We start from the raw sequence: 57671 nt of genomic DNA, 5'->3' as shown, positions 1-57671 counted from the left end.
AGAATTAACCTCGGCACGTTCAGAAAACCCAAAGGGAAACGATCCAAAAACGCCAAAGAAGCAATTCCCCAAGGAATGCTTCTCTTCACAAATTCATCTAATTAGGCATGAAACTGCTGACCGTCCAGCACTTCTGGCACATAACCGGCACGAATGACGAAATCTCCAAAATGCTCACCATCATTGCGCTCTTTGGCATATTGATTCACCATTGGAGTCAATGTATCCAATATTTCGGTTTCGCCAATATTTTCTTTGTACAATTTGTTCAAGCGATGCCCTGTAAAACTTCCGCCAAGATACATATTGTATTTCCCCGGAGCTTTGCCGATGAACGAAATCTCAGCCAGCATCGGTCTAGCGCAGCCGTTCGGGCAACCCGTCATACGAATGACAATTTCTTCGTCTCTCAGTCCCGCTTCGTCCAGTACAGGCTCCAGTTTGTCGATCAGTGAAGGCAGATAACGTTCGGATTCCGCCATTGCAAGACCACAAGTCGGAAGTGCCACACAAGCCATAGAACTTCTGCGAAGCGCAGAGTAATGAGCACCATCGGTCAGATTGTATTGCTCAATCAGTGCCTCAATCTTTTTCTTCTTCTGGCTGCTAACATTACCAATAATCAGGTTTTGGTTGGCTGTCAGGCGGAAATCTCCAGTATGAACCTTGGCAATTTCGCGCAGACCCGTCATGAGCGGATAACCGTCCACATCCTTCACTCGTCCATTCTGAATGAACAATGTGTAATGCCATTTGCCGTTGCTGCCTTTCACCCAACCGTAACGATCTCCATTATGTTCAAAATGGAACTCGCGCGCCGCATCCAACTTCCAGCCGAGACGACTCGAAAGTTCTTCCACGAACCAGGCGAGACCACGGTCATCGATTGTATATTTGAAACGAGCATGCTTACGCACTGCACGATCCCCATAATCACGCTGAATCATAACCGTCTTCTCCGCAACATCAATCATTTGCTCTGGTGTACAGAAACCAATGACTTTGGACACCTGCGGATAAGTTTTCGGATCACCATGAGACATCCCCATACCACCGCCGACTGAAACGTTAAAGCCTTGCAGCTTGCCGTTCTCCACAATAGCGATAAAGCCGAGATCCTGTGAAAATACATCGACATCATTGGATGGCGGAACGGCAATCCCGATTTTAAACTTACGAGGCAAATACACTTTACCGTAAATCGGTTCCACTTCTTCATCCGTGTCTTGTGAATCAATAATTTTCTCTCCATCCAGCCACAACTCATGATAAGCACGAGTGCGTGGGTCAAGGTGATTACTCACCTGGCATGCCCATTCATATACTTCAGCATGAATATCCGATTGATCCGGATTCGGGTTGCACATCACGTTCCGGTTCACGTCGCCACATGCAGCAAGGGTACTGAGCAACGAATCGTTTACTTCACGAATGGTATTTTTGAGATCCCATTTGAGGACACCATGCAATTGAAATGACTGGCGTGTCGTCAGACGAATCGTCTCATTCGCATATTTATGCGCAACGCGATCCATCATCAGCCATTGTTCGGGTGTAACGATTCCTCCGGAAGCACGCACACGCAACATGAATTGGTAGGCAGGCTCCAGCTTGGATTTATTCCGCTCATTACGCAAGTCACGGTCGTCTTGCATATAACTTCCGTGATGTTTCATCAGACGGTTATCGTCCTCGGGAATCGCTCCGCTGATCCGATCTGCCAGTGTTTCAGTCAGACTTCCGCGCAAGTAGTCACTTTTGATTTTTATATCTTCCACATCGCTGTTCGCACGCTGCGGGTTAAGTAAGTTATTATAAGCCATGCTGCTTTCTCCTCTCGTATCTCCGGGATGCCTTATCCGGCATATGATCTAAAATTAATACACATCCCGCTGATAACGTTTTTCCTGTTGCAAGCGTGTCAGATATTCCGCTGCCTGTTCGGGTGTTAGGCCACCCTCTTGTTCAAGAATTGTTGCGAGTGCAGCATGAACATCATGTGCCATTCTTTTCTCGTCACCACAGATATATACACTTGCACCTTCCTGCAGCCATTGATACAGCTCCTTGCTGTGTTCCAGCATCCGATGCTGCACATATACTTTCTCTTCCGCATCACGGGAAAAAGCCACATCCATCTTCGTAAGAACACCGTCTTTGAGCCAACGCTGCCATTCGGTCTGGTAGAGGAAATCCGTAGAGAAATGCTGATCACCGTAGAACAACCATGTCTTGCCTTCTGCGCCCGTCTCTTCACGTTCTCCAATGAAAGATCTGAACGGAGCTACACCTGTACCTGGTCCAACCATGATGATTGGAGTATCCGGGTTCTCCGGCAGTTTGAAGTTTGGATTTTGCTGAATGAATACAGGCAATGCATCACCGGATTCGACTCGTTCAGCCAGATGAACAGAGCACACACCGTAGCGCTCTCTGCCGCGTGACTCATAACGTACTGTACGAACAGTAAGATGAACTTCATCCGGGAAAGACTTCGAACTGCTTGCTATCGAATATAGACGTGCCGGGATTTTACGAAGCACAGCTACGAATGATGCAGCCGGAATACCTTTAAGCCCGTAATCGTGTACCAGATCCAGCAAGTCACAGCTGTTCATGACCGTGCGAAATTCCGAATCATCTGCGAGTAGAGCGGCTAATCCGCTTCCCGGATTCAGCTTCGCGAGCTGTTCAACAACCGGCTTGGTTACGGCTGTAATTTCAAAATAACGCAGCAATGCTTCACGCACAGAAACCTGATCTCCAGCTTTATTCACCGTGACGCGCTCATCCGCATTCCATCCCATAGCCGTAATTAACTCATCGACAAGGCGTGGATGATTCTCAGGGAATACACCCAAGCTGTCGCCTGGTTCGTAGTCCAGATTGGAGCCTTCCAGGGACAATTCAATGTGACGCGTCTCCCGGTCCGATCCTCTGCCGTTCAAATTGAGATTTTCCAGCACTTCCGCCTTGAATGGATTCGTCCGGTTGAACTCGGATTCATCGCTGCTTACTGCAGCTACAACCGCTTCACTGGTTACCGTTCCTGCAGCAGCTGGTGTGCTACTGAGTGAAGCTAGCACATCATTCATCCACTCTGCGGCTGCTTCATCAAAATCAACATCACAGTCCACACGTGGTACAATCGCTGTTCCGCCAAGCTCCTGCAAACGAATGTCAAAATCCTTTCCTGTCTTGCAGAAGAACTCATACGAAGTATCTCCCAGTGCCAATACGGAATAACTTAATCCATCAAGCTTCGGAGCCCGTTTGCTATGCAGGAATTCATGCAATGGAATCGCATTATCTGGCGGTTCACCTTCTCCATGTGTGCTGACAATAATGAGAAGATTCTCTATTTTTTTCAGTCCGTTCGGTTTGAAATCTCCCATTGCCGACAGGGTCACATGGAGCCCCTGCTCTTCTAGCTTTTTCGCCAGTTTCTTGGATAGTCCGCTGGAGTTCCCCGTTTGTGATCCAAAGAGTACCGTAACTTCCTTGGACACTGCAGGTGTACTAGCAGGTGTTACACCTGCTGAAGGTGCAGTCTGTTGTACCACACCAGCAGGTGCAGCTACAGCCGCAAATCCTTGAATGGCTGTCAGATATCCACTTAACCATGTTTTCTGTCCATCGTTCAATGTAGGAATAAGGCGATTGAGCAGCTCAACCTGTTCCTGATTAAAAGGGCTGTTTGTCACTTGAAGTTCCACCATTTGCCACCTCGCGCATTGCGTCAATTTTAATTCCTACTAAAATGATCATATTAATTTCTACTCCCTTGAACCTACCATACCCGATGGTAGGGGTCAATTTCGATGATTTTATAGCATTTATCAGTTTTTCTGATAAAGGACAAATAAACAACAAATACCCTCCTCTTCGATTCAGGACGGTTTTTGTTTTTGTTTTTGTTTTTGTTTTTATTTTTAATTTGGCGACCAGCTTAGGTAGAAGGGTCATGCGGAATATATTCGCTAAAATGATTCTCCAACACTTTACTTTTATCTCCATATACTCTGTCCAGATGATTCTCTCCCCACAGACAAATGGTGTCGATGATATCCTGCAGTGTCAAGCCATACTCGGTCAACTCATACTCTACCTTGGGCGGAATCTGGGGATGAATAATCCGATGGATAATTTCATTCTTTTCAAGATCACGCAGCTGCTGAGTAAGGACCTTCTGGGTAATGCCAGGAATGGCTCTGCGAAGTTCGTTTGTTCGTTTTTTACCGGATATCAGCTGATATAGAATAAGAATCCTCCATTTTCCACCGACCAGTTCCAGCATCGCCTGCACACCGCTCTCATATTTTTTCAGTTCCTGCTCCACCTGTAATCCCCCTTAAATCACATATATGTATATCCATTATTTAAAGTAACCGAAGAACCTCAAGGTATCTACAGCACTCGAAGGTGCGTACTTCTCAATAAGATGTCATGAAACTTATAATAACATTGGTCAGAACGTTAAAACAAAAAATGAAGGAAAAAGGATGGTTACTCCTACATGAAAGTCAAACTGGTCGTTACTCACCCAAGACAGGATTCCCTAACATTTGCCGTGATGAATCGTTTTATAGAAGGTATGAAGGAGAATCACCACGAAATAGATATCCTCGATCTGTATCGTGATGGATTCGATCCGTTATATAGCGTAGAAGATGAGCGAGATTGGCAAAATCCCGATAAGCAGCATGCCCCTGTGATTCGCAAAGAGCTGGATCGCGTGCTAGCGGCTGATGCCATTGTATTTGTTTTCCCGATATGGTGGTACAACGTTCCTTCCATGCTCAAAGCCTATTTGGACAAGGTATGGAACATGGGGCTACTGAACAAGGCAAACTCCAAAAAGGCCCTCTGGATTGCGCTAGCTGGGGGAACGGAGGCTTCATTCCATAAATACGATTATTACAACATGATTACGAATTATCTGAATAATGGGATCGCGGGTTATGCAAGATTGCAGGAATCCCGAGTCGAGTTTCTCTATGAAACCATATCCGAATCCAAAACGCATATCGAAGGTTTACTCGAGCAAGCTTATCAAATCGGCAGACATTACAAGTAACCTTTGCAATGCAAAAAGACAGCGTCCATTTAACTATGGCGCTGTCTTCTCAATGCTAGCTCATTTTCCATCTAGTCATTGCATTGAAATTAGAATACCTTTGTTGTCCACGACTCACAATTCCATGTCTCCGTAACCACATCTCGATAGAATTCAGGTTCGTGAGAGATCAGCAGAATGCTGCCTTTGTATGCTTTGAGTGCGCGTTTCAACTCTTCCTTCGCATCAACGTCCAAATGGTTCGTCGGCTCATCGAGTACGAGCAGATTTGTTTCATTATTGATCAGTTTGCAAAGACGCACTTTGGCTTTCTCGCCGCCACTCAGTACTGCAACCTTGCTCTCAATATGCTTGGTAGTCAGTCCACATTTTGCGAGTGCAGCACGCACTTCAAATTGGGTATAGGACGGGAACTCCTGCCAGATCTCTTCGATACAGGTATTGTAGTTCGCATCCTTCATCTCTTGTTGGAAATACCCAATCTCCAAATGTTCACCGCGCTGAACGGTTCCTTCCAAAGCCTGAATCTCACCCAGAATGCTGCGCATCAGCGTTGTTTTACCGATACCGTTTGCACCAACGAGGGCGATCTTCTGTCCACGCTCCATGCGCAGGTCCAGTGGTCTCGACAACGGCTCATTGTATCCAATGACAAGGCCTTTTGTTTCGAAAATGAGCTTGCCGGACGTTCTGGCATCACGGAAATTGAACTGCGGTTTCGGTTTTTCCTTGGCAATTTCGATGACATCCATTTTGTCCAGCTTCTTCTGTCTGGACATCGCCATGTTGCGCGTAGCCACACTGGCTTTGTTCCGGGCCACAAAGTCCTTGAGATCGGCAATTTCCTGTTGTTGGCGCTTATACGCCGACTCCAGCTGTTGTTTTCTCATCTCGTGAACCTCTTGGAAGTGATCATAATCGCCTACATAACGGGTGAGATCCTGATTTTCCATGTGATAGATCAAGTTAATTACACTGTTCAGGAACGGGATATCATGCGAGATCAGAATAAAGGCATTCTCATATTCCTGCAAATAGCGTTTCAGCCATTCGATATGCAATTCATCCAGATAATTCGTAGGCTCATCCAGGAGCAGAATATCCGGTTTTTCAAGCAGCAGCTTGGCGAGCAGTACCTTCGTACGCTGTCCGCCACTAAGGTCATTTACGTCCTTATCCAGGCCGATATCGGTTAGACCCAGACCTCGTGCTGTCTCGTCCACTTTGGCATCAATCATGTAAAAATCCTGGTTGGTCAGCGTATCCTGAATCGTACCTACATCCTCCAGCAGCTGTTCCAATTCCTCAGGAGTTACATCTCCCATCTTGCCATACATATCATTCATTTCCTGCTCCATGTCAAACAAATACTGGAACGCTCCACGAAGGACATCACGAATGGATTGCCCTTTATTCAGCACGGCGTGCTGATCCAAATATCCGACACGCATGCGCTTGGACCACTCCACTTTGCCTTCATCCGGCTGGAGTTTGCCCGTAATAATGTTCATGAAAGTGGATTTACCCTCACCATTAGCCCCGATCAGACCAATGTGTTCGCCTTTCAGCAGGCGGAAAGAAACGTTGTTAAAGATAGCACGGTCACCAAAACCGTGACTTAATTTTTCGACATTTAGTATGCTCATTCATGACACCTTTTCTATATAGACTTAATTCTTTGTATATTATAAGCGTTATATCATGCACAACTCAACGCCATATTGTAAATTTAACACCATTTTTCGATGAAATGACCTCCGTTTCGACCTCGATCCACTCAAACTGAAATCGATGACATTTGCCTTATATGTATGGATGAGTTAAAATTTTGCCTTAAACGACTTACTACTATAAGAATGGAGCTCTCTTGGAGAGCATCAGGTGAAAATCATGATTGAAGTGAAACAATCCAAATTGGGTGATGGTGAATTTAACCGCGGCGTATTTGCGACCGTAGACATTCCAAAAGGCCAGCTGATCCATCAGGCTCCGGTTGTCCCTTATCCCAATGAAGACCACGAACATGTGGAGAAAACAATTCTCGAAGATTACGTATTCGAATACGGAGCCAATCATACGGCTATCCTCCTGGGTTATGGCAGTCTGATCAACCATTCCTACGAACCCAATGCCACCTATGATATCAACTTCGAAAACCACACCTTTGATTTCTATGCCTATACAGATATCAAAGCCGGAGAAGAAGTATTAATCAATTATAACGGCGAGGAAGATAACATGGACCCATTATGGTTTCTGGATGATTACGAGGAACGCATGCGTGAGTTGAACGAAACAAGTGATGGTGAAGAGGATGCTGATGACATCGAATCTGACTCACAGGACACGGACTCAAGCAAATAAGATCTTGATGATAAACTACAGCAGTAGGGCAACTATGTGAACAAGACTTTAATAAGCTGCGCCCTCATCCGTTGTAGCATTGATACAGCGGCTATGTCGTTGTCTAAGGCAAACTAAAACAAGCCAGTCCTCCACCAATGAAGACTGGCTTGTTTTAGTTTATTGCTGCACATTTTCCAACCCTATCCATTTTAATCGGCAATGGGAGGGTCGGTGTGCAGATCCTGATCCGGTTCAGTCATTTTCCACTTCGTAAACGCAACTTCGAACCCTGCGCGCTTCGGAGAACAGAGAAACGGTCCGGCCTGCTTGTTCGTCGGATAGGCAAACCTCGCAACCCGAATCGTACGCCAAGGATGCTCGTCCGTACGGGCGCGAATAACCACCGCTTCGTCATGATATGAAGCCCGAATGGTAACGATACGCCCACCCCACTCTGGCACAGGTGAGAGCGACCAATCGGAAAATCGATCCGTTACGACAGCTCCTACATGAGCCACGCCGTCGTTTACTTCAACCCCCGCCTTGATCCATTGGTCCTGGCCGTGCCAAAGCATCAATCCGGCCTGATCATATAATTCCGTGAATGAACTCAGATCAAATGAGACTTCAACTGCCTTGGTTCCATCCCATGGCGCAAGCATGGCATGTCCATTCTGATGACAAAAACCATAAAAGGTTTTCTCCCAGAAGTCACTGCCCTCCTGTGCCTCCACAATCAGACGGTCACCTTCCGTTCGTGCCTGAGCAGGTTCGGTTGTCCACTCGGCATCATGAATCCGATGAAAATTAGCTGACATGATTCTCCCCTTTCTTCCACACCATCACATTAAATTAAAGAGCCCAAGTCCGATGCGGCTGTAGGATATGCAAAATTCATGGTGTTTAACTGATCGGTCGTCAAATCAAACTGAATCACCATCGCGAACAGGTTAATCAGTTCTTCTGTTTTGCCACCCAACACATGAGCACCCAGGATACGCCCCGTTGCCTTATCAGTAATAACTTTGGCCATGGAAAATTTTTCATTCGTACGTTTATAAGTATACCATTTCGACATGTCATTTACCTTCACCTCGTAGCCCTCTTTCTTGGCCTGCTCGACATCGAGGCCTACAGAACCCAGGGATGGCACAGTAAATACAATCGAGGGCATCACTTTATAATTGGGTTTATGATGATTGCCTTCAAGCAGATTCAAGGATACCGCGCGTGATTCCTGGCCTGCAAGCGGCGTTAGTGGAAGTCCTTCCGTGGCAGACACATCACCAGCTGCAAAGACTCTTGAGTTGCTTTCACTTTGCAAGTACTCATTAACGATAATACCTTTTTTCGTATAGCTGACATTTCCCTTCTCCAGTTCAAGCCCCTCTATATTCGGTATACGTCCGGCTCCATGGACAACAAGTCCACATTGCCATTGATGATCCGCCCCATTACGGGTTCCGCTAACCACATACGTGTTACCCTGCTGACGAATGGCCTTTACTTCCGCATTCAAGTGCACGTGAATGCCTACTTCTTCGGATTTTTTCAGCAGCAGGTCCACCAGTTCGGAATCAAACTGTTTCAGCGGCTCTTCGCCTCGATGAATAATATGGACTTCCGTGCCAGCTCTGGCCGCAATATGTGCAAATTCAAAAGCAATGTAACCGCCACCCACCAGAACCAATTTATCCGGCAGCTGTTCCAAATCAAGAAAATCATCACTGTATATCAGATGCTCTGCACCATCAATAGGAAGTGGGGCTGGACGCGCACCTGTTGCGATTAAAATATGTTTTCCCTGCAGCACTTCATCCCCTACACGAATGTGATCTTCGTCGACGAAAGAAGCCTTGCCGTGGAACGTATCCATCCCTGCCTGTTTGAACTTATCCTCACTGGCTCTCGGAACACTCTCGGTAAATGTTCGCTTGAACGCCATCAGCTCCGACCACCGAATAGAGGCGTTACCTTCCACTCCTTTGCCCTTCATTCGTTCATTCCAGTCGATAAGTTCAGCTGCTCCTGCAAGTACTTTTTTGGGATCACAGCCCCGTAATGCACAGGTTCCGCCAAACTCTCGTTCATCAATTACGGCAATTTTCCATCCAGCTTCGGCGCAGCGGGATATAACAGAACTTGCTGCACTCCCGGTTCCAATCGCGATCAAATCATAAGGTTGTTGTGTCATGTTGGCTCCTCCTCTTCATGTATAACCGTGAATATACAAACTCATGAATATCAAACTATAGTAATCCTGCTTTTTGCAGATAATCCGTTGCCTCTTGTTGTGGACTTGCTCCATTAACGTTCACTTCGTAATTCATTTGACGCATCTCATCGTCCGTGATACGACCTGCAAGTTGATTCAGTACCTCCACCAACTGCGGGTATTGGTCTGCTGTCTCTTTGCGGAGCATCGGCGCTCCCTGATAGGGCGGGAACAATTCCTGGTCATCCTCCAGCACAACAAGTTTATACTGTCTCAGTTCACTGTCGGTGGAGTACGCATCCAGCAAATTGATGTCTCCTCGCTGAACGGCCGCATATCGCAGTTTCGGCTCCATCGTAGCCACGTTAGGGAATTTGATGCCATACTTCTTCTGAATGCCAACATATCCGTCTTCCCGATCTGAGAATTCCAGTGTAAATCCTGCCTTAATCTGCTGTTGTACCGACTTGAGGTCCGATATGGTCTTTAGATTATACTGATCCGCAACTTTTTGAGGCACGGCCAACGTATACGTATTGTTGTAATCCATCGGGTTGAGAAGAACCATATTAAACTGGCTCAGCATCCCGTCCTTTGCCTGTTCATACACTTCTTTTCGATCGGTGCTGACTGCGGTTTCTTTCATAAATTCCGAAATGGCGGTACCCGTGAATTCCGGATAAATATCAATATCACCTGATTTCAGGGCATTGAACAGAAATGGCGTTTTCCCCAATCCTGGTTTCAATTCAACGTTTAGATCGGTATCTTTTTCAATCAGCAATTTGTACATATTAATGAGAATCTCCGGTTCTGCACCCAGCTTGCCAGCAATAACGAGATCCTTTTGCCCTCCACGGGAGAGCCAGGGAATCGTGATCACCAGAACGGCCACCAGAGCAAGTGTTCCGAGGGTAATCATCGTTTTCCTGAACGATATACGTTGGAACTGACGCAGCAGCACATCAAACAAAATCGCAAGCAATGCGGCCGGGATGGCTCCCAGAATAATCAATGCAGTGTCGTTTCGGTCGATGCCGAGCAAAATCAATTTACCCAGGCCACCCGCGCCAATTAGGGCAGCAAGCGTTGCTGTACCTACAATCAGAACCATTGCGGTACGTATCCCTGCCATAATGACAGGCATCGCGAGTGGCAGCTCCACTTTCGTCAGACGTTGACGACTGTTCATACCCATTGCATTCGCTGCCTCGACCATGGAAGGATCGACTTCGGATATGCCCGTGTACGTGTTGCGGAGTACCGGAAGCAGGGCATACACCACAAGGGCAATGATCGCAGGAAGTGTACCGATGCCGAATAACGGGATGAGCAATCCGAGAAGCGCCAGGGACGGGATCGTTTGCAGTACTGCGGTAACCCCAATAATCGGCTCAGCCACTCTTGGCTTGCGTGTCAGATAAATACCAAGCGGGATAGCGATCAGGACGGCAAAGAACAACGCGATAAAAGAGATCTGAATATGCTCAAAGAGAGCAGACAACAACTGTCCTTTACGCTCGCTGAACACCTCCGTAAATCTACTCATGTCCTTCACCCCGTTCTTGCAACTGGTCGGACCAGTACCGGATCAGATCGGCTCGACTGACCTGGCCAATAATCTGGTGATCTTTCTCGACCAGCAAATGATCATGGGAAGCCATGATCTCCACAAAATCCGGCAACGTAATCGAGACGGGAACAGCCGATTTGGCTGACTTCGGCACATGCCCGGGTGCGAGTGGTGACATGATCGATTCAAGATCAAATAATGAAGTTAGTCGTTCTTGTTCGTGGGAGGCCTTTTGTAATTCATGCGTCGTGCCGTATCCACCAGATACAGGCTGTGAACTCCTATCCGGACCAGGACTGCCAACAAAGTCACGTACAAATTCATTGGCAGGCTGCTGGATAAGTTCTTCCGGGGTACCCACCTGCAACACTTGCCCATCCTTCATGATACAGATGCGATCACCAAGCTTCATTGCTTCCTGAATATCATGGGTTACAAACACAATGGTCTTCTTCATCTGACGCTGAATATCCAGAATATCGTCTTGCAATTTCTCGCGGCTTATCGGGTCAAGTGCACTGAATGGTTCATCCATCAGTACAATTTCGGGATCGGCAGCGAGTGCGCGCAATACACCGATTCTCTGCTGTTGTCCACCAGATAGCTCAGCAGGCTTGCGATCACTGTATGTGGTTCCTTCCAGTCCAACCATGTCCAGCAAAGTATGTACGCGCTCCTTGATTTGCTCTGATTTCCACTTTCTCAGTTCAGGAACAACAGAAATATTTTCGGCAATCGTCATATGTGGGAACAATGCAATCTGTTGCAGCACATATCCGATATTCCAGCGCAATTCATGAATGTTGTATTCATCAATGGGGCGTTCGTTAATTCGTACGACTCCATCTGTCCGATCGATTAGGCGATTGATCATTTTGAGCATCGTGGTTTTGCCGCAACCGCTCGGACCAATCATGACGAACAGCTCTCCCTTATTAATGTTGAGATTAACCTGACGCAGAGCCTGGGTTCCATCAGGGTATTGCTTGGATACATTTTCGAACTGAATCATCCGTTCACTTCTCTCCTTTATGAAACATTCATTCTCATCTATTTCCCCAAAATTATAGACATATAATCACCGTGCTGAACTGAGGCATTGTTGTATTTATAGAAATCGGTATACGGACGAATACATCGAAAGGTTGATAAATCAACAAAAAAGACGGGCATCCAGGCACCGTCTTCTTATTATTCAGCAGTATTTGCTTCCAATATTTTTATAATAATTCTTCGAGCACTCCCCTTATTGCATATGCTGCCTGAAAAATTGCTCCAGAGAAACCGGGTTTTGCCCCGTGATTTTCAGCACCGTCTCCGTCGTTTGATCTTCTCTGCCTTCCTCCCGGATGAATACATCCAGTCCTGCAAGAGTCGTTGCGTAGTCTTGCGGCATTCCCGCTTGAATCAAACTGTTCCTCAGTTCTTCATCGGACAATGATTCATGCTGTATGGATTGATCCAGTAAACGACTGAACATGCCAGCAGCCTCCCCATAAGACAGGGTCTCCGGGCCCGTAATAATATGAGCTGTATCATGGGAGACAATATCTGTCAGAGCATGGAAGGCGACTGCTGCGATATCGTCTGCACTGACAAATCCAATTTTACCGTCACCAGCGGCACTGTAGATTTTCCCGAACTGCTTCATCGTCTCCCGATGTGGTCCCTCTGTAAAGTTCTCCATAAAATAGGAAGGCTGTAGCACAGTCCACTCGGGAGCAAGCTCCTTCAAGCTTTGATGTACTTTGCCAAATATAGGTCCGTCTTCATCAACGGATGCACTGCCAAGCAAGACGAATCGTTTAACGCCGCTCCATAACGCTTCCTTGATGAACGGAATCATTACGGCTTCCGGATTCATGTCCATGACTGGCACGACAAGGTACACATGATCCACATTTTTCAGCGCTGGACCATAAGTGGTTGAATCATACCAATCAAAATAGACATAGTTGTCGGCAGAATCAGAAGAAGATGGTTTTTTTCTCCCTGCCAGACGCACCGGATAGTGTTGCTTCTGAAGCATGGCCGCAACGCGGCTTCCTGTCTTTCCATTCGCTCCTGTAATCAGTGTTAAAGGTTTATTGTTGATCATTTTCATTTCCTCCTAAGTCCGATTCGAGAACTACCATCGGATTCCAATAGTCTTTATAATGTGTAATCTTGCCGTTCTGATGGCTCACTATAGAGATGTAGGTTTGGTTATACGGTTCCACCCACTGAGCCAGCTCTCCATTCAGCAGTAATTGAGTAAACCCGTGCATAATACGTTGTGGTATATCATTGCCGGCTTCCATCTGATAAGAATGTGTCATATTTCACTCCTCCTTCGGTTTGCTTTGTGTTTCATTTTCCAGACTGATCAGTCTAAAATTGTGAAAAAATAAACGCCTTAAGCGTTCATTTTCAGAAATCCAACAATAATCCTTGCTCATATACTGCCACTAATTCATAACTCTTAATGTTGTACGTACTAGCTCCCGCAGCACTTCTGTACTGGCACCGCTCTTGGCCGTGAAGGTCAATGACAAGCGGGAATAATTCAGAAATCGGGCAATACCGGGCAAATCATCTTCGGCATGGTTAAATTCACCGTTTTTATGCCCGCGGATAAGTGCATCAAGAAATATATCTTCCATTCGCTTATTGTTTGCTTGAATAAAGTCGGCAATTTCATGATTTTGAGGTGCCTGTTCGACGGCGCTATTGATAATAAAACATTCATTGCGACGCTCCTCGTCCGTCAATACATTAACGGCTTCGTTGAAAAGCTGTTCCATCCCCTGCCGCACATTGGTGCATTCATTTAACAGCCGAATACCCGCCTCTGTTTTCTGCTGAATATAGAATTTCAGGGCAGAGACAAATAAATCATGCTTGGTTCCATAGGTGTCATACAAACTTTGCCGTGCAATACCAAGCTCATTCAGCAGTACGGTCAACGAAGTACCTTCATAGCCATAGGCTCCAAATACAGCCGTGGCTTTCCTTAGAACACTTTCTGTGTCAAACTCCTTGGCTCTTCCCAATTTCAGACCTCACCTCCCGCTTGATTAAGTAAAGAATACACCTTTCCAGACTGATCAGTCAAGAAAATAAATGCTTTGATTCTTGACAGAGTGGTATAATGATCATAGAAGTTGAATTCATCCAATTACTATTACGATCATGCCAACATATAAAAGGAGTGTAGCAATATGCATATAAACATTACAGATTTGGCTGCTGGGCGATTGACTCAAAGCCTGAATGATCAGCCCGGTTATTTCAAAGTGATCTATGACATGGAAGGTTGTGGCTGTAACGGAATTATTGCCATACTCATCGTAGATGAACCCGAAGCTCTGGATGTACAGATTGAAACCAATCTGGTGCCGTTCTATGTCGATCCGAAGCAACAGTTAAACCTGGAGCAGCACATGAAGCTGGACACGGAACCCAACTACCCTTCATTCAAATTAAGCAGTGATTCCGGCGTACTCAGCAGCAATGTCCGTGTTCGGGATGCCCGCTCAGTGGCTGCTGGAAGCTCCGGCAATTCTGTTTCGTGCGAGCTGTAATTCACAGTTTCTTTTCTAGTAAGACGAGGACTTGATTCGCATCTATGTACACACAAAGACTTTGCACCCAAGGTGCAGAGTCTTTTTCGTGTTCTTTTTCTCGTCAGACCATTAAAAACTATGAATCTCGCAATCTTTGTTTACAACTCGGAAACAATTGGAGAACCTATGGATATAATCCTCTAGTATACTCGGTATATAGCAAAGCACGAGATTGATATAACCCGAGGAGGAACACACATCATGAAATCTTTTACACGTAAATCTATCGTATCCACGATACTCATAGGATCTGTCGTAGCAGGCTCAGCATTCACAACGCTGCCCTTCACCAAAGTGATGAACCCGGTCGCATCTGCTGCCAGCTCCAGCTTCACTCAATTCCTGCACGATAATGCACCTGGACGTACAATCAAAACGAGCGGTGGTCTGGCAACGGTGACGAATCTATCAAGTACAGTTGTGCTTGTGAATAAAAAGAGAAACTTGCCTTCAACCTATGCCCCTCAGGATCTGGTTGTTCCTAACATTCCATTCAGCTTCTCCGGCTCCAGTCCGAAAAAGCAAATGCGTAAAGTAGCTGCAACCGCAATCGAGAACTTGTTCGCAGCAGCAAAGAAAGACGGCATAGATATTAAAGCCGTGTCTGGCTATCGCTCTTATGCGACGCAGAAATCCATTTTCGATCGAAATGCGAGTATCAAAGGCGAAGCTGTCGCCAATAAAACCAGTGCTCGTCCTGGACAAAGTGAACATCAGACGGGTCTTGCAATGGATATCTCCAGCGCATCAGCGGGATATGATTTGCAACAAAGCTTTGGAAACACGAAGGAAGGTAAATGGCTGAAAGCCAATGCACATAAATACGGATTCATCATTCGTTATGGTAAAGATCAGGAGAAACTGACAGGCTACTCTTATGAGCCATGGCATGTGCGTTATGTGGGTGTGTACATTGCTGGGGAAATAACAAGCCAGAACCTTACACTCGAACAGTATCTGGAGCGCGCCAAATAAAAACCAGGAACCTGGATGAAAAAGGTGTTCGTTCCGCTCTTATGACTATAGTATGTAAACGAACAGACTGAACTATAGAGGACGGGGCCCGGTATCGGGCCTTTCATCCCTGCATCACATCTACACCTACATAAATAAGCAGCAAATATCATTCTTCCTTAGATCAAGGACCTACAATTTTTCTGAAAACGACTGGCAGTCTCTTTACGCTTTCCGTTCCTGCCCAAGAACCCACACCAGCAAGAAGTGCATTATGAAACAGATAAAGTGCAACATTATACGCAAGGGTACCCAGCACCATCTCCACCACTAAAAAACGTTTTAGCGTGGAGGATTCGATGACATAGACCTGAAACTCATTTCTGGACTTCCGCTCCCTATACCTTGTAAGGAGTGTTCTCATGAATCACCTCTACTGTTTTATTTTTATCGTATGGCAGGCAGATCTTGTCTTATTCAAAAATAATACTAAATAATACTTACATAAAGTAACTAAGTGTGTTATAGTCAGTTTATAAACCATACATAAGCGAGGGAAACAACCATGAGTGAACTGGAGAACCTGGTCAAAAACCGCAGATCCGCCATTATTTTTGAAGAAGGAATTGAAATACCCGAATCGGATTTGCAACAAATGTTTGCACTGAACAAATTCGCTCCGTCTGCCTTTAACCTGCAACACGCACATTACCTTGTGCTGACGGACCCGGCCCAGAAAGAGAAAGTATACGAGGCTTCACAGCAATATAAAGTGAAAACCGCCTCTGCGGTCATCGTTGTCTTGGGAGATACCAAAGCCCACCACCATATCCGCACCATTAACGAAGGTTTGCTTCATCTGGGCATCGTTACCCCATTCGAATATGAGCAGGAATCCCAAAGTGTATTTGATTTCTACGAGTCCCGAGGGAGCGTATTCCAGCGTGAAGACGCCATCCGTAATGCCAGCCTCTCTGCGATGCAGCTCATGCTGATTGCGCAAGATATGGGTTGGGATACATGTCCGATGATCGGTTTTGATGCGAATGAATTACAAAGTAGTCTTGACATTCCAGAACATTATGTACCTGTGATGATGATTACGATCGGTAAAAAATCAGACGCCAAACAGCGTCCACGCGGATACCGCAAACCGATTAACGAATATGTCAGCTTTAACAAAATGCACGCCGAATAACGAAAAGATGCAAACCAAAAAAGCCACGATCTCGTGGCTTTAATACGTTTCATATATAAGCGTTTCAGACATTTCAATTTTATCGTCAAACGATGCATAACACGATTGACAGTGATGTAACGGTATCGATGTCGCTAGACTGAATATAACCTCGATGATCGCAGAGATGCACCAGCACCCATTGTTTAAAAAGTTCGTCGGTAAAATCTCGGGTAATATCCATTACAATTATTCTCCCCCTAACTCCCTACTAAGTTTCCAATGCCATGATGATATCTTCAATTCTATGTGTTTGCTGATGCGGAAACAAAAATATCGCAAGTCCTACGAACCAATTTCCACTGAAGATAGACTTAAAGTCCTACGATATTTCTTTTGCCAAAAATACATATGAATATTTTTTTATACCATGATAGCATTCAAAATGTACCCCATAACCGTAACGAAAGGAATGAAAACGTATGAACTTTCACATTGAAAACCTGTCAACATCCCGAATTGCCTATGTACGACAAGTGGGTCCTTATGGTCCTGCCAACAGTCACACGATGGAGACGTTAAAGACCTGGGCCAGATCCAAAAATCTGCTTACGGAAACAGCCATCTTGTTCGGCATTCCGCAGGATAACCCGGAAACCACGCCCCCCCTCTCAATGCAGGTATGATGCTTGTAATGTCATATCGGAGGATTATTGTCTGGATGAATCGACTCCCCAACTTGAAGAAGCTGAACTTCCTGGCGGGCAGTATCTGGTTTGTAAAGTCAAACATACCGCAGAAGATGTGAAGCGAGCCTGGACCGAGATTTTCCCGTATTTACAGAACAGTGGTTATATAATGGACAACAAACCTATTTTGGAAAGGTATGCGGGTAATCTCCTTCCTCTGGATGTTTGCGAAATATGTGTACCCGTAAAGTCACTATAAGCTAATGCAAAGTTAGTGCAATACGCATACGCAAAAAAGCGACTTCAATGTTGAAGTCACTTTTTTGTCTTTTTGCAGATGATTTACCAATTAAAATGCCCAGTTCCCTTTGCGGAACACAGGTTCCACCGTACCATCCTGCAACTCACCATCAATGTCGAGCCCTGCGGAGCCGATCATAAAGTCCACATGGGTCAGACTGACATTGCATTCATGTTTCAGCAATTCCTCGTTAGACATCGTCGTACCATCCTTCATGTTGAATGGATATGCACTTCCGACGGCCAGATGGCAGGATGCATTCTCATCTATGCCGGTATTATAGAAAATACGATTCAAGTTCGAGATTGGGGAATCATGCGGCACCAAGGCCACTTCGCCAAGATAACGTGCACCTTCATCGGTGGCAAACAGGTTTTTCAGATGCTCTTCGCCCGAAGCTGCTGTAAAAGCAACGACCTGTCCATCCTTGAACGTAATTCTCATCTGGTCTACAAGTTGTCCATTCAGGTTCAATGGCATCGTGCTGCTGACGAATCCGTTCACTCCGCTGCGCTTCGGCATTGTAAACACTTCTTCTGTAGGCATGTTCGCAACGGTATATACACCTTGCTTGTTCTCGCCACCGCCACCTCCCCAGATATGATTGTTCACTAGCTCAATTTTCAAATCCGTTCCTGGTGCACGGTAGTGCAGGCTTTTATAGTTTTTCTTGTTCAGCAAATCACTCATGGCATTTAGAGTGTCCAAATGTTTTTTCCAGTTCTGTACAGCGTCTCCGCCATCGACACGGTTCATTTTGAAGATGGTTTCCCACATGACGTTAATACGATCTTCCTCAGGAATGTCAGCAAACACTTTGTTCGCCCATGCCTTGGTTGGCGCTTTGATCAGACACCAGCTAATCTCGTGGTTACGTGTATATTTCGAATATCCGCGTCGTGCATGAGCCGCCGCCTTGGTTGCACGCGAAACGTTGTCGGAATTGATGCCTTTGTACAATTCAGGGTCAGGTACTTTGATCGTCAGAGTCGCACCGCCTGCTTCTGCAAACTTCTCCATCATTTCAGCCTTCCAGGCCGGGTAATAATCAAAACTGTCTTCAGAGCCATGTTGAAAACGACTGCGTGTAATATCGTCGTCATCAAAATCAACCTGTACATACTTGGCACCAGCCGCATACGCTTTTTGCACGATCAGACGGGTAAATTCCAGTGTCTCAATGGGTGCCGTTACGAGCAGATCTTGCCCTTTCTGAATATTTACGCCGACTTTGACAACCAGCTCCGCGTATTGTTCCAACGATTTTTCAAAGGTTTGTTCAAAATTACTCATGGTTGTGTTCACTCCTAATTCATATTTGAATGGCTATTGCTGCAAAATTAGTTAAGCATTTCGTTTTTCTTGCTCACGCAGTTCAATACGACGGATTTTTCCGGAGTTTGTCTTCGGCAGATCGGCTACAAACTCGATTTTGCGTGGATATTTGTATGGTGCTGTCCATGCCTTCACATGGTTTTGCAGTTCACGTACCAGTTCTGGTGATGCGAGAGACTCGTCTCTCAGCACAACAAATGCTTTCACTACGTTACCACGGATCTCATCAGGACTTGCCACAACGGCGCATTCCTTCACGCTGGCGTGTTTCATCAGCGCTTCTTCCACCTCGAACGGTCCAATCGTGTATCCCGAACTGATAATGATATCATCACTGCGTCCTTCAAACCAGAAATAGCCTTCTTCATCTTTGCGTGCGCGGTCACCTGTTACAAAATAATCCCCACGCTGATTCGCTTCCTTTCGTCCCTCATCCTGATAATAGGCACGGAACAAGGCTGGCATATCCTTATGCACTGCGATATCTCCTACTTCACCAGCAGGTACAGGTTGTCCCTCTTCATTGATGATCTCAATGAGCCCTGGTGTAATCGACTGCCCCATCGAACCGATTCGTACGGGAGCATCCTTCAAGCTGCCGATCAGCAGTGTGCTCTCGGTTTGTCCATATCCGTCCCGGATCGTCAGGTCAAAGTGACGCTGGAAAATTTCAATCACTTCCTGATTCAACGGCTCTCCGGCGGACACGGCGCTGCGCAACGCGGACAAATCATGCTTACCAAGATCGTCTGCTTTGGCCATTAAGCGATATTCCGTCGGCGTACAGCATAGGACGTTGATATGATGCTCCTGCATCAGTTCCAGATAACGCTTGGGTTGGAATGATCCATTATACACGAGTCCGGTTGCGCCTCTTCCGAGTACGGACAGAAACGGACTCCAGATCCACTTTTGCCATCCAGGAGCTGCCGTTGCCCAGACCGTATCTGAAGGCTGAATATCTAGCCATAACGATGAAGCGATCCGCAAATGGGCATATCCCCAACCATGACTATGTACTACGCCTTTTGGATTCCCGGTCGTACCGGAGGTATATGCGAGAATGGCAATGTCGTCACGATGTGTCTCCACCGCAGCCATCTCATCGGATTGGCCTTGCATTAACTGTTGTACGTTGACCCACCCTTCTCCGGGTACGCTATCATCGCCAGTCGGCGAAGCAACGATGCGGTGTGCCAATGCTGGCAGATCTGCATTCATTTTTTCAACTTCAGTTGTAGTTTCGGACCAGACAATCACAGCCCGCGCCTCGGAATGCCGGAGACGATACTCCAGATCTTTCGCACGCAGCATCTCGGAAGAAGGAATAACAGCAATGCCCAGTTTCAGGCAGGCAATGTAAATGACATAGGCAATAATCCGTCGTGGTACCATGACCAGCACTCGGTCACCCTTCACCAAACCAAGATCACGCAGCCCTCCAGCAAGACGATTTGCCTGCTTTAATAACTCACCGTAAGTGATCTCTTCCAATTCTTTATGATCGCTCAGCCATCTAAGTGCAACCCGATCCGACGGGTGATTCTCCATCTCGGATGTCAGGTTATAGGTTTCAGGCGAAATCCACTGTTGAAAATTCAAATGGAGCCTCTCCTTCATATTTCAAATGTATAGCATCTATATATTATACCCTAAATCCTAGGACCTGGTGCTATGATATGAAATAGTTTAAGAAAAAAATAAACACAGGTCAATTAGAACGATACCCTTCAAGATCCATCTCCTCATATTAAAAATAATAAGTAAGACAAAAAAGAGTCCTCCCGACTACAGGAAGACACCTTAGTTATTCCAACATATTTATAACATATGGGATCGATTTAATCATTGTAGACATGACTCTGAATCTTCAAAGTCTTATCTCTCCGTTACAATCTTACCAAGCGTAATTTCCGATGCCATTCAAGATGCTTTCGATTTCATTCAGCTCTTCCGTCGTCAGATCTGGTGCCTGAAGAGCAGCTACGTTTTCTTCGATCTGGGACACACGACTAGCACCGATCAAGGCTGAGGTAACCCGGTTGCCACGTAAAATCCAGTTCAGTGCCAATTGGGAGATCGTTTGTCCTCTCCGCTCGGCAACCGCCTGAAGTGCTTCGAACTTGGCAATCCGTTCGTCAGTATAGGCTTCTTTTCTCAGATTGCCTGTTGGTTTGGCACGCTCTTCCTTGATCTTGTCCACATATTTATTCGTCAACTGACCACGGCCAAGCGGACAGAATGCAATCGATCCTACGCCATGCTCATCCAGCACATCCTGCAATCCATCCTCAATCCAGCGATGCAGCATCGAGTAGTTCGGCTGGTGAACGAGACAAGGTGTTCCGAGACGACGTAAAATGGTAACGGCTTCTTTGGTCTGTTCGGCATCATAGTTGGACAGGCCTACATACAATGCTTTGCCCTGTCTAACGATATGATCCAGCGCAGTCATCGTTTCTTCGAGCGGTGTCTCCGGATCTGGACGGTGATGATAGAAAATATCTACATAATCCAATCCCATACGGCCCAAACTTTGGTCCAGACTGGCAATCAGGTTTTTGCGGGAACCCCATTCGCCGTAAGGACCGTTCCACATATGATAACCTGCTTTGGTTGAGATGAGCAGTTCGTCGCGATAAGGACGCAGATGTTTTTTGAAAATCACACCGAAATTCTCTTCAGCTGATCCTGGAGGTGGCCCATAATTGTTTGCCAGGTCGAAATGGTTAATCCCCAGATCGAATGCGCGCAGGATCATCTCTTCCTGAATATCAAGGGTGCGATTTCCACCAAAGTTCTGCCATAAGCCAAGAGCAATTTGCGGCAGCTTGATTCCGCTTTTGCCAGAGCGTGCGTACTTCATTTCACTGTATCGTTGTTCATTCGCAGTATAGGGCATCGTTATTCTCTCTTTTCCTGTAAAAGTTATTGAATACCCTTTCATCTTAGACACTTTCAAAGCAAAACGATATGGCATTTCACTACATCGATATGGAAAAATGATTGTTATCTTCATCAAAGGATATTCATAAAACGATTCCTTTTCACCTTTTATATGTTAAAATGCAAGATGTAACGACTTCAAAATAGGAGTGAATAGCCTTGATTACGTATATGTGCAAAAACAATCACTTTCAGGAGCTGCAGCTCCTTCATTATGGTACAGAAGCTTGCGCACCCGGTCACCACTTCGGCCCGGCCATGCGAGACTATTACAAAATCCATTACATTTTGGACGGAAAAGGCACATTCGAAGTCGGAGGCAAAAAGGTTGAGCTGCGCAAAGGACAGGGTTTTCTCATCGTCCCCCATTCTGTCGTTCATTATGAAGCAGATCAGAATGACCCGTGGGAGTATAGCTGGGTTGCTTTCCAAGGAAGCACCTGTCCTTCGCTACTGCAGCAGAGTTGCCTGTCTGAGCACCATCCGATCTTTGAGCTGGGCAATGATGATGACGAGATTCGCTCCTGTCTGCACCGCATGATCAGCTCTCGTAATACCCATAAGGGTTGGGAGATCAGCATGACGGGATTACTGTTTCAGTTTTTCTCCATATTGATCGATCGGGCCAGTGAGGATAGACCTATTCCGTTCCAGGATTACACGAAGGAAACCTATGTCACTCAGGTGATGGATTTCATTGAGATTAATTATGCCAATACCATAACCGTACAGTCCATTGCGTCTCATGTTGGGTTGCAGCGCAGTTACTTGTGCTCCCTCTTTAAAGACAAGATGGGCACCAGCATTCAGTCTTATCTGGTCAATTACCGGATGCGCAGGGCGGCTGAACTGACGTTGGACCCGGCTTTGACCATTGGGGATATCTCCCGTTCCGTTGGATATGCCGACCAGCTGCTTTTCTCGAAAATGTTCAAAAAAGTCATGGGCGAAGCCCCTACGTATTATCGGAAACACAAAACAGCACCATCCCATTTATGCAGCTAATGGGATGGTGCTGTTTTTGTAATTTTAGACAGGATATACCTACCTGCTTATGGCTGAATTCCATTCGTTCTGCACGTTCTGCTTTAAACCTGCTCCTGCATGGTTACGCCTACCACTTGAACTTTAATTTCATTTACCATAATGCCTGTTAATTGCTCCACAGCTTGCTGCACATTATGTTGAAGTTCCTGACAGACTTCATGCATCTTTTTACCAAATTGAACATTGATTCGTAGTTGGATGGATGCCTGGTCATCTTTGATCGCAACGTCAATCCCTTTTTGCAAGCTCTTTCCGCTGATGCTCTTGGCGATTCCTTCGGTAAGACCAACAGACATGGAGGATATTCCCTCTGTAGTTTGAGCGGCCATGCCGACAATTTTGGATACGACATCGTTGGAAATATGAATGGCGCCCATTTGAACAGATTGTGGCTCAATATACTCAGGTTCAGTGTATGGTTGTGGGATGATTTCAGACATAATTTCCACTCCTTCTATATAAGTTATAAATGTTTAAGCGTTCTGCCATTTGTCCTTGAAGAAAAGCTGATAGATTCGAACCAAAATAATTTTAACGATCATGTAGACAGGGATGATAATCAGAATGGCAATAATGCCGCCCAGATCTCCTGCACCCAACACCAATATAATGGTGGTGAGCGGGTGAATATCGAGTTTTTTGCCGAATACATACGGTGCAACCAGATTATCCTGTATTTGCTGTGCTACGAGAATAATAATGAGTGACCATATCGCAACCGAAGGGGATACCACCAGTCCCATAATGACAATAGGAACGGAAGACAGGATCGCCCCGATAAACGGAACAAAGTTCATAATGACCGCAATTACAGTTAACAGCAGTGCATATGGTAGACCAATGATCAGAAAACCAATATACATCAGCACGCCAAGTGCCAGATTCACGAGAACTCGTCCCACGATAAAGCCACTTAACGCCTGATCGATCTCAAGTACTACTTCACGGCTGTCTTTTTGGAAGCGTTTTGGTGCAATGTGCACCAGCTTACGACCGAATTTCTCTCCCTGCTTCAGCATATAGAACAAAATGATCGGGAAGGTGAACAGAACAATCGCAAAGCTTGAGATGAGTGAGAAGAATCCACTCACATAGTTCGTTACAAAGGTGAAGCCTTTGTTAATGTAATCGGTAATCTGCGAAAACGGAGTCGACCCTTCCGGGAACAAAGCCGTAATGGCACCGTTCTGTTCAAGCTCTTTGAGCTGCAAACTTAGTGAATTAAGCAGATTTGGTGCGTTATCTACCAGATTGATCAACTGCTCGCGGAGTGAAGGCCATAGTCCTATAATAAACAGGGCGAACAGTATACCAAACACCAGATAGATCAGCAAAATGCTAAGTGTGCGATTCAGCTTCTTTTTTTCCATGTAATTGACGAGTGGCCGCAGCAGATAATAAAAGAATACGGACAGCATCATCGGCACGGTAATCACCGTAATCATGGTAACAAGCGGTTGGAAAATGAAACTGACACGTGATAACAGATAGATATTAATCAGTATCAGTGCCAGTGCAATACTGAAACGTACAAACGAATTTACTTTTAACAAAAAGTTTCCCCTCCACTTAACCTTTTCTATATGAGCATTTTGCAAAATGCGATCAGAATGACAGAATGTTTATGTCAACCTTATCCTTTATGTCGGTTCTTTATTTCGGAATCTGTATAGTGAACACCGTCGTCTCACGTCCGCGCCGGGAAAGTGTTAATCGTCCACCCATCTTCTCGGTGTTTCGCCGCGCAATCGCCAGTCCAAGTCCAGTCCCTCCGGTTCCCGTACGCGCCTCATCCCCTCGCACAAATGGATCAAAGATGGTTGCCCACAACTCCTGAGGGATACCCACACCGGTATCAGCGACCTCAATAACGACATGGTTGTCCATTGGAATTAACTCCATACGCAGCTCCGTTCCCCGTGGATTGTAGGACAAGGCGTTTGTAATCAGGTTCTGAATCACTCTGGACAGCAGTTCCGGATCATACCTTGCATAGATCTCTTCATCAGGAACGAGCACATGCAGGCCAAAATGGTTCTGCTCAATCTCACCATACGTATCCGCCATGATCTCACGTACAAATTCGCCGATTTCCCGCTGCTGAATGTGCATACGGAAGTCAGGTGAATCCACTTTGAGCAATTCCAGCATATTCTGAATCATACGCGCGACCTGAACGGACTTGTTGTAGATATACCCCAGATATCGCTGCTGCCTGTCCTTATCTTCCCCGCGCCCTTCCACCAAAGCCTGGGCGTATCCCTGAATACTCGTGATCGGGGTCTTGAGATCATGTGACAGGTCCACAATCAGTCGCTGTTTGCTCTCTTCGGCATATCGTTTCTCCGCAGATGTATTCTCAATGACGTCCGCCATATAATTGAAGGTTTCACCGATCTGGACAAATTCCCTCTCTGCCGAGATGGACATGCGTGTACTATAATTCCCCTGAATCATCTGGGTAAGACCTAGAGAAAGAATACTCAGCGGTTTTTTGATTCGCCGGGCGACCCAATAGCTGTATACAAATATCAGCAGCAAGACCAGCCCGATCCCAATCATAATGTAAAACGATAATGGATGCTTCAAATTGGTAATCAGTTGATTATCGTTAATTCGCACACTGACCAGCTCACGCGGAATCTTTAGCAAAACGTACTCAGCAGTTCCATCTGTCGATAGCGGACTAATGGAGTAGTAGTACGGCTGTTCATTTCGGTTTTCGAGTCCTTCATATAGTTCGGCTTCACTGTATTGAGTGAACGTATCCTGCTTGTCCCCGATATAACGAATGACCCTGCGATCCGCATCGAGCACTTCAATCCATCCCCCGCTGTCCTTGAGACGCTGAATCTCGGTATTATTGGCCTCATCTGAACTACCGGACAGCCATTCGTTCTCCAGTTCTGTCACATACACATGCGCCTCCACATTCAGATCGGGATCAACCACCTGATCCGAAATGCGGAAATCGACCACATCCAGAGTAATGATAATGTAGACGATTGCTACCAGTAGCAACAAAAAGAAGTTGAACAGCAAAAAGTCCAGGGTCAGGGACGTTTGCAATAGTCTCTTTTCTCTAGCTTTCCATGGGCGCTTCAATTTTGTATCCCAGTCCCCTTATCGTTTTTAAATATTCCGGTTGCCTGGAGTCACGCTCGATCTTCTCCCGAATATTACTGATATGTACCATGATCGTACTGTCCTCGTGCGCGTAGTAATCTCCCCAGACGGCTTCGTATATTTTTTTGCGGGTGAAGACACGGCCTGGCTGCTCGAGCAAAAGCTCTACGATTTTGTATTCTGTAGAGGTCAACGTTACAGGCTTCCCTGAGCGAAACAGGATACATTGGGATCGATCAAGCCTAAGCTCACCGAGCACAAGATTCATCTCTTTGACAGCAGGCACGTCCGGTGCATCAAATTGATTGACTCTCCTGAGCAAAGCTTCCACTCTGGCGACAATCTCCAACGGATTAAAGGGCTTCGAGATATAGTCATCAGCACCTAATCCGAGTCCAAGGATTTTGTCATGATCCTGGCTTTTGGCCGACAGGAACAGAACAGGCATATGGTGTGTGGACCTGATTTGTTTGATCAATTGCAGTCCATCCATCACGGGCATCATAATATCCAGTATGACCAGATCGATCTGAGTTGAACGGATACACTGTAGCGCATCTACTCCATTAACGGCTGTCACAATGTTGTAGTCCTTCTCCAGGTACAGCTGAAGCAGTTCCACAATTTCGGGTTCGTCATCTGCAATTAATAATGTGTATCTCATGCAAATCCTCTCATTCCTATTTCAAAATTCAGTTTTCATTAGAGTTCGTATCCGCACATCCCGTTTCCTATGGTTCATATGTCTATACGTTACTACTATATACTACGTCTCTTAATTCAATCTAAACCATTTCTAAAGATAACCTAAATAAAAAGCCCGGGCATCAGGCCAGAGCTTTAAACACAAAGAAAAACAAGCAACGTTTCTTCAGTATCATTCATCCCTTGCTATGTAACCATGGTTCAACCCGTGCATATAATCGGTCCTTGTCATACTGCACATACTGACTCGCCCGATTGCGTACCGGGTCACCGGCATAGAAACGTTCATACAGATCATGTCTGGCTCCCAAGGGACTTCCCGTCAGCTCCCAGGCGAGCTGAAATAATCGAATCTTCTCTGGTGCCTGCATCGTTACGCCTCCAAGATACTTGTTCATCATGGGGCTGATACTTCCTTCGAACTCCAGCTTCCCGGAAGGGATCTGAATAAGGCCACCTGCGGCTATAGTCTTCAAAATCTCAACAGCGCGTGGGTAATAACGGGTCCCCAGATTACGGGCTGTTTCGATATATTTGAATGCTGGTAGCCAGTTACCATGAACATCCGGTGTAGCCTGTGCCTCAGATGCAATGATGAGTCCTTCAATCGTATGCATCTGGCTGACCATCTCCCCAAGCTGTTCTTGTACGTTCAGGAAGGAATCCACTCCAATTTCCTTGGCAATAGAAGACGTGATGGCTGTAATGAATTCTAGCTTCGAATGCAGCCGAATAACGCTCTGATGGTAAGCCAAACTGGAGGATGCCACGTTGCAGCGAATCTGCCATACCGCTTCCGGATTGTTGTGCAGCAGTACACGCTCCCACGGTACGAATACGTCGTCAAAAAATAATACAGCATCCATCTCATCATACTGACTACTGAGCGGATGAGCAGTATCTGAATCTGATGTTGCAAAAGATTCTCTACATACCATATGTAATCCTGGACTGCCTGTTGCCACAATAACCATATGCCCCAATTCCGGGCGATGTCCAGGAATGCGCTGAATCGGATATGCAATGATATCATCCGCATATGGAGCAGCAGTTGCCACCATCTTGGCACCACGGAGGACAACGCCCTCTGTATTGGTACGAATAATTCGAAGCATCGCATCTTCATCTTCCCCGACAGGCAGAGCACGATTAATTTGCGGGTCCCGCTGCACAATGGTCAGGAAGGCATCCTTACGTTTTGCTTCATCATAATAGGTAGCTATTTTACCTCCATATGCCGGGTCATATACAGCCATGGCATCCCGTGTGGCGTACCATCCAGTCAGGCGGGATCGAGCGTAATCCGAGAGACGGCTCATTACCCCGTAGGTGCGATCAGACCACAATCGAAAGGCTGCCGCCCTGTTGCTGATCTCCTGAGCATTGCGGGGTACTTGAAAAGCCTGATGTACATATCCATTCGTCTGCTCATCCCAATAAGCCACTGTTTCTCTCGTGTCCGCATCATCCACCAGATTGAACAGACTTTCAATCGTTTGCAAGGTTCCCCGGAAGGCAGGATGCTCGGTTACGCGAACACGTTCTCCATCCAGCCATACATTCCGTTCATCGTTCAATCGTTGCAGATAAGCTTGTCCACGGGACATCGTTATGCTCAATGTAATCCTCCTTCTCAGTAACTAGAACGATACATATTGTATCTATTGAAATAGTACTTTGCTTTGGAGGAAAAAGTCAACAGACACCGAACCTAAGGTCCGGTGTCTGTTCTATTTGATTTATATTAGATCAATTTGGCATACATATGACGCAGATAGCGCCAGCGTACCAGCAGGAAAAATAGAATCTGCATGGATGCAAATACGAGGAAAATGCGCAAAGTATAACCCATAACAGAGAAATCAACCAACTGCTGCAATGCGACAAATGCAACGGAACTGTGGGTAATGGCCAACACTATTGGTAGGAAAAACATCAATACCAGCTGTCTGGTTACGATGTTGCGAAGCTCCGGGTGACTCAGTCCCATCTTACCAATCATGCGGTACTGCTCTTCATCCCGTTCCAGATCAGCATATAACCGGAAGTAGGTAAAACTTGCAGCAAAGGTGAAAAAGACAATGCCAATCAATCCACTTAGAATTAGGATAATACCATTAGTTTGTTTGGAATTAAGCCAATCCAGCACGAGAGCGCTGATCTCGAAGTAGCCCTGACCATCTGAGTCATTTTGAATGGATTCGATCAGATCAGGAGCAAACTTCCGCGTTCCCATCCAATCTGTCACAACAAATTGAGTTTTTTTATCGAAATAAAAATTTTCATCCGCTTGGATTTCATTCTTAAATTCCTTATTCATTTTATCGTACAGCTCATTGGAAACCACATACACGTCCCTTGTATATTCAACCGGGATGACGATCTCGGTTTCAGGTGTTGTTAGACGTACCTTTTTATTTGTTTCTCCAACCCTCATATCGATATTTTTCTGAGTTGAACCCTGCCCGACCTTTGCACGTAACGTCTTGCGACTCGTAAGATTACCCGGAGTCATAAATGAGTCGTTGCCATTCTCCAGAGTTCGCTCTTTGTAACCGAGTGCCTTCGCAAGATTATTATACTCACTGAGTTTGATGATATAGTTGCCCTCGTTGTCATACAGCGGAATATAACTTCCTTTTTGATACGGAACTTCATTATCAATGAGTGTTTCTTCGATCTTCCTGACGTGGCGTTCTGCGTTAGGTGTATCCCATGAATTTTGGTAAGTAAACGCATATGGATTCGTCATGGATGACAATCCCGGATCAGCGATCGCCAGCATCGTACCAATGCCTGTAAAGGCGGAAGCCGAGATCACACTTACCATAAAAAACATGACCGCATTATCTTTCATTCGATAGGTAAGTTCGGAAAGAAACAGCAAATTCGTTTTGCGGAAAAACAAACGCTTATTGCCTTTGAGCGCCCGAATGGCATACACACTAAGTTGGGTGAATAACAGATACGTGCCTGCAATAACCAAAACAACACTACCAAGCAGCAAAGGGAAAGAGTATGTGATCCATACAAAGGCAAATACACCCGCATATCCACCCCCAATGAGTATGACGGAGAGAAGTGCTAAAAGACGAGAAGCCTTTGGCTCGGGTTTTGGTTTTTCCTCTGATTTTACAAGGTCAATCAATGACCCTTTGCGCATCAGCAGAGATGAGCTCAGCGCAATCACAACAAACAGCAGCAGAAATGCTCCGACAGTAAGTGCGATTGCTTTTAATGGAAAATAGAATCGGAGACTTTCTTCCACAGCCAGCATCGAACCGCAGATCAACAGGATCAGCTTGGCAAAGATCATTCCTAATCCAACGCCTGCCACAATGGCGGCCAATCCTATGCACAAGTTTTCCATAAATAACAGTCGGTTCATCTGTTTACGTGTCATACCAATGATTTGAAATATGCCGAATTCCTTTTTACGCGTCTTTAGAAATGAACCTACAGAATAGAGCAGAAACAGAAACGAAAAGATGAAAATAATGATCTCTGCAATCAGAAATCCCTGATTAGCAAGCATGTTCACTGTCCCGCTTGAACCTTTCAGTCCATCCTTCAGATCCGGGTGAAACAAGAGCAGCGCATACGTAAAAAAGATCATGACCGAAAACGTACTGCTCAGAAAATGGGCCAAGTAAATTCGTTTGTTCCGAACGACATTATAAATGGCGAACTGGCGAAAATTCATGTCCCGAGCCTCCCATCAGGGATAACACGTTGATGATCCGCTGATAGAAAGTCGATCGGTTATCTCCATAATGAATTTCGTTGTACAGTCTTCCATCCTTAATAAATACAACTCGGCTGCAATAACTTGCCGCAACAGCATCATGAGTAACCAGCAGCATGGTGGCCCGATCTTCCTGGTTACGGCGTTCCAGCATCTCCATCACATCACGTGCCGCCTTCGAATCAAGATTTCCTGTAGGCTCATCCGCTAGCACCAGCTTGGGTGAATGGATCAGGGCTCGTGCGATTGCTGTCCGTTGGGCCTGACCTCCGGAGATTTCATAGGTGCGTTTGTTCAGAAGATCTGCGATGCCGAGCTTCTCTGCGAGTCGGCCAACACGCTCATTCATCTCCTCAACAGGTACTCCGTCGAGAGTAAGTGGCAGGACAATGTTTTCTTTTACCGTGAGTGTGTTGAGCAGGTTAAACGACTGAAATACAAATCCCAGCTCTCGACGTCTGAACAAGGCCAGTTCATCGTGATTCAGTTCAAAGGGATTCTTTCCTGCAATCTGCAATTCCCCTGAAGTAGGGTGGTCAATGGTTGAAATCATGTTCAGCAACGTTGTTTTGCCGCTGCCTGATGGACCCATAATGCCAACGAATTCACCCTCCTGAATACTGAGATCAATACCTGACAAGGCTTCGTACGACACGACCCCTTTATAAATTTTGCTAATCTGATTCACTGAACATATCTCCATAGGTTAATGGCTCCTTTTAGATTTCGAATTTGAATTAAACTAAGTTGGGCTGAACTTCATCGCAAATCGAGGTCGTTCTCTACTTTCTGACTTCAGTCTATCGAAGTTTCGACCATTCTCCTATGGATTAACCTTTCATCTTCATGACATTATTGTAAGGTTACATGTCACGTCGCTCTTTGGGGTGTTTCATCTATGTAGAAAATGAGAAAGACGCCGATCCCTGTCAGGGCACCAGACGTCTTCTCATTTCGTTCCGTATCATGCAGATTTATATTTCAGGTTTCAAATGTAATGGTTACTGTGGTTCCTTCTCCCTGAACGGATGTAAGGTCAATCCGATGATTCATTCGTGTCAGGACATCCTTAACAATATACAGTCCCATCCCCGTGGATTCTTTAAAGTGACGCCCATTCTCTCCGGTGAAAAAAGGCTGGTACACTCGGTTAAGATCCGACTTGGGAATACCCACTCCCTGATCCTTCACTTCAAGAATGATGGACCGTGTGGATTCATAAGCCTGGATGGTTACCTTTTGCCCGTTTCCCCCGGAAGAGTACTTGATGGCATTGGATAACAGCTGTACGAGGACAAACCGAATCCACTTCGCATCCGACTGAACCATTAACGCAGAATCAATTTTCATCTCGGGATATACGTGATTGCGAATGAAGAATCGTTTCAGCTCATGGATGGCTTCTTCTCCGGCCTCCTTGAGGGATACCGGTTCCACACTGAAATCCTGTTCAAATGTCTCCAGCCGCGCCATGTACAACACCGTTTCCAGTCCTCGTCTCATCTGGTCTGCTTCCTCTCGAATGCTGATGAAACGGGGATCCTCATCCTCCTGATCCTCAACCGTCAGTTCAATGACGGACAAAGGTGTCTTCATCTGATGAACCCATTGATTCATAAAAGTCAGGTATTCCTGTTGACGCTGTTCCAGACGATGCAGATGCGCATGATAATGACCGTACTGTGAGTCCAGCAGTTCTGACAATGCCTGCGGCAAGGGCGCGGGCTCATTCAGTGGAACGAATTCTTTTAGATCATTCATTCGTTGGGACATCCGGGAATAAAACATGCGATGGGACAGATACCGATAAATGAGATAGGCTGCATATAGGACTAGCCCCAGAGATACCGCATACGCGGCCGTTAACCAGTGGTCATAGCCGTCGTACCAGAAGACCGCAACCACAGTGAGCAGCACAACGATTACCCAACAAGTCAGTACAATATGTTCTTTGATAAACAACTTCATGAGGGCGACGATGCCTTCCAATTACTGTTGAGTCGATAACCTGAACCTCTTACCGTCTCCAGCGCATCTGTAATTCCCAACTCAGTCAATCGTTTACGCACGCGGGTCACATTCACGCTAAGTGTATTATCATCCACAAAGGAATCGTCCCACAGCTTTTCCAAGATGGTTTCACGGCTAACCAGTTTGGGACTGCGACGCAGCAACGTCTCCAGCAAAATGGTTTCTTTCTTGGTCAGCTGTATCTTGCGATCACCGAGCTCCATCTCCAATCTTTCCAGATAAACAGTTAGTCCATCCAGTTCCACCTTGCGCTCTTCATGACGCGCAGCGTAATCACCATACACCCGGCGCAGCTGACTTCGAATTTTGGCCATGACAATCTCATGCTCAAACGGCTTCGTAATATAATCGTCCGCACCGTTCTCAAGCGCCATGACCTGATCCATCTTGCCACTCCGGGCCGAGATGAAAATAATCGGACATGTGGAGATGGAACGAATTTGGCGACACCAATAGAACCCATCGTAACTCGGCAAGTTGATATCCAGCAGCACGACATGCGGCTTAATTTGTTCGAACTGCTGGACGACTTGCTCAAAATCCTCAACCGCAACGGCCCTGTCACCATATCGCTCGATATGGGATTGAAGTAGACCCGCAATCTTTGGATCATCTTCAATAATCATTATCGTATACATAAAAAGGTCTCACCTCTAACCTGTCGTAATGGAATATGCAATTCTCTTTCCAAAATCATAACACAGGTTGGTACTATCGGGCATCGACCTGCTTGCGCCAATTCAGAATGTCGGCGTTCAGCTGTTTCAAATCTTCAGACGACTGTTGGTCATCGGACAAGTTATACTTCTGCTTCAAAGCCAGAATTCGATACACACTTTCATCTATTCGAGATTCAGAAATCTTCCCTGACTTCACCGCGCTCATCAGCGTATCAAAAATGGTCTTGGCACTCTCATAACTGTGAGCCACAAGCAGAATATCACTCCCTGCCTGAACCGTCGCAACGGCGGCATCGTTCAGCTTGTAATTTTTCGCAATTGCTCCCATGCTCAGATCATCCGTGATGACCACACCGTCATACTTGAATTTGCCACGCAAATGCTGACCAATGATGACGTCCGACAAGGAGGCCGGATGGTCAGGATCAAGTTTCGGAAACAGAATATGGGCTACCATAACCGCTTCTACCTGTTCCTTCACCGCAGCCTCAAACGGAATCCATTCGAGCTGGGCAAGTTGCTTTTCTGTTTTGTTTACGACAGGCAGATCCAGGTGGGAGTCCACTGACGTGTCTCCATGGCCGGGAAAATGCTTCACTACCGGAATAATCCCTTCGCTGCGCAGCCCCTTCATCTCGGCTATACCCATTCGCGACACCAGACTGGCTGAACTGCCAAATGAACGATCCCCAATCACCGGGTTATTCGGATTACTGTTGACATCTAGCACCGGAGCAAAGTCAACGTTGAAGCCTACAAGCTGAATTTGTCTTGCCAGCAATTTACCCATTGTTTCAGCCAAATCAGCATCTTTCGTCTTTCCCACTTTTCCATTGGAAGGAATGGTCTCTACCGTTTCCGGCATGCGACTCACTTTGCCGCCCTCCTGATCCACACTCATGAAGATTGGAACCGGATTGGAACGATTTACGTCCTTAATGGATTGCACGAACTTCGCTGTCCCCTGAAGGGTCGAGACGTTATTGGCATAGAAAATAATGCCTCCCACTTTCTGATCCGTGATCATCTGTTTCGCTTGGGCATCCAAAGTGGTCCCCTGAACACCTGCGAGAATCATTTGTCCAACTTTCTCATCCAAAGACAATTGTTCGAGCTGCTCTTGTACCGGATCTTTCTCTTCCTGCGGAGGCACTGTATTTTGTTGGTCATCCTGATCATTTGTATCTGCGTTTGAATTCGCATCTGTCTCCGTTCCGGCATTATTGTTATTTTGCTCTGAAGAAGATGGCTTCTGAGACTGCCCACATGCGGATAAGAGCAGGACTATTCCGATTAACAGGAACAGCATTTGAAGCATGTTTATGTGTTTGTTTTTTGAATTGCGACTATGGATGTACAAGGATGGTCATCCTCCTTAAGCGTTGTTGTCATTCAGATTGAATGTGGTTCAGGCATAACCTTATCATAAGGTGCTTCATTTTCAAAATAGAGACGGCTCGCGCACCAATGATGAAGATGTAATCTGAATAACGCAAAAAAATCCCCCTTTTGTGGTTAAAGTGTGGTACTTCATTGTGTTATTACCTCGGGCGTGTGTGATTGGAGGGAATGAAAAAAGGTGTCAGCGGTGCGAAAAATGGTTTTCTGTTGTGAATTTTTCATATGATGAAATTATTATTAAAAGAAGGTGAAAAAGCCGCCCTTCGGCGGCCTCAAGTTTGTTTTCAGTTTTCGTTGCCATTGGCGTCTGCTCATACAACTCTTCTAAAAATCCTCTTAATAGAGTGTTTTCAACACTTCTGTTGTAAAGGGAACAATTTCGGACTGGCGTCCTTCGTGAACTTTGTTCGGCCATTCCGGATCACTCAACAGCACACGCCCCAATGCGATCAAATCAAATTCATTTTTCTCCATTTTCTCGTTCAATTGATCCAGGTGAGCATCGCCAGCTCCCTGGTTTTCGTTCGCTCTATCCACGAATTCTGCTTCAAGCCCTACCGATCCAACGGAAATCGCCGGCTTGCCACTTATTTTCTGTGTCCAGCCTGCCAGATTCAGCTCTGAGCCTTCAAATTCCGGCAGCCAGAATCGACGTGTTGAGCAATGGAAGATATCTACGCCTGCAGCCGTCAGAGGTGCAAGGAACTGCTCCAGTTGTTCTGGTGTTTCCACCAAACGTGCGTCGTAGTTCCCCATTTTCCATTGGGAGAAACGAAGCACGATCGGGAAGTCAGGACCTACAGCAGCGCGACATGCTTCAATAACTTCGACAGCAAAACGCGTGCGCTGTACCAGATCGCCTCCGTATTTATCCGTACGACGATTGGTGTGTTCCCAGAAGAATTGATCAATCAGGTAGCCATGAGCCCCATGAAGCTCAATACCATCGAAACCGATGCGCTGCGCATCGGCTGCTGCCTGGGCAAATGCCTGGATGAGACCCTTGATTTCGTCCTCAGTCAGTGGTTCTCTCTCCGATTCACCTGCCATACTTAGTCCCGATGGACCTACTGGCTCAGCTTCTGCATTAGGCAGATCGCTTGAACGGCGGGCTGTGCCCACATGCCACAATTGTGGCATAATTTTGCCTCCTGCCTCATGGACTGCCTTGACTACATTCGTCCAACCCTGCAGTGATTCTTCGCCATGGAACACTGGAATGCTTGCGCCACTAACAGATGAAGGGTGATTAATACCCGTTCCTTCCGTAATAATCAGCCCTACACCTCCGGCTGCTCTGCGACGATAGTATTCCACGACCTCTGGTCCGGGTACACCTTCAGGTGAAAATCCACGAGTCATGGGCGCCATGACGATCCGGTTGGACAAGGTAAGCTTGTCCGAGGTAAATGGTTTAAACAAAGCTGACGGTACATTCATTGTGTATTGCTCCTTTACGATCAGATTGGAAGAAAACATGTGCACTTTCTTGCACATGCTCTTGTATAACTACCACAGATGTTATTTAGCGAGTTGATTAACATATATCACCTTTCTATTTTATAGTTTCTGATTTTTATTTTCAAATTTTCGAAGAAAGGCATTAATGGTCTATTGAACACACAAATAGAGCAAGCTCGATGTAGCTTCAACTAAGAAGTTCTACTATTTCGGCCTGCCCTACTTTTAACCTAAATCGCCCTCTCTGTAACCAAAAATGTGGATGAAGCATAGTATATAATCCATAATCTTCCTTTCGTTTAATTGGAATTAACTGGGATATCATTGCGATTAACTCTCAGCAATTTGCCTGATGATGTCGATAGAACATCGGGGTCCGTGCCCAGCCCAAAGTAGAAATCACCTTCGTGTTCTTCAAAAGACCTGGCGTACGTGTCCTGGTTAAAACGGAGAATTTCATTCCATGTTGTCAGATCTGTCGATTGATATACCCGGTTTATATAGAGGTTCGCACTTTTGCGTGTGTAGCTAAGCACATAAACTTTACCATCTCGCTGGAGCAGATCTGTAGGAAGGGCCTGGGTATCTGGCAAAATGACGCGCGATGCCTGGTTAATGTCGGTCATGATATTCAAGGATTTGGGTAGCAGTTGCCCATCATTGAAAACCCCTCCGGCAATATAGAGCAGCTTATTGTTGAAATTAATATTTTTCCCTATTTTATTATACGGAACTGTACCGGTTTGGTAGGATAATCCTGGTAGCATTTTGCTGCCATAGATGAGCACGTCTTTCTTTTCAAGCTTCTCGTTAATCTCTAAAATATTGGTTTTGTCGCCCCAAATATTATTGGCAGGATACATCATGCCGGATGCGTATAATTTGCCCTTGATTTCAAACAGCGTATACGCCCTGAAGCCAAATGTATTGATTGTGGCGAATTTTTGCCAGCTTTCACCTTGATCATGAGAGATTAAAACGGTAGGCTTCTGCTCGGTACCCAGCGCTGCAAATAGTTTGCCCTGATAGGACGCCAAATCGTATACATGTACGCCCAGCGGAAGATTGCGATACTTGGTCCATACATCTCCATCCAATCGGTAGAAGTTTCCCATATCCCACTGCTCGCCATCCGAATCATTTCCGGGAATGTACAGTTTGTCGTTCAGTACCTTGAAGATGTCAATCTGTTCTTCATCCACAAACATTTTGGTCGAAGGCACGATGCTCGGATTTCTATTCGTGACGGACTGGGTTACAAATTTGGGAGTGGCTGTGTCGAAATAAATAACCGGAATTGGGCCCGCATTGGGCGAAACACCTAAATTACTGCTGTTCCCATGCCCCATATATATCTTTCCTCTGTACAGTTGCAAATCCCAGACATTGTTGGCATAAGGCCCTTTCTTAAAAGGTCTTCCAAGCAATTCAATCTTGGACGTCACATCGGCGGATGTGATAGGCGCATTGGACACCTTGGCTAGCATCCGTTCGGCAGGCGGTTGCTGATCTGCTGCAGTATTATTCTTGGGTTTCGAATTGCCCATAAGCAGCCACCCCATGCCTGCAACGAGGGTCAAAATCACAGCTGCCCATTTCGTATTCCTCTGCATGTCCGCTTCCTCCTCCATTTTATGAGATAACACCTTTACACCAAAATGATACAAATTGTATCTTTTTATATTATGTAAAACGAAACCTACTTGCAACAAATTCCGCCCGATCTGTGCAAAAAAAATAGACAATCGCATCCGGAGATGCGTTGTCTATTTGTCATAATTCCATGTGCTTGCCTGCTAATTGAGCATCAGCTCCAGTTGAACTCCAGCTGGTGCCTGTTAACATTTTCTGAATTCCACTCTATTATATTCTAATCATATTGGCCTGGAAATTACTCTGCTTTCACCAGAATTTTAACCTGGTTTTTCTCTTTCAACAGTGCTTCGAATCCATGCTCTACCACTTCGTCTAGGCTAATTCGTTTGGTTACCAGCTTGTCTGCTGGGAAGAAACCTTTAGCCATCAGACTAATGACCGCCGGGAATACATCACGGTAACCGATAATGCCATTGACCGTACGCTCCTTCATGACAATGGAGTTTGGCAGAATCGGTGCTTCCTGTTCAAAAATGCTGACAATCATCAATTCACCGCCAATACGCGTTGAATCAATCGCCTGCTGCAGTACCCGTGGAACACCAGTCACTTCATAAGCTACGTTCACGCCGCCTTGGGTCCGTGCATGAATTTCTTCCACAACATTGTATTGTGCAGGATCAATAACGATAGCGCCAAGTTCTTCCGCTTTGGCTTTACGTTCCTCGGATAATTCCACGACATAAATATCCGATGCACCAGAAGCTTTCAGCGCTTCAATAACCAGCAGACCGATTGGACCCGCACCAAAAACAGCCGCAGTGTCGCCGACTTTCAGTTTGCTTTGACGCACAGCATGAAGAGCTACTGCAGAAGGCTCTACCAACGCTCCTTGCTCGTACGAGATGGAATCTGGAATGGCATGCACCATATTTTCCTCAGCCGTTACATACTCCGAGAAACCTCCGCCTCCCCCAGCCAGGCCCAAGAAACCCATCTGATCGCATAAATTATATTTCCCCTGTTTGCAGGCTTCACAATGACCGCATGCATAGATCGGTTCCACCACAACACGATCACCTGCCTGAAAACGTGTCACGCCTTCTCCTACTTCAACGACTTGCCCTGAAAATTCATGCCCCATCACAACAGGTGCTTGTTCCCCTGTTAGCGGATGCGGTACTTGAGCCGGAATGAAGATCGGGCCAGCAGTGTACTCGTGCAAGTCACTGCCACAGATCCCACACCACTCCACTTTTATTTTAACCTTTCCCTGTTCAGGGCGGGGTTCATCAATATTTTCGAGACGCAAATCTTTTACTCCGTGCCAACGCAATGCTTTCATTTGTTTCATCTCCCAGATCATAAGTTTTGATATAATCGGAAACGTTTCCGTAAGTTAAATATGTCACATTTTAAATAGGCTGTCAAACATAATTTGTCACACATATGTCTATCTTATGAATTTTGCGCCGATAATTCTGGTGTACCGTCAGCCTTCAGTACACTTGCCACTTCGAAGACAGAACAACCTTACGATCGCTGTTATCCCTAGATTTTTGGATTCCCTTTTTCAAAGGAGCAAATCAGCTCTTTTGGAAACAACAGACATCTATGACCTTTCAATCGTATTCACGGGATACTTATTGGCTCAAATGTTATAATCAAGGTATAGGATTGTTCATTCCATTCGTATATATTTTCAAAATTCGGAATCGTTTCCGATTGAAGTGAGGTTAATTAAACGTGAGTAAAGATCAGAAGGTTACGATCAAGGACGTTGCAGAACTTGCAGGTGTAGGTATCGCTACCGTCTCCCGGGCCATTAACAACTCCGACGGCATCAGCAACAAAACACGAGATAAAGTCATGCAGGCCATTGAGGAGCTTGGATTTGTCCCCAATACCTCTGCCCAAAGTCTGAAAATACGCCAGACGCATCAGATCGCACTGGTTGTACCTGACATACGCAATGCCATCATTCCCGAGATCTCTTGGTCTGTGGAACAAACGGCGAAGCAGCATGGCTATCATGTGGTTCAAATCAATACGGCGGGCAATGCACGAACGGAACTGGAAACCATTCGTAATATCAAAAAGCTGCACGTGGATGGGCTTATTTTCATGCCTTTGGCATACCCCAAAACATTGCCTGACTTAATTGATAAAGCCCCTCTGCCTATTTCCATGATAAATTACGGTAAAAAGCTGGACCCCGGCATGAAAGCAGATGTCGTTTCTCTTTCACAGCCTGAAGGGAAACTGGTGATGGAACATCTGATTAAGATTGGACGAACCCGCATTGCATACGCCGGTGCTCCCAAAGATATTATTGAAGAGCGTTATCGGGCTTATGAGCAGGCAGTCGGACATGTAGACATCTCGCTTGTTTACTTCGGAGAAGATTTTTCATTGAATACGGGAGCCAATGCAGCAGATTATTTCCATGGGCTTACTCACATGCCAGATGCCGTATACGCGATTAATGATATGGTTGCCATCGGACTAGTAAATCGGTTTAAAAAACTGGGCGTTCGTGTACCTGAGGATATTGCTGTTGTAGGCGTTGATAACAACCAATGGACTACCGTTTCGTCTCCGCAGATCAGTTCAGTCTCGATTATGGGCGAAGAAGTAGCAAGGCTTGCAACGGAATTGCTGTTAAAACGGATTCGCGAGATGAGTACCACCGATTATGAGCATATTCAATTTGAGCCAAGGTTAATTGTGCGCGAGTCCAGTGTTGCCATGATCCGTTCATCTTCACAAGGACCACACGCATAAGAACGGTTGTGAAGACATGGATCTAATGGACAAACCTTCAAAAACACAAAAAGAGGTGTTCTCCAGGAATGAATTTCCGTCCTGAGAAACACCTTTTTTATCTTCACTCACACACTTATATCTCAAAACCACCTCCAAGCAATTACTTCTTCGGAAGCAGTTGTCTGATTGGTGTTCCCTTCAAAAACATCTCAATATCTTCTACAGTATGGTTAAAATAAATGGCATAGTTGCCTTGAGTCACATAACCAATGTGTGGTGTTGCCAACAAATTGGGCAGCGTCCGCAATATATGATTTACAGGAAGAGGTTCCTGTTCATATACATCCACCCCTGCCCCTGCTATCCACTCATTCTGTAAGGCTTCAACCAGCGCCTCCTGATCCACAATGCCTGCACGGGACGTATTGATCAATAAAGCGGTATTTTTTATCCGTTGGAACTCGGCTCGTCCAATCAGATTACGAGTGCGATCACTGAGCACCAGATGAATGGAGACAATATCACTTTGTTCAAGCAGCTGTTCCTTGGTTTCTGCCCATTGGACTCCCTGTTCCTCTGCTCTTGCTTGTGTCAAGTTCTCACTCCACGCGATCACTTTCATGCCAAAGGCTTGTGCAATCTCTGCCATCCGGCTGCCAATCTTGCCTAAACCGAGCAGTCCCAATGTCTTTCCGTACAAATCCATGCCAACTGTACTCTGCCAATTCCGATTGGAACGCAGTGCGTTATTTTCGGTTACCAGCTGTCTGGACAGACCCAGAATCAGCGCCCATGTCAGTTCCGTCGGCGGGTTCGAGCTGCCTTCGGTGCCACAGACAATTACTCCGCTTTCTTCCGCAGCCTCGAGGTCAATGGAGGCATTGCGCATGCCGCTTGTAATCAGAAGCTTGAGTTTGGGCAATTGAGTGATCACGGATTTAGGGAAAGGTGTACGTTCACGCATCAAGACAATCACTTCAAAATCCTGCAGTTCCTGAACAACCTTCTCTTCTGATCCCAGGTAATGATTAAATGTGTGAACCTCAACCCGATCCAGGATGGGAGTCCAATCCGCTGAAGAAAGGGCAACATTCTGATAATCATCCAATATGGCACAACGCAACTTCGTCTGCATGGTTGAATCTCCTCCTCGTATAAGTGCATCATCGAACAATGTTTGAAAATGTTACCCGCATATGTAACTCATATTATACATTCATAATTTAATCTATACCCTATCTGCATTGTATCAACTCAGACCCCGATCTGCCCAATGCCCTCAGACACAAAAAAAGCAGGAGTAGGCTTCCCGCTTCTTGCTATCCGTTCAAAACAGTTTAAAAAGCAGCGCCGTAATGAGGATCGCAATCGCCACTTGAAACAAAGACCGTATTTTCCAGAAAATTTTATCCAGTTTCGATTGATCATTCTCTGTCAGGGAACCCACGATAGCAATAAAAGCAAGTAACCCAATCACAATCAAGCTGAACTCGATGATCCCCATCCCGCCGAATGTCGTTAGCAGCGCACCGATAATGTAAAAAGCGACAAGGTAGATCCAATGAAAATAACGCTCCATATGAACACCCTTTTCTAAGAATAGAATCCTTTCCTGACTACTCAAGCAACGATAACGTAACCTTCATACTCTGCTGCACAAACGAACGATCCGGTTCCGATTTCATCATAACGGTTAATCCAATCATCGATACAACCAGCGACTTGGAGAGCGCAATTGCGTCGAGATCATCAGACAATTCCCCGGTTCCCTGCCCCCGTTCAATCGTTTGCTTGAAAATCGCCGCCAGATACATCTGGTGCTCCCGTGTAAGAACAGCAAATTTGGGATCATGCGGAGCCAGTTCAACCATCGTATTGATGCAAAAACAGCCGTGACGAGGATCTGTCACATCCCCTTCAGCTCCAATATGTTCAAATAATGCACGGAAGGCCTCTTTTACAGAGGATGTATGCTGAAGTCTGGATCTGACCTGAGCGGCATGCAAAGTCGTATACCTGCGAAGTGCCGTTTCAAACAATTCCTTTTTGTCACCAAAAGCCGCATATAAACTGGGACGCTGAATACCCATGGCTGTCGTCAGATCACTTAAGGATGTCGCTTCAAACCCTTTATCCCAAAATATCTGCATCGCTGCTTCCAGTGCCTTATCCGTATCAAATTCCCGTTGTCTAACCATGCATTCACCCCCTTTGTGTATCAATCAGTATATAAATATACTAATCTACACTGAATTCCCATGTCAAACCAATCGCACTTTATAAAAAGAAAAATAGTCGATCTCTCACAACCCTTGACATCATATCAAAGCATGAAGTATGTTTATTCCGAATCATAATGTACTGATCAGTATATTTAAATCCAACAGCATTCATCCTGCTCTCCTAACTTATCATATTCGAATACGGAAAGGTGAATCATTCATGCAAAATCCATCTCATCTAGCACATCCCTCCAACGAAGGACATCCGAGCATGTCCCGGCTTGTCGCGCTGTTATTTGCCCTGTGCAGCGGACTGGCGGTAGCCAATATTTATTACGCCCAGCCTTTGCTCGACTCCATTGCTAAAGATTTCAGTCTCGCTCATTCATCCATTGGGATCGTTATCACCGTAACCCAAGTCTGTTACGCCCTCGGCTTATTATTACTCGTTCCCCTTGGTGATCTATTGAATCGGCGCAAGCTGATCATCATCCAGATGCTTTTATCCGTAATCGCCCTGATTGCTGTCGGCACCTCATCATCCAGCCAGGCTTTATTCATTGGAATGGCGGCTATCGGGCTGCTCGCCGTGATTACTCAAACACTTGTTGCCTTTGCCGCCTCCCTTGCTGCACCGTCTGAACGAGGGCGCATCGTCGGTCTGGTCACAAGCGGGATCGTCATCGGCATATTGCTGGCGCGAACCATTGCAGGTACCTTGAACGATTGGATCGGCTGGAGATCGGTCTATCTCTTCTCTGCCAGTCTGACTTTACTGGGGATTATCGCCCTGTTTCTTGTACTCCCAAAACACGAACCGGAGCGAGAAAAACTAAGCTACACCGAATTGATCGTTTCTGTCCTGCAATTGTACCGTGAACTGCCTGTTCTTCGAGTACGCGGCGTTCTTGCCACGTTGATCTTCACAGCCTTCAGTATCTTGTGGACGTCCATGGTTTTACCACTTAGCGCTCCGCCACTTTCCCTATCACATACTGCGATTGGAGCCTTTGGTCTGGCAGGAGCTGCTGGCGCGTTGGCTGCTGCATGTGCAGGAAGACTGGCTGATCGGGGACTTGGGCAAAAGACGACGGGCGTCGCCCTTGTAATATTGCTTCTATCCTGGCTACCCATAGGCTATGTTCACCACTCTTTATGGCTGCTTATGGCAGGGGTGATCATGCTGGACCTTGCCGTACAGGCCGTACATGTCACCAGCCAGAGCCTGATCTACGAAGTTCGACCTGAAGCGCAGAGCCGTTTGACGGGCGCCTACATGATCTTTTATTCGATAGGCAGTGCTATCGGCTCCATTGCTTCCACTCAAATGTACGCCTGGGCAGGTTGGACTGGTGTTTGCTGGCTGGGTGCAGGCGTTAGTGCCGCTGCGCTTCTGTTCTGGGTCTTTGATCGTTACATCCATCGGAATACGGGTCACTAAATTAATCCAGCTTATTCCACACCACGATAAACAGAGTGGCTAACGAACCAAATAACAGGGAAATCAGAAACCAGTTCCGTCCACTTCTGTTTTTTCCCTGAGCAAGTCCGGCATTAATAAGGGCAAGTGTGCCCCAACCCACAAAATATTCGTTTTCCATCATTTATCAATCTCCTCTTAAATGATCGGCTCTATCTGCTGCTCAAGCAACGCCTTAAGTTTCATATTCCGGCTCTCCAGGAAAGCCTGCATGTACCTCTTGAGTACAATACGCTCTGTGACCCATCCCAGAACACCAAGAGGAGCTTCAAATCTCAGTGTATCTCTCATACAAGTCGTCTGCTCACCAAGCTTGCTAAAGCTGTGTTCATGTCTCATGCTTTTGAAAGCGCCTTTCTCCATCTGATCCACAAAAAGATGCGGCCGATTGTACTCGGCGATCCGGGAAGTCAGCTTCTGCCTAATCCCGAAATGGCTTGCTTCGAAAGTTACCGTATCGCCTTCGCCAATTCTTCCCGTTGTAACACCTGCTATAGCCCGTTCACGGGTATGATTCCAGACCGTCCGGGTATGAATATTAATATCCCTTGCATAGTCAAAGCATCGCTCAATGGGGGCATGTATTGTAATCTCGGTTACCACTTCAATCAAGGACGATCTCTCCTTTTCTGCTTCCTTTTCCTAAAAAGGAAGATTAAGGTCTTTGCAAAGTATACTCCTGGTCTCCATGTAGAACAACGTCAGGGGTATGAAAAAAAATTAAAACGGGTCCCCTGTCATCGTACAGGAGGCCCGTTTTCCGTATGAATTCATTTGTTATTCAAACTCAGATGATTAACTCATTAATGGCGAGCGTGCGCTCTTTGGACAGATCACGATATTGTTCCGATTCCACCTTAATCAGTGGTTTGAAAATATCGGAAGTATTGTTCATGACAATAACGCCCCGCTCGCCGTTGCTCAGAAGCACTTGTTTACCAATAAAATTAGGAAGCAGATGCTGCATCAAGGCCTGAACCGGCTTCTCATTCAATTTGCCGAATCCCATCGCATAGATATCGCGCAAGTTATTGATCAGATTCGGATTGCTGCTTCCATGACTGCCCGATCTCATCCCGATGTAAATGTCAGCGACAGCTACGATCTGTGTGTATGGGTGAATTTCATCTTTTTTAAGTTGCATCGGATAACCGGTACCATCCTCCAGTTCATGATGCTGAAGAGCTACCAGTGCAGTGGCTTCATCCGTCATGGAACTTTTGATAATATCATGTCCATAGATCGTATGACGTTGCAATTCAAGCTGTTCATCTGCAGTTAACGGTTCCATCTTGTTGCGAATCCGGTGGGATACTCTGCATTTGCCGATATCATGTAGATAGCCACCACGACTGATCTGGTAACTCTCTTTTTGAGAATAACCAAGCCAGTTAGCCAGGTAAAATGACAACAGTCCAACCTGAATGGAATGCGTGTAGTTATTAACATCATCCCGTTCCAGCATCATCAGGAGATGTACGACATCCTTTTGCTCGTCCAGTCCCTCCACCATCGGTTGAAGCGCATCGTCCACCATCGTTGCATTGAACTTGCCCACGGTAAGTGCTTCGAGAAACGCGGATTGATAATTATGTACGGTTTGTATAAATTGGGATTTCATTTCTTCTTCAGGCGGTTCTTCCTTGGTGCTTGTGCTTGCTCCAGATGCAAATTTTGCCGCAGCAGCAAAGAATTCCGCTTCCGTGATCTCTTCCTCGCGTGGTTCAATATCCACATAGTCCACGCGGTGCTGCATCAGCAAGGTGATATCTTCACTTTTGATCACAGTACCCTGACCCAGAACGTGTAATCCCGCTTCGCTGAAAGTATCCGCAGTCAGACGGTCTCCATCTTGCAGGTTCATAATATGGATTCTCAAATCGGTATTCCCCCTGAACAATCATTTATAGTCAACAGTACCCGTTAGATCGGGTCCCAAAAATCCCTATACTACTTTATATCGATATAATCTTTCTTTTTCTCCATAGTCCAAACGACCTTAATCGCAAAAGGAAATACGAACGTATAAGACTTTATTCTCACTCCCATTTTCAAAAAAGTCCCGGTTTGAATTCGTGTTTAGATAACTGATATCTCGTTTTACACATATATAACCAAAAAGCCCAAAAAAACCTTTGGGCCTTTATTGAATTCAACTATATTTTGATCGAGCTCAGACTCGCTCCCTGTACAAAAAAGCGTTCAATACCCTTCTCAACAGATGGGTCTGGAATTAACGGAGGCGCCTGATGCGGCTTCACTCTGGCATCGATAATGATCTGGTCGCAGCCCCAATGTTTATAGTTGTAGCTGCTGTTTACACCGTACATATCATGGGACGGATTACTGCGAGTAAATGTCGCCCACAAGAAATTACTGAGATTCGCACTCAGGAAAGAGCTATCGTCACATAATACGATCATCGGACAGGAAGACAGATCTCCTTTTTCCTTCAGCATGTCTGTAAATGCCTTCATTTCTTGTTCTGTATCCGCATAACTGGTGAACGGCGTACCCTGAATAGCTACAATTCCTGGCATCACAAGCTGTGGATTGTTATAACTCCGAATATCTTTCAATGTCTCTGGTACTTCACGACACAACTCCCGAACCTTGTCCCCGTAGGCTGCAAATACAACCTTACTGCCACTGTTTAATCCAGTTCCCGAGTAATCCAGCGTATCAATCGTTGTATTGGTATGGAAATGAATGTCCCGCTGCAGATCCATTCGTTCCAGGATATACGTCAGGAATTCCACTTCCCGATGCGTATCCAGCGGTTGCTGATCCTCTGCTGTAATAAACAAGTACTTCGCCAGACTGAGCTGACCTGTACCCAGAATACGACTCGCAATCGTCAGCAGCTCTGTTGGCTGTTTTACCGTCTGATACGGCGTGTAACGCTCACTTCCAATTGCGAACAGCAGCGGATGCACTCCTGCTGCATCGACTGCATGGACTTCTTTTACCCCCGGAATCTCCTGTTTAATGGCATCACCCGTAATTTCGTGAATCAGATCCCCAAATGCCGTATCCTCTTGCGGCGGACGACCCACCACGGTAAATGGCCAAATCGCGTTCGGCTTGGCGTACACTTTATGCACTCTCATTAACGGGAACGGATGCGTCAGACTGTAATATCCCAGATGATCACCAAACGGTCCCTCAGGCTTCGTCTCGTCCGGATAAATCTCACCCGTGATGACAAAATCGGCGTCATTGCTGATGCAATATCCATCCTTATAGCTGTAACGGAAGCGACGCCCGGCAAGCAGTCCTGCGAAAGTCATCTCACTGAGTCCTTCTGGCAAAGGCATCACTGCAGAAAGTGTATGTGCCGGCGGGCCTCCAATAAAGATGCTTACTTTCAGAGGTTCTCCCTTTTTGACTGCTTTGGCCTGATGAATACCGATTCCGCGATGAATCTGATAGTGAAGTCCAATTTCCCTATTCAGTTCATAATCATTTCCACTTAGCTGTACCCGGTACATGCCCAGATTAGAGTTCATGATGCCTGGCTTGTCCGGGTCCTCCGAATAGACCTGAGGCAGCGTAACGAATGCTCCGCCATCCATGGGCCAATGCTTGATTAACGGCAGATCAGAGATCTGAATCTCTTGCGCGGTTACTGGCAAACTGATCGACTTCTGCTTGGGCAGAGCCTGCCAGGCGGCAAGACCTGTGCTGATATGCTGAAATGGCGTTTTGAGTGCCTTCATTGGATCATCCCGGACAGCCATGACACGTTGTACACCTTCAAGCGTTCCACGGAACATGAATTTGCTTCGTTCCAGTGTACCGAACAGGTTCGAAACAGCTTGGAACTTCGAGCCTTTCACATTTTCGAAAAGCAACGCTGGGCCTTTCGCCTCATGTACTTTCATATGTATTGCTGCCATCTCCAAATGAGGGTCCACTTCTTCCTTCACTCGAATCAAATGTCCATGCTGCTCCAGATCGTTAATGCAATCTTCCATATTGCGATATTTCATTGGATGGCTCCATTCTTTGTATAATCAATTATTATGTTCATATATTCACATAGGTGTGAAGAATAGCGGATTGAATAAAAATGATTGATGCTCGCGTCTCTTCTATATTATCAAATGATCTATCGCTTAACAAAACAATATATACAATTTGTCCCGCAGCACTCACCAAAAAGCAATATTTAGGCAACCTGAGTCCAGTATTCATAAGGACCATGGTTGCTTAAATATTGCTTTTTGGGCTTATTTAAGATGTAGCAAACGGTCTGGGAATTGTAACCATAAACTGCGTTCCTTCTCCAACCCTACTCTCCACATCAATTGTACAATCATGCAATTTCAATATTTTAATCACGATGGAAAGCCCTAATCCATTCCCTTTAAGAGCGCTGCTTCGCGCTTTGTCCACCATATAAAATCGATCAAAGATATACGGAAGGGCTTCCTCCGGTATTCCTTGTCCTGAGTCTCTAATCGTTACCTTCACGAATGAAGTAGACATCTCGATTTCAACATGGATGCTACCATCAGAACCCGTATATTTTATAGCGTTGTTGATTAAATTTTGCCAGACCTGCTCAAACAGATCTTTATCAACCGTGATTTCGCAAGGCAATAAATCCAATTCAATCTTGATATTTTTGCGCGCCCACTGGGGTTCCGCTAATACGATCGTTCTTCTTAATTGTTCATCTAATTGGAATGTGGTGAGATTAAACGGATGGTGCTCCGAATCAAGTGAGGCTAGCCGGAGTAAATTATCACTAAGCCTGGACAAGCGTAATGTTTCCTCATATATGATATCCAGATGCTCTTTCTGCTCTTCCAACGGGATGACGCCATCTTGCAGCGCTCTAGTAAAACCTCTAATGGATGTAAGAGGAGACTGCATTTCATGTGAGACGTTACTGACAAAATCATCACGAATGGAGTCTATTTTTTGCAACTCACTGGCCATATGATTAAAGCTCTCCATCAGCTCACCAAACTCATCCTGATTATGATGTTTCAACCGTACAGTTAGATCGCCTGATGCCATTTTCTTAGCTGCAGCCGTTAGTCTTTTGATAGGTCTCACAATGTACCCAGACATAAACATGATTAATAAGCTTCCTATAACCAGGACAGTTAGTAGCGATATAAATAGTGTACGTTTCACATTATGAAAAATCGATGAAAAATTAATTTTGATAAGGAGCGCATCTTTCTCATCTTTCATCCTGGGAACACCAACGAACGCTGTTTCATCTTTATTGGAAAGAATAAACGCTTCCGTGGTATTTTCATCAAATAATTCATGAACTTTATCTGCTGGAAAGGAAGCAAGCACTTCACTTTGTTCATTCACAGCATTTATGTTCAAGCCATATCGCGCAAAGAGATTCAATCCAGTTTTCACCTTTTCCGGATCATCGATCAGGTTTATCATCGAAGCGATATCTTCGGCAATGGTAACCATGGTATGATTCGGTGTCTTTTCCTGAGGTCGCATGTTTAGTATAAAGGAGAGAATCAAACTGACAATCACAATACCAATAAATGTAGCTACGATTCGTAGGCGCAGGCTTTTACTCACTATTTTCATACAAGCTCCAGACGATATCCTAGTCCTCTGATTGTCGAAATAATCAGTTCCGGGATTGGTTCAAGCCGTTCTCTTAACCTTTTAATATGCACATCAACAGTACGTTCATCACCTTCATAATCGAGTCCCCATATATCTTCTATAAGCTGTGTACGTGTGAATATTTGCCCTGGCAAACTCGCCAAAGCAAACAACAATTCACATTCCTTCTTTTTCAATTCAACTGTATGCGCTCCTGCAACGACTGTCAAATTGCTCAGATTAATCGTTGCACCGCCTATATGAATTACATTTGATGATACCTTGTTGTATCTCTTCATTAAAGATTTGACACGCAAGATTAACTCTACAGGATCAAAAGGTTTTACTAAATAATCGTCTGACCCTGCATTAAATCCTTTGACTTTATCCTTGGATTCTCCTTTGGCAGTCACCATCAGAATTGGAATATCCATATAAGATCGAATATCTTCGGTCAGTTCAATACCGTCTACACGTGGCATCATCACATCAACAATCGCCAAATCAATTTTCGTATGAGACAAGATGTTCAGCGCTTCTTGTCCGTCCGGCGCTTCCACTACGGAAAACTGATTGGTTTCAAGGTATATACGAATTAATTTGCGGATATGGGAATCATCATCAACCACAAGAATCGTGTTCATTCATCTATTATCCTTTCAATAATCTTATTTATTCATATCGTAAGGACTCCATTGGATCCAGTTTGGCAGCTTTGGATGAAGGCATCAAACCCGCAATGATACTGATTAGTGTACTTACAGCGATGCCAAACACGATATAATATCCAGATAGATTAATCAATTTTGCCCCAAAAGCATTGTCCAGGAAAATGTTTAGCACATAGCTAATTATCGCTGCAAGGATAACGGCAATAACACCACTGAATATACCTAATAAGGCAGATTCGGAAAAGAATATTCGCTTAATATCCTTTTTCCTTGCTCCAATCGCTCGAAGAATTCCGATTTCCTTCGTCCGTTCTACTACACTAATGTACAGCACCACCAATATCATAATCCCTGATACGATTAATGAAATTCCGGCAATGCCAGCCAGAACGATCGTAGCCATGTTTACATAGGTCGTGATACGCTCCATGATCTTCGCCGTTTGGGAGCCCGAGAAACCTGCATCCACAGCTGCGGCATTAATATCATTCACATATTTCATATCGGTTGCATAAGCATTAACTTGAATCGGGCCAATGGTCATTCCATTATCAGTGTACATCTGTTCTAGCGTTTGTAAAGGAAGATACCCCGGAGTCTGCTGCATCGGAGTTTGTTGACCCGTCGCTTCATACACACCTGAGATCGTAACTTCTTTTTCTAAGATGATTGGTTTGTGGTTAGCATCCATTTCATTAATATATAGATGGATGGATTTGCCTATCATAGAATCAGGTTGATCATTTCCACTTAATTTATTCGCCGTTTTCAACGGCAATAGGATTTGATTGCCTTCTGGAAAAGTTCCTGCCGTAATCGTTTCTTTATCAAAAGCATCTGTAAAGGTCGTTAACTGAGTGAGTCCCTCCGACTGTTCTTCATACACCAGAGTCGATTTTCCATCCACGGAGGTAATCGTCTCCACATGATCCACATTCGGAAGATTACGAATGGTTTCAATATCAGCATCTGTAAATGGCTGTCCTGTTGTCATCAGAGCTTCCGGTCCGCGCAGGTCACTTGCTTCTTCACTCGGTTTAGTGATGTCCACGAGTAGTGGATCCATACTTGCATTAATTTCGTTATTCATATAACTCGTAATTCCATTTCCTAGAGAGAGCATCAGGAGTACGCTTAAAATACCTATCGATCCCCCCAATGCTACCAGTACATTGCGCTTGCCGTTGAGTTTCATATTTTGGAGTGCCATCTTGAAAGAAGCAAGTAAACCCAGGTTTCTGGAAGTCTCATCACTACCCTCATAGGACGTCAAGGAACGATCTTTTAAATGAATATCATCCTTAATTCGTCCCTCCTCTACCTTCACAATACGTGTACCGGAATCAGCTACTTTCTGCGAGTGAGTTACGGCAATCACCAGCATCCCTTTTTGGGCAATACTGTCCAGCAAAGCCAGGATTTGATCTCCGTTTTCCTTATCCAGAGCACCCGTCGGCTCATCGGCCAAAATAATGTCTGGATTGTTTGATAATGCGCGGGCAATAGAGACTCTTTGTTTCTGTCCACCCGACAGCTGGTTGGGCCGTTTATTCAGATGATTTTTCAGCCCTACCTCGGTCAAAATATCTATAGCGCGCTTATTTCGTTCCTTCTCACTTGTATCCGTCATTTGCATAGCGATCGTAACATTTTCCAGCACAGATAGATGCGGGATCAGATTGAAATTTTGGAACACAAAGCCAATATTATTCTTCCGATAATCGTCCATTTCCTTCTCAGTCATCGCACTTAAGTTCTTTCCACGAACGAGAATATCCCCTTCAAAATCGGAGTCCATCCCACCAATAATATTCATAAGGGTCGACTTTCCGCAACCCGATTCACCAAGGATCGAGACGAATTCTCCTGTCTCAAAGCTCAAATTCACATCATGGAGCACGGGAACCTTTTCCTTACCATACAACGTATATGATTTCTTCACATGTTTAACTTCTAATATGGTCATCTTGATCTCTTCCTCTCCAAGTCATACACTCTATCTATTTGTTTGATTTACTTTTCACATTCTAACAAATTTGTGTGAACTGATAATGAACTGGACAATCCGCGTCTGCCTGCCAAAAAAATACACCTGAAATTATTTGAAGTGACTACTATCAAGTAATTGCGGTGTCAAAAATCAATATATAAAGCAAAACAGAGCCCTTTATGCTCAGGACTCCGTTTGTTTTAGTTTGCTCGAAAACGTTCATCGTTTAAAGAAATACTTATTGGTTTAAACCCTCTGCTTGGACTGCATACAGATCTGTCCGGCTTTTTCATTAAATCGCTTCAACAATACGCTTCGCCCGAATCTCTACCTGACGGAAAAGTTCCTCCTCATTAATCGTTAACAGCTGCCTGCCTCTCATCAGCACACGGCCATTCACAATCGTGGTATCTACATCAGCACCATTCACGCTGTAAGCAAGCAATGATTCCAGCTCGTGAACAGGCTGCAAATGGGGTTTCTTCAAATCAATCAGAATCAGGTCGGCCTTGCGCCCAACTTCCAGAACCCCTACATCGTGCTGAATATTTAGGAGCTCTGCACTTCCGCGGGTAGCCATTCGGAGAATTGCTTTTGCCGGCAACCGGGTGGGATCACCATAATCCAGCTTCTGCAGCCAGGTCGCAGCCTTGATCTCTTCAAACATATCGACGGTTGTCGCACTTCCCGCTCCATCGGTTCCAAGACCCATGTTAATTCCCTGTGCAATCATCTCGGTAATCGGAGCGATTCCGCAGCCCAGCTTCAGATTGCTTACCGGATTGTGTGCTACTCCACCACGCATTCCTTTCAATCTGCCAATATCTCTGCGATTCAGGTGTACCCCATGGGCGAGCAATACGTGTGCACGTTCGAACATGCCCGCCTCTTGCAAATATTCGGTAGGAGTCATGTCATAACGATCACGAATTTTCACAACTTCTTCTTTGGTCTCAGCCAGATGAATGTGGATGGGTACGTTCTCCTGCTCCGCCATCGTGATCACTTCCCGCAAAGGTTCTACTGGGCAAGTATAGGGAGAATGCGGGCCATACATCGTCGTAATTCGGCCCTCTGCCTTGCCAGACCAACGTTGAACCAAATCCACCGCTTCCTGTAATCTGCGTCCTCCATCATCCTCTACGAACACCATTCCGCGTGTGAGTGATGCCCGAATACCAGTTTCCGTTACCGCTTCTGCGATTTCATTCATATGAATGTACATATCAGCGTAAGCTGTAGTTCCTGAACGGATCATCTCGGCGATGGATAATTGCGCTCCCCAGTATATATCTTCAGGAGTCATCCGCGCTTCAGCGGGCAGCATCTTACGGTCAAGCCAGTCCATGAGCTTCAGATCATCGGAAAATCCTCGTAACAGACTCATCGGTGTATGCTGATGAGCATTGATCAAGCCCGGCATTGCCAATTTGTGTTTACCGTCTATGATATCATCATCCGGTTGAGCCTGAATGTGGGAAGCAATCTCTGCGATGCGGTCGCCTACAATGCGAATATCCCCCGTGAAGGGGGATTCGTTGTCTTTCATAGTTAAGATTTTGGCTTGCTGGATTAACATACTCATTCGTTTCACAACTCCTCTAGATTTGGATTGTCTTACTTCCAAATCAGAGGATAAGCCTTTACGTAACGTCAAGGTCAAGGTCGAGGTTAAGTTAATTTTTGAGTTGTCATTGTTCTGAACGTTTGGATAAAAGGCTTGGGATCTATGTTGACCATATAAGGGTAGACTCCAGTGCTCGTATGGAGATAGAAAAATCCACCTTCATTGCCCATCCTCCGAAAAGACATGTCGAACACTTCCGTAATATTAAACTGGCGGTATTTCGTTACAATCTTGTCCGAATACAGGATCATGGACCGATCACTCTGCAGTATTTCCTGTGCGAGACCTTTCACTTCTCTCTGTACTTTGTAGTAGGGCAATACAGCTATGCAGTTCATGATCTCCCTCCGTTCTAGCCATAATTATTTGTTCCATCATAGCAGATCGGAGAGCCTTAGCAAAAAAATGATCCAAGAACATATATGATTTACGTGATCTTCGTTGTTACTTTCAATGGGACACGAAGTGCTTCCTGAATGTTCTGCAAAGACAGGCACTGTTCGATGTGGAAAACACCATGCGGCAGTTCCGTCCGATACATTCGCTCTGCTACTGCCGCAGCAACGGCTGCTGTTGCATCTGCTTCACGCTCGCCAACCAGCAGCTGTTCGACATGGATTGGCTTGCCCTTTTTCCAACCTACCGCATCTACCTTAACTGCAAACATCGGCTCCCCTCCGGGAATAACCCCAAATGCCTTGACGGTACCGTTTCGAAGGGAGGGAATACGCAGCAGTGTGAACAGTCCCATACGTTTCGAGATCGCCATGGATCTGGTTATCCAACGGGAATCGAGACATAATCTGGTGGACACCGTCGGAATACGAAGTGTACGAGCAACGACATGCTGATCCGAAAAGTTAAACCGATACGCTTTCCTGCGACCCAGGTCTGCGCCAAAATCAATCCATTTACCATCGTGAAAACTTTGTACTTCGGCTGGTTCACCCTTTTTCATGACCTGATAGGTAGCATTCATCTGATCCACAGTCCACTCTACTGCGGCTTTCCCGTGTTTCTCACCCAGTCCCAGCATAACGGTAATGTCTGCTTCGTCCACTTGTTCCATATGAGCACCCGCTTCACGTACAAGCAAATTGGTCACACCAGGCGACAGTCCCACACTGAGCATGGCTGTTGCTTTGGAACGCTGCATTTTGGAATGCAACTGTTCGACCTGACCCAGGAAATCATAATTGGCCGAAATATCGATATAATCTGTCCCTGCTTTCGCACAAGCCTCGACAAATCGGGTATCCGTCTGGTCCACACACATGATCACCAACTTGACGGAATGAAGCAGAACAGGATCAATCGTTTTTCGTACATCCAATTGAAGCGGCTGAACTATACCTTCTGTGGATCGGCTGAATTCTTCAGCCCGGTTCATCCGCGTACCTGCCGCCCATACCTTGCCTGGAAACGAGCGTGCCAGTTGCGTACATATCATTTGCCCCACTTGACCATATCCACCAACAACCCAAATCTGGTCTTTCGCAGACTCCACTTTAGATTCGTTTCGCATAATATCCCTCCACCCAGAATGCTCCGAAATAACGTGTAATGTGCGAGAAGCCGCATTCTGCCAAAAGCTCTATCATCAGTTCAGATGAGATGGGGTCCGACTCTCGGCCAAGGGAAGCTGCAAACCGCTCCCATTCTTCAGGCTGGACACTGTTACTTAACATGTGATCCTGCCAGGCTTGCATCATGGTTGAATATACAGGCGAACGAAGATCGGCATTCACTGCTGCAATAATGAGTGGTGCTCCAGGTTTGAGTCTGGTTGCAAGGTTGGACAGGAATCTTCTTTTGGACTCCATCCCCTGAATAAAATGCAGCATTAGCATGCTTGTCGCCCCGTCGTATACACCCTCTTCCGGCAACGCTTCAACCGTCATGGATTTAAGTTGCACTCTGGCGTTGATACCCGCTTCTTGGACTCTTCTTTCTGCTAACTGAAGCATCCGCTGGGATGGATCTACTCCAGTAAACGTCCATCCCACATGTCGCGTCCCAAGCAGAGCCATTTCTTTACCTCCCCCGGCTCCGACAATAAGTATTTTAGCTTCGTTGTTATCTGTTATAGAAGCGGCAAGCAGCCGCTCCATCAGATCATGCATATGAGAATAACCCGGAATTTTCAGGGCTATCGATTGTTCGTAACGGTTTTCATCCGCCGTATCCCAGCTCATAGATGATTGATTGTGGTCCATCGATACTACACTCCTCATGAATTCAAGTTAGACTTGACTCTTCCTTTGTCTAATTTCATTATAGAAGGATACGCAGAGCGAACAATCCCAGAACAATGGGATATCTGCATAGGGAGAGGAGCAAGCTATATGACATCACGTATGGAACGAAACCAGCGACTCATTACTTCTCTCGAAAAAGGAACATGGACCTCGCGCACCTACCGGGAAGCTGTACTGAAACAAATCCAGAACATCGTTGCCTATGATGCGTATTGCTTCACAACGGTTGATCCACAGACCCTTCTCTCAACGGGTGCCGTGACGGAAGACGGCATTGAGGCCATTCATGATCGGCTGTTCGTTAATGAATACATGGAAGAAGACATACATAAGTATGCTGATTTGATTCGCAGCGGTGAATATACAGCGATCCTTCATGCATCGATTAGCGAAAATCTTATACAAAGTACTCGATATGAACATATTCTTCAAACAGCAGGTTTCGGTGATGAACTTCGGGCCGTACTAGTGAGTGGCGGCGCCTGTTGGGGATATCTAACCCTATATCGCAAGACGGGGCAGCCAGTATTCACGGAAGAGGAGCGACTAAGCATCCAGGCATGGGCCCCTTCTATTGCATTGATGTTACGATCCACAAGTCTGACTCTTATGGACGAGATCAAGAATGGAAGTCCCTCGGAACCAGGTATTATGATCACATCGGACGCTTTCGAACTCTTATCCGTGAACGCTCCCGCTCAATATTGGCTATCGCAATTACGTTTGCTGGAGCATGTGGGACCAGATATTTTGCCACGCCCCGTCCGTGCCGTCAATTCGCACCTACAGCGTCAGATTCGTACAGATACCGATTCGACGGTTGCGCAAGAACCTGTGCATCATTCTCCTTCCAAAGTCTGTATTCAACTCTTGGATGGTCGTTACCTCGTGCTTCATGCCAGCCGCATGCAACAGCTCTCAGGACCAGATCAGATTGCCATCAGGCTTGAGCAGGCCATGCCGCAGGACTTGCTGCCTTTACTTGCAGAGAGTCATGGGTTATCCGTTCGTGAACGGGAGCTGTTAGGTTACGTGCTGCGCAGTTATTCTTC

Annotated in this window: 52 protein-coding genes and 1 pseudogene; 10 read left to right on the top strand and 43 right to left on the bottom strand. The window is 45.7% G+C overall.

The window, feature by feature from the left end; all coding sequences use genetic code 11:
• Window positions 1-101 precede the first annotated feature (101 nt).
• Genes cysI through AMS66_RS18000 form a run of 4 tightly spaced genes read right to left on the bottom strand, consistent with a single transcriptional unit; the run spans window position 102 to window position 4339 of the window.
• On the bottom strand, window positions 102-1823 hold the full coding sequence (cysI, locus tag AMS66_RS18015) for an assimilatory sulfite reductase (NADPH) hemoprotein subunit (RefSeq protein ID WP_053782113.1): 1722 nt from the start codon (window positions 1821-1823) through the stop codon (window positions 102-104).
• Window positions 1824-1877: 54 nt separating this feature from the next.
• Window positions 1878-3716, bottom strand: a complete 1839-nt coding sequence (locus AMS66_RS18010) for an assimilatory sulfite reductase (NADPH) flavoprotein subunit (RefSeq protein WP_053782112.1) — start codon at window positions 3714-3716, stop codon at window positions 1878-1880.
• Window positions 3685-3966, bottom strand: coding sequence for a hypothetical protein (locus AMS66_RS33220; RefSeq protein WP_201782189.1), 282 nt, complete (start codon window positions 3964-3966; stop codon window positions 3685-3687). Before AMS66_RS33220 ends, AMS66_RS18010 begins: the two co-directional genes overlap by 32 nt.
• Window positions 3950-4339, bottom strand: a complete 390-nt coding sequence (locus AMS66_RS18000) for a winged helix-turn-helix transcriptional regulator (RefSeq protein WP_053782110.1) — start codon at window positions 4337-4339, stop codon at window positions 3950-3952. Before AMS66_RS18000 ends, AMS66_RS33220 begins: the two co-directional genes overlap by 17 nt.
• A gap of 177 nt (window positions 4340-4516) precedes the next feature.
• Between AMS66_RS18000 and AMS66_RS17995 the strand changes: the two genes are divergently transcribed.
• The gene (locus AMS66_RS17995) at window positions 4517-5077 is read left to right on the top strand and encodes an NAD(P)H oxidoreductase (RefSeq protein ID WP_053782109.1); all 561 of its coding nucleotides are present in this window, start codon (window positions 4517-4519) and stop codon (window positions 5075-5077) included.
• An 89-nt stretch (window positions 5078-5166) separates the two neighbouring features.
• On the opposite strand, the gene AMS66_RS17990 is transcribed toward AMS66_RS17995, so the two are convergent.
• Window positions 5167-6723 carry an ABC-F family ATP-binding cassette domain-containing protein gene (locus AMS66_RS17990; RefSeq protein ID WP_053782108.1) on the bottom strand — a complete coding sequence of 519 codons (1557 nt, stop codon included), beginning with the start codon at window positions 6721-6723 and terminating at the stop codon, window positions 5167-5169.
• Between the two features lie 244 nt (window positions 6724-6967).
• Between AMS66_RS17990 and AMS66_RS17985 the strand changes: the two genes are divergently transcribed.
• Window positions 6968-7441, top strand: coding sequence for an SET domain-containing protein (locus tag AMS66_RS17985; protein WP_053782191.1), 474 nt, complete (start codon window positions 6968-6970; stop codon window positions 7439-7441).
• A gap of 191 nt (window positions 7442-7632) precedes the next feature.
• On the opposite strand, the gene AMS66_RS17980 is transcribed toward AMS66_RS17985, so the two are convergent.
• The 7 genes from AMS66_RS17980 to AMS66_RS17950 all read right to left on the bottom strand — a co-directional run bounded on the left by AMS66_RS17980 (window position 7633) and on the right by AMS66_RS17950 (window position 14243).
• Entirely contained in the window at window positions 7633-8241 is a 609-nt protein-coding gene (locus tag AMS66_RS17980; RefSeq protein WP_053782107.1) for a DUF1349 domain-containing protein, read from the bottom strand.
• A gap of 29 nt (window positions 8242-8270) precedes the next feature.
• The gene (locus tag AMS66_RS17975; RefSeq protein ID WP_053782106.1) at window positions 8271-9617 is read right to left on the bottom strand and encodes a dihydrolipoyl dehydrogenase family protein; all 1347 of its coding nucleotides are present in this window, start codon (window positions 9615-9617) and stop codon (window positions 8271-8273) included.
• Window positions 9618-9672: 55 nt separating this feature from the next.
• Complete coding sequence (gene opuFB, locus AMS66_RS17970) at window positions 9673-11187, bottom strand: osmoprotectant update ABC transporter permease/substrate-binding subunit OpuFB (RefSeq protein ID WP_053782105.1); 1515 nt, start codon at window positions 11185-11187, stop codon at window positions 9673-9675.
• Entirely contained in the window at window positions 11180-12223 is a 1044-nt protein-coding gene (locus tag AMS66_RS17965; RefSeq protein WP_053782104.1) for an ABC transporter ATP-binding protein, read from the bottom strand. The genes opuFB and AMS66_RS17965 overlap by 8 nt, the downstream gene beginning before the upstream one ends.
• A gap of 234 nt (window positions 12224-12457) precedes the next feature.
• Window positions 12458-13306 (bottom strand): NmrA family NAD(P)-binding protein, encoded by an 849-nt coding sequence (locus AMS66_RS17960; protein WP_082350773.1) that lies wholly within the window; start codon window positions 13304-13306, stop codon window positions 12458-12460.
• A complete protein-coding gene (locus AMS66_RS17955; RefSeq protein WP_053782102.1) occupies window positions 13296-13529 on the bottom strand; it encodes a nuclear transport factor 2-like protein in 234 nt (77 codons plus the stop codon). The genes AMS66_RS17960 and AMS66_RS17955 overlap by 11 nt, the downstream gene beginning before the upstream one ends.
• Window positions 13530-13658: 129 nt before the next feature.
• A complete protein-coding gene (locus AMS66_RS17950; RefSeq protein WP_053782101.1) occupies window positions 13659-14243 on the bottom strand; it encodes a TetR/AcrR family transcriptional regulator in 585 nt (194 codons plus the stop codon).
• 168 nt (window positions 14244-14411) lie between these two features.
• Between AMS66_RS17950 and AMS66_RS17945 the strand changes: the two genes are divergently transcribed.
• Window positions 14412-14774, top strand: coding sequence for an iron-sulfur cluster biosynthesis family protein (locus AMS66_RS17945; RefSeq protein ID WP_053782100.1), 363 nt, complete (start codon window positions 14412-14414; stop codon window positions 14772-14774).
• 243 nt (window positions 14775-15017) lie between these two features.
• Window positions 15018-15791, top strand: coding sequence for a M15 family metallopeptidase (locus tag AMS66_RS17940; protein ID WP_053782099.1), 774 nt, complete (start codon window positions 15018-15020; stop codon window positions 15789-15791).
• 163 nt (window positions 15792-15954) lie between these two features.
• On the opposite strand, the gene AMS66_RS17935 is transcribed toward AMS66_RS17940, so the two are convergent.
• Window positions 15955-16194 carry a hypothetical protein gene (locus AMS66_RS17935; protein ID WP_053782098.1) on the bottom strand — a complete coding sequence of 80 codons (240 nt, stop codon included), beginning with the start codon at window positions 16192-16194 and terminating at the stop codon, window positions 15955-15957.
• 141 nt (window positions 16195-16335) lie between these two features.
• On the opposite strand from AMS66_RS17935, the gene AMS66_RS17930 reads away from it, so the two are divergent.
• Entirely contained in the window at window positions 16336-16968 is a 633-nt protein-coding gene (locus AMS66_RS17930) for a nitroreductase family protein (RefSeq protein ID WP_053782097.1), read from the top strand.
• Window positions 16969-17429: 461 nt separating this feature from the next.
• A pseudogene (locus AMS66_RS17925) lies at window positions 17430-17895 on the top strand (AraC family transcriptional regulator).
• Window positions 17896-17985: 90 nt separating this feature from the next.
• On the opposite strand, the gene AMS66_RS17920 reads toward AMS66_RS17925, so the two are convergent.
• The 3 genes from AMS66_RS17920 to AMS66_RS17910 form a co-directional block, all read right to left on the bottom strand.
• Entirely contained in the window at window positions 17986-19230 is a 1245-nt protein-coding gene (locus tag AMS66_RS17920) for an aminopeptidase (protein WP_053782096.1), read from the bottom strand.
• 51 nt (window positions 19231-19281) lie between these two features.
• Complete coding sequence (gene mbcS / locus AMS66_RS17915; RefSeq protein ID WP_407944554.1) at window positions 19282-20874, bottom strand: acyl-CoA synthetase MbcS; 1593 nt, start codon at window positions 20872-20874, stop codon at window positions 19282-19284.
• Window positions 20875-21169: 295 nt separating this feature from the next.
• Window positions 21170-22174, bottom strand: coding sequence for an aldo/keto reductase (locus AMS66_RS17910; protein ID WP_053782094.1), 1005 nt, complete (start codon window positions 22172-22174; stop codon window positions 21170-21172).
• 215 nt (window positions 22175-22389) lie between these two features.
• On the opposite strand from AMS66_RS17910, the gene AMS66_RS17905 reads away from it, so the two are divergent.
• On the top strand, window positions 22390-23223 hold the full coding sequence (locus tag AMS66_RS17905) for an AraC family transcriptional regulator (RefSeq protein ID WP_236703493.1): 834 nt from the start codon (window positions 22390-22392) through the stop codon (window positions 23221-23223).
• Between the two features lie 83 nt (window positions 23224-23306).
• On the opposite strand, the gene AMS66_RS17900 is transcribed toward AMS66_RS17905, so the two are convergent.
• From AMS66_RS17900 to AMS66_RS17840, 13 genes are all read right to left on the bottom strand, one after another.
• Entirely contained in the window at window positions 23307-23705 is a 399-nt protein-coding gene (locus tag AMS66_RS17900; protein ID WP_053782092.1) for an Asp23/Gls24 family envelope stress response protein, read from the bottom strand.
• A 33-nt stretch (window positions 23706-23738) separates the two neighbouring features.
• Complete coding sequence (locus AMS66_RS17895) at window positions 23739-24818, bottom strand: AI-2E family transporter (protein WP_053782091.1); 1080 nt, start codon at window positions 24816-24818, stop codon at window positions 23739-23741.
• 100 nt (window positions 24819-24918) lie between these two features.
• A complete protein-coding gene (locus tag AMS66_RS17890; protein ID WP_053782090.1) occupies window positions 24919-26370 on the bottom strand; it encodes a sensor histidine kinase in 1452 nt (483 codons plus the stop codon).
• On the bottom strand, window positions 26348-27055 hold the full coding sequence (locus tag AMS66_RS17885) for a response regulator transcription factor (protein ID WP_053782089.1): 708 nt from the start codon (window positions 27053-27055) through the stop codon (window positions 26348-26350). Before AMS66_RS17885 ends, AMS66_RS17890 begins: the two co-directional genes overlap by 23 nt.
• A gap of 217 nt (window positions 27056-27272) precedes the next feature.
• Window positions 27273-28703, bottom strand: coding sequence for a 4-hydroxyphenylacetate 3-hydroxylase family protein (locus AMS66_RS17880; RefSeq protein ID WP_053782190.1), 1431 nt, complete (start codon window positions 28701-28703; stop codon window positions 27273-27275).
• Between the two features lie 137 nt (window positions 28704-28840).
• Entirely contained in the window at window positions 28841-30799 is a 1959-nt protein-coding gene (locus AMS66_RS17875) for an ABC transporter permease (RefSeq protein ID WP_053782088.1), read from the bottom strand.
• Entirely contained in the window at window positions 30771-31544 is a 774-nt protein-coding gene (locus AMS66_RS17870; RefSeq protein ID WP_053782087.1) for an ABC transporter ATP-binding protein, read from the bottom strand. The genes AMS66_RS17875 and AMS66_RS17870 overlap by 29 nt, the downstream gene beginning before the upstream one ends.
• Window positions 31545-31822: 278 nt before the next feature.
• Window positions 31823-32809, bottom strand: a complete 987-nt coding sequence (locus AMS66_RS17865) for a sensor histidine kinase (protein ID WP_053782086.1) — start codon at window positions 32807-32809, stop codon at window positions 31823-31825.
• Window positions 32806-33510: a response regulator transcription factor gene (locus AMS66_RS17860; protein ID WP_053782085.1), complete on the bottom strand. Its 705-nt coding sequence runs from the start codon at window positions 33508-33510 to the stop codon at window positions 32806-32808. The genes AMS66_RS17865 and AMS66_RS17860 overlap by 4 nt, the downstream gene beginning before the upstream one ends.
• Window positions 33511-33583: 73 nt before the next feature.
• Entirely contained in the window at window positions 33584-34870 is a 1287-nt protein-coding gene (gene nagZ / locus AMS66_RS17855) for a beta-N-acetylhexosaminidase (RefSeq protein ID WP_236703492.1), read from the bottom strand.
• A gap of 419 nt (window positions 34871-35289) precedes the next feature.
• Window positions 35290-36393 (bottom strand): NADH:flavin oxidoreductase, encoded by a 1104-nt coding sequence (locus tag AMS66_RS17850; protein WP_053782084.1) that lies wholly within the window; start codon window positions 36391-36393, stop codon window positions 35290-35292.
• Between the two features lie 320 nt (window positions 36394-36713).
• Entirely contained in the window at window positions 36714-38027 is a 1314-nt protein-coding gene (locus AMS66_RS17845) for a hypothetical protein (protein WP_053782083.1), read from the bottom strand.
• Between the two features lie 278 nt (window positions 38028-38305).
• Window positions 38306-39355, bottom strand: coding sequence for a 2,3-butanediol dehydrogenase (locus tag AMS66_RS17840; RefSeq protein WP_053782082.1), 1050 nt, complete (start codon window positions 39353-39355; stop codon window positions 38306-38308).
• A gap of 401 nt (window positions 39356-39756) precedes the next feature.
• Between AMS66_RS17840 and AMS66_RS17835 the strand changes: the two genes are divergently transcribed.
• A complete protein-coding gene (locus AMS66_RS17835) occupies window positions 39757-40794 on the top strand; it encodes a LacI family DNA-binding transcriptional regulator (protein ID WP_053782081.1) in 1038 nt (345 codons plus the stop codon).
• Between the two features lie 142 nt (window positions 40795-40936).
• Here the strand turns inward: AMS66_RS17835 and AMS66_RS17830 are convergent, their stop codons facing one another.
• From AMS66_RS17830 to AMS66_RS17820, 3 genes are all read right to left on the bottom strand, one after another.
• Window positions 40937-41911 (bottom strand): D-2-hydroxyacid dehydrogenase family protein, encoded by a 975-nt coding sequence (locus AMS66_RS17830; protein ID WP_053782080.1) that lies wholly within the window; start codon window positions 41909-41911, stop codon window positions 40937-40939.
• A gap of 192 nt (window positions 41912-42103) precedes the next feature.
• Window positions 42104-42355 (bottom strand): hypothetical protein, encoded by a 252-nt coding sequence (locus AMS66_RS17825; protein WP_053782079.1) that lies wholly within the window; start codon window positions 42353-42355, stop codon window positions 42104-42106.
• A 37-nt stretch (window positions 42356-42392) separates the two neighbouring features.
• On the bottom strand, window positions 42393-42974 hold the full coding sequence (locus AMS66_RS17820) for a TetR/AcrR family transcriptional regulator (protein WP_053782078.1): 582 nt from the start codon (window positions 42972-42974) through the stop codon (window positions 42393-42395).
• Window positions 42975-43218: 244 nt separating this feature from the next.
• On the opposite strand from AMS66_RS17820, the gene AMS66_RS17815 reads away from it, so the two are divergent.
• Window positions 43219-44439 (top strand): MFS transporter, encoded by a 1221-nt coding sequence (locus tag AMS66_RS17815; RefSeq protein WP_053782077.1) that lies wholly within the window; start codon window positions 43219-43221, stop codon window positions 44437-44439.
• A gap of 1 nt (window position 44440) precedes the next feature.
• On the opposite strand, the gene AMS66_RS32770 is transcribed toward AMS66_RS17815, so the two are convergent.
• The 11 genes from AMS66_RS32770 to AMS66_RS17765 form a co-directional block, all read right to left on the bottom strand.
• Entirely contained in the window at window positions 44441-44602 is a 162-nt protein-coding gene (locus AMS66_RS32770) for a hypothetical protein (protein WP_160319701.1), read from the bottom strand.
• 14 nt (window positions 44603-44616) lie between these two features.
• The gene (locus tag AMS66_RS17810; protein ID WP_330219330.1) at window positions 44617-45081 is read right to left on the bottom strand and encodes an SRPBCC family protein; all 465 of its coding nucleotides are present in this window, start codon (window positions 45079-45081) and stop codon (window positions 44617-44619) included.
• Between the two features lie 184 nt (window positions 45082-45265).
• Window positions 45266-46357: an HD-GYP domain-containing protein gene (locus AMS66_RS17805; RefSeq protein ID WP_053782075.1), complete on the bottom strand. Its 1092-nt coding sequence runs from the start codon at window positions 46355-46357 to the stop codon at window positions 45266-45268.
• 277 nt (window positions 46358-46634) lie between these two features.
• On the bottom strand, window positions 46635-48470 hold the full coding sequence (locus AMS66_RS17800; RefSeq protein WP_053782074.1) for a UbiD family decarboxylase: 1836 nt from the start codon (window positions 48468-48470) through the stop codon (window positions 46635-46637).
• Between the two features lie 244 nt (window positions 48471-48714).
• Window positions 48715-50052 (bottom strand): sensor histidine kinase, encoded by a 1338-nt coding sequence (locus tag AMS66_RS17795; RefSeq protein ID WP_053782073.1) that lies wholly within the window; start codon window positions 50050-50052, stop codon window positions 48715-48717.
• The gene (locus tag AMS66_RS17790; RefSeq protein WP_053782072.1) at window positions 50049-50717 is read right to left on the bottom strand and encodes a response regulator transcription factor; all 669 of its coding nucleotides are present in this window, start codon (window positions 50715-50717) and stop codon (window positions 50049-50051) included. Before AMS66_RS17790 ends, AMS66_RS17795 begins: the two co-directional genes overlap by 4 nt.
• Window positions 50718-50745: 28 nt before the next feature.
• Entirely contained in the window at window positions 50746-52710 is a 1965-nt protein-coding gene (locus tag AMS66_RS17785; protein WP_053782071.1) for an ABC transporter ATP-binding protein/permease, read from the bottom strand.
• 316 nt (window positions 52711-53026) lie between these two features.
• Entirely contained in the window at window positions 53027-54319 is a 1293-nt protein-coding gene (locus AMS66_RS17780) for an amidohydrolase (protein WP_053782070.1), read from the bottom strand.
• Window positions 54320-54405: 86 nt separating this feature from the next.
• The gene (locus AMS66_RS17775; protein WP_053782069.1) at window positions 54406-54699 is read right to left on the bottom strand and encodes a hypothetical protein; all 294 of its coding nucleotides are present in this window, start codon (window positions 54697-54699) and stop codon (window positions 54406-54408) included.
• A gap of 89 nt (window positions 54700-54788) precedes the next feature.
• On the bottom strand, window positions 54789-55886 hold the full coding sequence (locus AMS66_RS17770; protein ID WP_053782068.1) for a saccharopine dehydrogenase family protein: 1098 nt from the start codon (window positions 55884-55886) through the stop codon (window positions 54789-54791).
• A complete protein-coding gene (locus tag AMS66_RS17765) occupies window positions 55870-56577 on the bottom strand; it encodes a class I SAM-dependent methyltransferase (protein ID WP_053782067.1) in 708 nt (235 codons plus the stop codon). The genes AMS66_RS17770 and AMS66_RS17765 overlap by 17 nt, the downstream gene beginning before the upstream one ends.
• A 129-nt stretch (window positions 56578-56706) precedes the next feature.
• Between AMS66_RS17765 and AMS66_RS17760 the strand changes: the two genes are divergently transcribed.
• Window positions 56707-57671: LuxR family transcriptional regulator (locus tag AMS66_RS17760; RefSeq protein ID WP_160319700.1), on the top strand; the 965-nt coding region annotated here is incomplete at its 3' end.

The sequence above is a fragment of the Paenibacillus xylanivorans genome (assembly GCF_001280595.1).
Taxonomy (GTDB): domain Bacteria; phylum Bacillota; class Bacilli; order Paenibacillales; family Paenibacillaceae; genus Paenibacillus; species Paenibacillus xylanivorans.
Note: the sequence above shows the minus strand (reverse complement) of the source record. Positions and strands in the feature narration are given on the sequence as shown.

What these genes read in the sequence shown, in the direction of transcription:
- cysI (WP_053782113.1), bottom strand. Translation starts at nt 1,823, where the DNA reads ATGGCTTATAATAACTTACTTAACCCGCAGCGTGCGAACAGCGATGTG.
- AMS66_RS33220 (WP_201782189.1), bottom strand. Translation starts at nt 3,966, where the DNA reads ATGACCCTTCTACCTAAGCTGGTCGCCAAATTAAAAATAAAAACAAAA.
- AMS66_RS17995 (WP_053782109.1), top strand. Translation starts at nt 4,517, where the DNA reads ATGAAAGTCAAACTGGTCGTTACTCACCCAAGACAGGATTCCCTAACA.
- AMS66_RS17990 (WP_053782108.1), bottom strand. Translation starts at nt 6,723, where the DNA reads ATGAGCATACTAAATGTCGAAAAATTAAGTCACGGTTTTGGTGACCGT.
- AMS66_RS17985 (WP_053782191.1), top strand. Translation starts at nt 6,968, where the DNA reads ATGATTGAAGTGAAACAATCCAAATTGGGTGATGGTGAATTTAACCGC.
- AMS66_RS17980 (WP_053782107.1), bottom strand. Translation starts at nt 8,241, where the DNA reads ATGTCAGCTAATTTTCATCGGATTCATGATGCCGAGTGGACAACCGAA.
- AMS66_RS17975 (WP_053782106.1), bottom strand. Translation starts at nt 9,617, where the DNA reads ATGACACAACAACCTTATGATTTGATCGCGATTGGAACCGGGAGTGCA.
- opuFB (WP_053782105.1), bottom strand. Translation starts at nt 11,187, where the DNA reads ATGAGTAGATTTACGGAGGTGTTCAGCGAGCGTAAAGGACAGTTGTTG.
- AMS66_RS17965 (WP_053782104.1), bottom strand. Translation starts at nt 12,223, where the DNA reads ATGATTCAGTTCGAAAATGTATCCAAGCAATACCCTGATGGAACCCAG.
- AMS66_RS17955 (WP_053782102.1), bottom strand. Translation starts at nt 13,529, where the DNA reads ATGACACATTCTTATCAGATGGAAGCCGGCAATGATATACCACAACGT.
- AMS66_RS17945 (WP_053782100.1), top strand. Translation starts at nt 14,412, where the DNA reads ATGCATATAAACATTACAGATTTGGCTGCTGGGCGATTGACTCAAAGC.
- AMS66_RS17940 (WP_053782099.1), top strand. Translation starts at nt 15,018, where the DNA reads ATGAAATCTTTTACACGTAAATCTATCGTATCCACGATACTCATAGGA.
- AMS66_RS17935 (WP_053782098.1), bottom strand. Translation starts at nt 16,194, where the DNA reads ATGAGAACACTCCTTACAAGGTATAGGGAGCGGAAGTCCAGAAATGAG.
- AMS66_RS17930 (WP_053782097.1), top strand. Translation starts at nt 16,336, where the DNA reads ATGAGTGAACTGGAGAACCTGGTCAAAAACCGCAGATCCGCCATTATT.
- AMS66_RS17920 (WP_053782096.1), bottom strand. Translation starts at nt 19,230, where the DNA reads ATGAGTAATTTTGAACAAACCTTTGAAAAATCGTTGGAACAATACGCG.
- AMS66_RS17910 (WP_053782094.1), bottom strand. Translation starts at nt 22,174, where the DNA reads ATGCCCTATACTGCGAATGAACAACGATACAGTGAAATGAAGTACGCA.
- AMS66_RS17905 (WP_236703493.1), top strand. Translation starts at nt 22,390, where the DNA reads ATGTGCAAAAACAATCACTTTCAGGAGCTGCAGCTCCTTCATTATGGT.
- AMS66_RS17900 (WP_053782092.1), bottom strand. Translation starts at nt 23,705, where the DNA reads ATGTCTGAAATCATCCCACAACCATACACTGAACCTGAGTATATTGAG.
- AMS66_RS17885 (WP_053782089.1), bottom strand. Translation starts at nt 27,055, where the DNA reads ATGAGATACACATTATTAATTGCAGATGACGAACCCGAAATTGTGGAA.
- AMS66_RS17880 (WP_053782190.1), bottom strand. Translation starts at nt 28,703, where the DNA reads ATGTCCCGTGGACAAGCTTATCTGCAACGATTGAACGATGAACGGAAT.
- AMS66_RS17875 (WP_053782088.1), bottom strand. Translation starts at nt 30,799, where the DNA reads ATGAATTTTCGCCAGTTCGCCATTTATAATGTCGTTCGGAACAAACGA.
- AMS66_RS17870 (WP_053782087.1), bottom strand. Translation starts at nt 31,544, where the DNA reads ATGGAGATATGTTCAGTGAATCAGATTAGCAAAATTTATAAAGGGGTC.
- AMS66_RS17865 (WP_053782086.1), bottom strand. Translation starts at nt 32,809, where the DNA reads ATGAAGTTGTTTATCAAAGAACATATTGTACTGACTTGTTGGGTAATC.
- AMS66_RS17860 (WP_053782085.1), bottom strand. Translation starts at nt 33,510, where the DNA reads ATGTATACGATAATGATTATTGAAGATGATCCAAAGATTGCGGGTCTA.
- nagZ (WP_236703492.1), bottom strand. Translation starts at nt 34,870, where the DNA reads ATGCTTCAAATGCTGTTCCTGTTAATCGGAATAGTCCTGCTCTTATCC.
- AMS66_RS17850 (WP_053782084.1), bottom strand. Translation starts at nt 36,393, where the DNA reads ATGAATGTACCGTCAGCTTTGTTTAAACCATTTACCTCGGACAAGCTT.
- AMS66_RS17845 (WP_053782083.1), bottom strand. Translation starts at nt 38,027, where the DNA reads ATGCAGAGGAATACGAAATGGGCAGCTGTGATTTTGACCCTCGTTGCA.
- AMS66_RS17840 (WP_053782082.1), bottom strand. Translation starts at nt 39,355, where the DNA reads ATGAAAGCATTGCGTTGGCACGGAGTAAAAGATTTGCGTCTCGAAAAT.
- AMS66_RS17830 (WP_053782080.1), bottom strand. Translation starts at nt 41,911, where the DNA reads ATGCAGACGAAGTTGCGTTGTGCCATATTGGATGATTATCAGAATGTT.
- AMS66_RS17825 (WP_053782079.1), bottom strand. Translation starts at nt 42,355, where the DNA reads ATGGAGCGTTATTTTCATTGGATCTACCTTGTCGCTTTTTACATTATC.
- AMS66_RS17820 (WP_053782078.1), bottom strand. Translation starts at nt 42,974, where the DNA reads ATGGTTAGACAACGGGAATTTGATACGGATAAGGCACTGGAAGCAGCG.
- AMS66_RS17815 (WP_053782077.1), top strand. Translation starts at nt 43,219, where the DNA reads ATGCAAAATCCATCTCATCTAGCACATCCCTCCAACGAAGGACATCCG.
- AMS66_RS32770 (WP_160319701.1), bottom strand. Translation starts at nt 44,602, where the DNA reads ATGATGGAAAACGAATATTTTGTGGGTTGGGGCACACTTGCCCTTATT.
- AMS66_RS17800 (WP_053782074.1), bottom strand. Translation starts at nt 48,470, where the DNA reads ATGAAATATCGCAATATGGAAGATTGCATTAACGATCTGGAGCAGCAT.
- AMS66_RS17795 (WP_053782073.1), bottom strand. Translation starts at nt 50,052, where the DNA reads ATGAAAATAGTGAGTAAAAGCCTGCGCCTACGAATCGTAGCTACATTT.
- AMS66_RS17790 (WP_053782072.1), bottom strand. Translation starts at nt 50,717, where the DNA reads ATGAACACGATTCTTGTGGTTGATGATGATTCCCATATCCGCAAATTA.
- AMS66_RS17785 (WP_053782071.1), bottom strand. Translation starts at nt 52,710, where the DNA reads ATGACCATATTAGAAGTTAAACATGTGAAGAAATCATATACGTTGTAT.
- AMS66_RS17780 (WP_053782070.1), bottom strand. Translation starts at nt 54,319, where the DNA reads ATGAGTATGTTAATCCAGCAAGCCAAAATCTTAACTATGAAAGACAAC.
- AMS66_RS17775 (WP_053782069.1), bottom strand. Translation starts at nt 54,699, where the DNA reads ATGAACTGCATAGCTGTATTGCCCTACTACAAAGTACAGAGAGAAGTG.
- AMS66_RS17770 (WP_053782068.1), bottom strand. Translation starts at nt 55,886, where the DNA reads ATGCGAAACGAATCTAAAGTGGAGTCTGCGAAAGACCAGATTTGGGTT.
- AMS66_RS17765 (WP_053782067.1), bottom strand. Translation starts at nt 56,577, where the DNA reads ATGGACCACAATCAATCATCTATGAGCTGGGATACGGCGGATGAAAAC.